General features: G+C 64.0%; 51 protein-coding genes (1 of these 51 cut by a window edge). 22 read left to right on the top strand and 29 right to left on the bottom strand.

Features of this window, described 5'->3' with window-relative positions:
• Together LB525_RS22795 and LB525_RS22790 are read left to right on the top strand one after the other, a co-directional pair.
• Positions 1–706: hypothetical protein (locus tag LB525_RS22795; RefSeq protein ID WP_224547437.1), on the top strand; the 706-nt coding region annotated here is incomplete at its 5' end.
• Positions 707–975: 269 nt separating this feature from the next.
• Entirely contained in the window at positions 976–1,170 is a 195-nt protein-coding gene (locus tag LB525_RS22790) for a hypothetical protein (RefSeq protein WP_224547435.1), read from the top strand.
• A gap of 72 nt (positions 1,171–1,242) precedes the next feature.
• On the opposite strand, the gene LB525_RS22785 is transcribed toward LB525_RS22790, so the two are convergent.
• A complete protein-coding gene (locus tag LB525_RS22785) occupies positions 1,243–2,451 on the bottom strand; it encodes a tyrosine-type recombinase/integrase (RefSeq protein ID WP_224547434.1) in 1,209 nt (402 codons plus the stop codon).
• Between the two features lie 252 nt (positions 2,452–2,703).
• A complete protein-coding gene (locus tag LB525_RS22780) occupies positions 2,704–3,840 on the bottom strand; it encodes a hypothetical protein (RefSeq protein WP_224547433.1) in 1,137 nt (378 codons plus the stop codon).
• Positions 3,841–3,927: 87 nt separating this feature from the next.
• Between LB525_RS22780 and LB525_RS22775 the strand changes: the two genes are divergently transcribed.
• Positions 3,928–4,911: a DUF1186 domain-containing protein gene (locus LB525_RS22775; protein ID WP_224547432.1), complete on the top strand. Its 984-nt coding sequence runs from the start codon at positions 3,928–3,930 to the stop codon at positions 4,909–4,911.
• 216 nt (positions 4,912–5,127) lie between these two features.
• Here LB525_RS22775 and LB525_RS22770 read toward each other — a convergent pair whose 3' ends face one another.
• Entirely contained in the window at positions 5,128–5,883 is a 756-nt protein-coding gene (locus tag LB525_RS22770) for an MBL fold metallo-hydrolase (protein ID WP_224547429.1), read from the bottom strand.
• 144 nt (positions 5,884–6,027) lie between these two features.
• On the opposite strand from LB525_RS22770, the gene LB525_RS22765 reads away from it, so the two are divergent.
• Positions 6,028–6,600, top strand: a complete 573-nt coding sequence (locus tag LB525_RS22765; RefSeq protein ID WP_224547427.1) for a TetR/AcrR family transcriptional regulator — start codon at positions 6,028–6,030, stop codon at positions 6,598–6,600.
• A 41-nt stretch (positions 6,601–6,641) separates the two neighbouring features.
• Here LB525_RS22765 and recQ read toward each other — a convergent pair whose 3' ends face one another.
• The gene (gene recQ, locus LB525_RS22760; protein WP_224547425.1) at positions 6,642–8,477 is read right to left on the bottom strand and encodes a DNA helicase RecQ; all 1,836 of its coding nucleotides are present in this window, start codon (positions 8,475–8,477) and stop codon (positions 6,642–6,644) included.
• Positions 8,477–10,123, bottom strand: coding sequence for a sulfotransferase (locus tag LB525_RS22755; RefSeq protein WP_224547415.1), 1,647 nt, complete (start codon positions 10,121–10,123; stop codon positions 8,477–8,479). Before LB525_RS22755 ends, recQ begins: the two co-directional genes overlap by 1 nt.
• A gap of 451 nt (positions 10,124–10,574) precedes the next feature.
• Between LB525_RS22755 and LB525_RS22750 the strand changes: the two genes are divergently transcribed.
• Both LB525_RS22750 and LB525_RS22745 read left to right on the top strand, forming a co-directional pair.
• Complete coding sequence (locus LB525_RS22750; protein ID WP_095769717.1) at positions 10,575–11,201, top strand: LysE family translocator; 627 nt, start codon at positions 10,575–10,577, stop codon at positions 11,199–11,201.
• 219 nt (positions 11,202–11,420) lie between these two features.
• Positions 11,421–12,482: a glycosyltransferase family 9 protein gene (locus LB525_RS22745; RefSeq protein WP_224547413.1), complete on the top strand. Its 1,062-nt coding sequence runs from the start codon at positions 11,421–11,423 to the stop codon at positions 12,480–12,482.
• Between the two features lie 15 nt (positions 12,483–12,497).
• On the opposite strand, the gene LB525_RS22740 is transcribed toward LB525_RS22745, so the two are convergent.
• From LB525_RS22740 to uxaC, 8 genes are all read right to left on the bottom strand, one after another.
• Positions 12,498–12,830 (bottom strand): cupin domain-containing protein, encoded by a 333-nt coding sequence (locus LB525_RS22740; RefSeq protein WP_140697907.1) that lies wholly within the window; start codon positions 12,828–12,830, stop codon positions 12,498–12,500.
• A 70-nt stretch (positions 12,831–12,900) separates the two neighbouring features.
• The gene (gene kduD / locus LB525_RS22735; RefSeq protein WP_224547411.1) at positions 12,901–13,668 is read right to left on the bottom strand and encodes a 2-dehydro-3-deoxy-D-gluconate 5-dehydrogenase KduD; all 768 of its coding nucleotides are present in this window, start codon (positions 13,666–13,668) and stop codon (positions 12,901–12,903) included.
• Positions 13,665–14,510, bottom strand: a complete 846-nt coding sequence (kduI, locus tag LB525_RS22730) for a 5-dehydro-4-deoxy-D-glucuronate isomerase (RefSeq protein WP_224547409.1) — start codon at positions 14,508–14,510, stop codon at positions 13,665–13,667. The genes kduD and kduI overlap by 4 nt, the downstream gene beginning before the upstream one ends.
• Positions 14,511–14,529: 19 nt before the next feature.
• Positions 14,530–15,303 carry a FadR/GntR family transcriptional regulator gene (locus LB525_RS22725; RefSeq protein ID WP_224547407.1) on the bottom strand — a complete coding sequence of 258 codons (774 nt, stop codon included), beginning with the start codon at positions 15,301–15,303 and terminating at the stop codon, positions 14,530–14,532.
• Positions 15,304–15,314: 11 nt separating this feature from the next.
• A complete protein-coding gene (locus tag LB525_RS22720) occupies positions 15,315–16,595 on the bottom strand; it encodes a TRAP transporter large permease (RefSeq protein WP_224547404.1) in 1,281 nt (426 codons plus the stop codon).
• 3 nt (positions 16,596–16,598) lie between these two features.
• Positions 16,599–17,189, bottom strand: a complete 591-nt coding sequence (locus tag LB525_RS22715) for a TRAP transporter small permease (protein WP_224547402.1) — start codon at positions 17,187–17,189, stop codon at positions 16,599–16,601.
• Positions 17,186–18,163: a TRAP transporter substrate-binding protein gene (locus LB525_RS22710; RefSeq protein ID WP_224547400.1), complete on the bottom strand. Its 978-nt coding sequence runs from the start codon at positions 18,161–18,163 to the stop codon at positions 17,186–17,188. Before LB525_RS22710 ends, LB525_RS22715 begins: the two co-directional genes overlap by 4 nt.
• Before the next feature lie 36 nt (positions 18,164–18,199).
• Positions 18,200–19,603, bottom strand: coding sequence for a glucuronate isomerase (uxaC, locus tag LB525_RS22705; protein WP_224547388.1), 1,404 nt, complete (start codon positions 19,601–19,603; stop codon positions 18,200–18,202).
• A 164-nt stretch (positions 19,604–19,767) separates the two neighbouring features.
• Here uxaC and LB525_RS22700 point away from each other — a divergent pair, with 164 nt between their 5' ends.
• Positions 19,768–21,279, top strand: a complete 1,512-nt coding sequence (locus LB525_RS22700) for a mannitol dehydrogenase family protein (protein ID WP_224547378.1) — start codon at positions 19,768–19,770, stop codon at positions 21,277–21,279.
• Positions 21,280–21,471: 192 nt separating this feature from the next.
• Here LB525_RS22700 and LB525_RS22695 read toward each other — a convergent pair whose 3' ends face one another.
• The 7 genes from LB525_RS22695 to LB525_RS22665 form a co-directional block, all read right to left on the bottom strand.
• Positions 21,472–21,879, bottom strand: coding sequence for a F0F1 ATP synthase subunit epsilon (locus LB525_RS22695; protein WP_095769727.1), 408 nt, complete (start codon positions 21,877–21,879; stop codon positions 21,472–21,474).
• 100 nt (positions 21,880–21,979) lie between these two features.
• Complete coding sequence (gene atpD, locus LB525_RS22690; RefSeq protein WP_095769728.1) at positions 21,980–23,557, bottom strand: F0F1 ATP synthase subunit beta; 1,578 nt, start codon at positions 23,555–23,557, stop codon at positions 21,980–21,982.
• A 65-nt stretch (positions 23,558–23,622) separates the two neighbouring features.
• A complete protein-coding gene (locus LB525_RS22685; protein WP_224547376.1) occupies positions 23,623–24,507 on the bottom strand; it encodes a F0F1 ATP synthase subunit gamma in 885 nt (294 codons plus the stop codon).
• 29 nt (positions 24,508–24,536) lie between these two features.
• Positions 24,537–26,066: a F0F1 ATP synthase subunit alpha gene (gene atpA / locus LB525_RS22680; RefSeq protein WP_140546138.1), complete on the bottom strand. Its 1,530-nt coding sequence runs from the start codon at positions 26,064–26,066 to the stop codon at positions 24,537–24,539.
• Positions 26,066–26,626 carry a F0F1 ATP synthase subunit delta gene (locus LB525_RS22675; protein ID WP_224547373.1) on the bottom strand — a complete coding sequence of 187 codons (561 nt, stop codon included), beginning with the start codon at positions 26,624–26,626 and terminating at the stop codon, positions 26,066–26,068. Before LB525_RS22675 ends, atpA begins: the two co-directional genes overlap by 1 nt.
• 235 nt (positions 26,627–26,861) lie before the next feature.
• The gene (locus LB525_RS22670; RefSeq protein WP_224547371.1) at positions 26,862–27,257 is read right to left on the bottom strand and encodes a DUF4345 family protein; all 396 of its coding nucleotides are present in this window, start codon (positions 27,255–27,257) and stop codon (positions 26,862–26,864) included.
• 95 nt (positions 27,258–27,352) lie between these two features.
• On the bottom strand, positions 27,353–28,048 hold the full coding sequence (locus LB525_RS22665) for an aspartate/glutamate racemase family protein (protein WP_224547370.1): 696 nt from the start codon (positions 28,046–28,048) through the stop codon (positions 27,353–27,355).
• Between the two features lie 66 nt (positions 28,049–28,114).
• On the opposite strand from LB525_RS22665, the gene LB525_RS22660 reads away from it, so the two are divergent.
• Both LB525_RS22660 and LB525_RS22655 read left to right on the top strand, forming a co-directional pair.
• Positions 28,115–28,360 (top strand): type II toxin-antitoxin system Phd/YefM family antitoxin, encoded by a 246-nt coding sequence (locus tag LB525_RS22660; protein WP_224547359.1) that lies wholly within the window; start codon positions 28,115–28,117, stop codon positions 28,358–28,360.
• Positions 28,357–28,803 carry a type II toxin-antitoxin system VapC family toxin gene (locus LB525_RS22655; RefSeq protein ID WP_224547357.1) on the top strand — a complete coding sequence of 149 codons (447 nt, stop codon included), beginning with the start codon at positions 28,357–28,359 and terminating at the stop codon, positions 28,801–28,803. Before LB525_RS22660 ends, LB525_RS22655 begins: the two co-directional genes overlap by 4 nt.
• Positions 28,804–28,813: 10 nt before the next feature.
• Here the strand turns inward: LB525_RS22655 and LB525_RS22650 are convergent, their stop codons facing one another.
• Positions 28,814–30,997: a primosomal protein N' gene (locus tag LB525_RS22650; protein WP_224547355.1), complete on the bottom strand. Its 2,184-nt coding sequence runs from the start codon at positions 30,995–30,997 to the stop codon at positions 28,814–28,816.
• A 90-nt stretch (positions 30,998–31,087) separates the two neighbouring features.
• Between LB525_RS22650 and fsa the strand changes: the two genes are divergently transcribed.
• On the top strand, positions 31,088–31,744 hold the full coding sequence (gene fsa / locus LB525_RS22645) for a fructose-6-phosphate aldolase (RefSeq protein WP_095769735.1): 657 nt from the start codon (positions 31,088–31,090) through the stop codon (positions 31,742–31,744).
• Positions 31,745–32,129: 385 nt separating this feature from the next.
• On the opposite strand, the gene lptE is transcribed toward fsa, so the two are convergent.
• Together lptE and leuS are read right to left on the bottom strand one after the other, a co-directional pair.
• The gene (gene lptE / locus LB525_RS22640; RefSeq protein WP_224547353.1) at positions 32,130–32,708 is read right to left on the bottom strand and encodes an LPS assembly lipoprotein LptE; all 579 of its coding nucleotides are present in this window, start codon (positions 32,706–32,708) and stop codon (positions 32,130–32,132) included.
• Positions 32,695–35,322 (bottom strand): leucine--tRNA ligase, encoded by a 2,628-nt coding sequence (leuS, locus tag LB525_RS22635; RefSeq protein ID WP_224547351.1) that lies wholly within the window; start codon positions 35,320–35,322, stop codon positions 32,695–32,697. Before leuS ends, lptE begins: the two co-directional genes overlap by 14 nt.
• A 288-nt stretch (positions 35,323–35,610) precedes the next feature.
• Here leuS and LB525_RS22630 point away from each other — a divergent pair, with 288 nt between their 5' ends.
• The 4 genes from LB525_RS22630 to LB525_RS22615 all read left to right on the top strand — a co-directional run bounded on the left by LB525_RS22630 (position 35,611) and on the right by LB525_RS22615 (position 38,193).
• Positions 35,611–36,273, top strand: a complete 663-nt coding sequence (locus LB525_RS22630) for a YggS family pyridoxal phosphate-dependent enzyme (RefSeq protein ID WP_224547349.1) — start codon at positions 35,611–35,613, stop codon at positions 36,271–36,273.
• Between the two features lie 86 nt (positions 36,274–36,359).
• Complete coding sequence (locus tag LB525_RS22625) at positions 36,360–36,614, top strand: type II toxin-antitoxin system Phd/YefM family antitoxin (protein WP_095769739.1); 255 nt, start codon at positions 36,360–36,362, stop codon at positions 36,612–36,614.
• On the top strand, positions 36,614–37,015 hold the full coding sequence (locus tag LB525_RS22620; RefSeq protein WP_224547338.1) for a type II toxin-antitoxin system VapC family toxin: 402 nt from the start codon (positions 36,614–36,616) through the stop codon (positions 37,013–37,015). The genes LB525_RS22625 and LB525_RS22620 overlap by 1 nt, the downstream gene beginning before the upstream one ends.
• A 128-nt stretch (positions 37,016–37,143) precedes the next feature.
• Positions 37,144–38,193: an aldo/keto reductase gene (locus LB525_RS22615; RefSeq protein ID WP_224547336.1), complete on the top strand. Its 1,050-nt coding sequence runs from the start codon at positions 37,144–37,146 to the stop codon at positions 38,191–38,193.
• A 58-nt stretch (positions 38,194–38,251) separates the two neighbouring features.
• On the opposite strand, the gene LB525_RS22610 is transcribed toward LB525_RS22615, so the two are convergent.
• Complete coding sequence (locus LB525_RS22610) at positions 38,252–39,157, bottom strand: LysR family transcriptional regulator (RefSeq protein ID WP_224547334.1); 906 nt, start codon at positions 39,155–39,157, stop codon at positions 38,252–38,254.
• A 122-nt stretch (positions 39,158–39,279) separates the two neighbouring features.
• Here LB525_RS22610 and LB525_RS22605 point away from each other — a divergent pair, with 122 nt between their 5' ends.
• Both LB525_RS22605 and LB525_RS22600 read left to right on the top strand, forming a co-directional pair.
• Positions 39,280–40,467: an MFS transporter gene (locus tag LB525_RS22605; RefSeq protein WP_224547332.1), complete on the top strand. Its 1,188-nt coding sequence runs from the start codon at positions 39,280–39,282 to the stop codon at positions 40,465–40,467.
• Between the two features lie 36 nt (positions 40,468–40,503).
• A complete protein-coding gene (locus LB525_RS22600) occupies positions 40,504–41,538 on the top strand; it encodes an aldo/keto reductase (RefSeq protein WP_224547331.1) in 1,035 nt (344 codons plus the stop codon).
• 58 nt (positions 41,539–41,596) lie between these two features.
• On the opposite strand, the gene LB525_RS22595 is transcribed toward LB525_RS22600, so the two are convergent.
• On the bottom strand, positions 41,597–41,869 hold the full coding sequence (locus tag LB525_RS22595) for an usg protein (protein WP_095769745.1): 273 nt from the start codon (positions 41,867–41,869) through the stop codon (positions 41,597–41,599).
• 302 nt (positions 41,870–42,171) lie between these two features.
• Between LB525_RS22595 and acs the strand changes: the two genes are divergently transcribed.
• Both acs and LB525_RS22585 read left to right on the top strand, forming a co-directional pair.
• Positions 42,172–44,127 carry an acetate--CoA ligase gene (gene acs / locus LB525_RS22590; protein ID WP_224547329.1) on the top strand — a complete coding sequence of 652 codons (1,956 nt, stop codon included), beginning with the start codon at positions 42,172–42,174 and terminating at the stop codon, positions 44,125–44,127.
• Positions 44,127–44,894 (top strand): MOSC domain-containing protein, encoded by a 768-nt coding sequence (locus LB525_RS22585; protein WP_224547327.1) that lies wholly within the window; start codon positions 44,127–44,129, stop codon positions 44,892–44,894. Before acs ends, LB525_RS22585 begins: the two co-directional genes overlap by 1 nt.
• 12 nt (positions 44,895–44,906) lie before the next feature.
• Here LB525_RS22585 and LB525_RS22580 read toward each other — a convergent pair whose 3' ends face one another.
• The 3 genes from LB525_RS22580 to LB525_RS22570 form a co-directional block, all read right to left on the bottom strand.
• Entirely contained in the window at positions 44,907–46,175 is a 1,269-nt protein-coding gene (locus LB525_RS22580; RefSeq protein ID WP_224547325.1) for an SAM-dependent methyltransferase, read from the bottom strand.
• A 418-nt stretch (positions 46,176–46,593) separates the two neighbouring features.
• Positions 46,594–47,955 (bottom strand): pilus assembly protein, encoded by a 1,362-nt coding sequence (locus LB525_RS22575; protein WP_224547323.1) that lies wholly within the window; start codon positions 47,953–47,955, stop codon positions 46,594–46,596.
• A gap of 421 nt (positions 47,956–48,376) precedes the next feature.
• On the bottom strand, positions 48,377–49,246 hold the full coding sequence (locus LB525_RS22570) for a transglutaminase-like domain-containing protein (RefSeq protein ID WP_224547321.1): 870 nt from the start codon (positions 49,244–49,246) through the stop codon (positions 48,377–48,379).
• 171 nt (positions 49,247–49,417) lie between these two features.
• Between LB525_RS22570 and LB525_RS22565 the strand changes: the two genes are divergently transcribed.
• Entirely contained in the window at positions 49,418–50,083 is a 666-nt protein-coding gene (locus tag LB525_RS22565; RefSeq protein ID WP_224547319.1) for an HAD-IA family hydrolase, read from the top strand.
• Here the strand turns inward: LB525_RS22565 and LB525_RS22560 are convergent.
• The gene (locus LB525_RS22560; RefSeq protein ID WP_140841867.1) at positions 50,080–50,301 is read right to left on the bottom strand and encodes a DUF1674 domain-containing protein; all 222 of its coding nucleotides are present in this window, start codon (positions 50,299–50,301) and stop codon (positions 50,080–50,082) included. The genes LB525_RS22565 and LB525_RS22560 overlap by 4 nt on opposite strands.
• 116 nt (positions 50,302–50,417) lie before the next feature.
• On the opposite strand from LB525_RS22560, the gene htpX reads away from it, so the two are divergent.
• From htpX to LB525_RS22545, 3 genes are all read left to right on the top strand, one after another.
• Complete coding sequence (htpX, locus tag LB525_RS22555) at positions 50,418–51,455, top strand: zinc metalloprotease HtpX (RefSeq protein ID WP_224547317.1); 1,038 nt, start codon at positions 50,418–50,420, stop codon at positions 51,453–51,455.
• The gene (locus tag LB525_RS22550) at positions 51,452–52,828 is read left to right on the top strand and encodes an RsmB/NOP family class I SAM-dependent RNA methyltransferase (RefSeq protein ID WP_411967528.1); all 1,377 of its coding nucleotides are present in this window, start codon (positions 51,452–51,454) and stop codon (positions 52,826–52,828) included. Before htpX ends, LB525_RS22550 begins: the two co-directional genes overlap by 4 nt.
• Positions 52,829–52,954: 126 nt before the next feature.
• On the top strand, positions 52,955–53,630 hold the 5' portion of the coding sequence (locus LB525_RS22545; RefSeq protein ID WP_411971041.1) for a heparinase II/III family protein. Its footprint extends 1,070 nt past the window's final position; only the first 676 of its 1,746 coding nucleotides appear in the window; it begins with the start codon at positions 52,955–52,957; the stop codon falls past the right edge of the window.

The raw sequence follows: 53,630 nt of genomic DNA, 5'->3' as shown, positions 1-53,630 counted from the left end.
CACCCCCACGATACCCATCATCCTAGGCAGCGATGTTCGCGCCGAGGAGCGATGCATGAGTGTTCCTATTATCCCGTCGAGCGACCGACCCCCCAGACGAGAAATCCGCGATAGTCTTGATCGCGCATGGGCTCACTATGAGCAAAGCTGGGTGAAGACTGTCATCGACGATCAAATACTGCTGACACTGAACTGGCTGCGTTCGAGAGAAGGTTCGTACGACCATATGGGCGGCTTGCATGAGAACGTACCCTGGTGGCCTGCAGTTTCCTTCACCGAGGACCCAATCATTTTGGTCACTCGACTGACTGCCTTGCCTTCAAGCGCCTTTGAACACGGGCTTTTGCATTTTATGAAGGGGCTGGAGCGGCGGAAGGCTTTGCTGTTTCCGTTGGGGAGAACACACATCGCGGAGCTCGTGCGCCCTGCATTACCCTCTCTCATCCGGGAAGCGGTGGTCTGGCACCACGGAATCAAGCCGAGCACATGCGTGAGCCTGAAGAAGCTCGCCGAGCTTCTGAACTTCAGCCCCAACACCAAGATCACGAAAGCGCGACCTCGGCTGGACCGCCTCTGCGATCTCGGCCTGCTCAACGGCCGTCACCGCGGTGAATACTCGGTTTCTCTAGGACCAGTCGGAGACGCCTTCTACACGAAAGTGTTTGTCCCGATCGTCTCTGAGGTCAACGTCAACCCGCTAAACTGAAGGAAAGAACCATGGCCTATCCACGTATTGTGTTCGCCATAATTGCTATGTCCTTGATGGTCGTCGCGATCCCGCCAAATGCCGCTGCGGGTACCGGGCAGGGAACAGTTGTTAGAATGTCTGAATGAACCGCCCCCTCGGAATCGGGCATACTATGGTGCCCGTATCTCCGTTTGAAATCCGACGATCTGGCGAAAGGGCGCCTCGGCGCGTTTGCTCCCCCAGGCCGAACCACCTATATGCTTAGCGGGATAGCATTGGAGGAAAGAATGCCTGCCTTCTCGATATCGTGGCTAACCCCCAGCGGGTCGGCATCTGCCAGCGCGGACAACCCGGAAGACGCTCTTCAAATCCTACGGGACCTCGGCCACGAAGCGATAAAGCCAATCATCAAAGATGACCGTGGGCAACGGCTGAAAATCGATGATTTGATCATGCTTAAGGCGATAGCGGACGCCAAATAAGTGTCCGCTTCAGAGCTGGTTCCAAAGTGGGCCAACTTGAAGCCAAGGCGAAGATTGCACTGCCGCTCAGTTCTACCGGCCTGTTCCAAGTTTCTCCAATCTTATAATATTTCCAGTCCTTGCCCCGCGCAGATAGTCCGACCAAGCTTGCATTAGCTTGCGCCGCTTCTCGATGGCATCCGCTCGGCGATAAGCCCGCTCCACCGCGTTACCAATTTCATGTGCCAGAGCGGCCTCCGCCAGGTCCCGGGGAAACGTCGTTTTGTCTCCCGCCCAGTCTCTGAAAGACGATCGGAAGCCATGGACCGTCACATCAACCTCCAGGCGACGCAGCAGCATTTCCATCGCCGACGTCGATAGGGAGTGATCTTTTTTCTGCCCAGGAAAGACGAAATCAGACACCCTCGAATCATAAAGGCTTTTGACAAGGCTTAGGGCACGATCGGACAACGGCACCCGGTGTTCCTTGGCCGCCTTCATCCGCTCGGCGGGGATCGTCCAAAGACCGGCGACTAGGTCAATCTCGGCCCATTTCGCACCATAAACCTCCCCCGACCGCGCAGCTGTTAGGATAAGGAACTCCAAGGCTCGTGCTGCCATCGCTTCTGCGGACCGAAGCCGCACGACGAATGCCGGAACCTGATGAAAGGCCATCGCGGCATGATGACCACGCGTCAGCTTCCTTCTTGCCGGCAGCACATTCTTTAGATGACCGCGCCACAGGGCGGGATTTTCCCCTTCCCTCCAACCCTTGGTCTTTGCGAAATCCAAGACACGCTCGATCCGCCCTCGCAGCCGAGAAGCTGTCTCCGGCTTAGTCGTCCAGATCGGTTTCAGCACCTGCAAGACCTCCTCGGTGCCGATCATCGAGACCCGCTTCGTGCGGATCGACTTGCAATACTCTTCAAGCGTCATCTTCCATTGCGCGCGGTGCTTCTCATTCCGCCAAGAGCCCTCCATTGACGTCAGGAATTTATCGGCGCACTCCCCGAAGGTAGGTTCGGCTTCCTTTGCTCGTTCGGCAATTGGGTCTCGCCCCTCCGCGACTGCCGCGCGGTACTCGGTGGCTTTCGCTCTCGCTTTCGCCAGTGACACCGCTGGGTAGGCGCCCAGGCCCATTTCCCGCCGCTTGCTGCCGGCTGGTGTCCACATGAAGAGCCACGACTTAGTGCCGACGGCAGACACGTTGAGATACAGGCCGCCCCCGTCGCTATGACGGCCAGGGTTCCACTTATCTGACTTGACTTTCACGTCCGTCAGTTTTTGAAGCGAACGGGCCATCGTCCCCACTTTCTTCCCCACTTCATTTCGCGGACAATAGGGAACATTGGCGAACGATGGAAGACACATGCCACCAAAAGCCCTTTTGAATCTCGGGCTTCTAAGAACGACGGGGAACAGCGGAGAACGCTAGTATGGCGGACTCCCTCTCCGCCATCCTGCATTGCGCCGCGCGCTTCGCAGGACCAGCGCTAGTGACTTGCGCAGATGCCCTGCGAGGCCTCGGCTAAGGAAGGCAAGCGTGGGGAAAAACTATCCCAGCGCCACCAGGCGTTCGAGGAAGCGCCCCTTCCCTGCGTGGCGCTCCCGGAGCGACTGAAGCCGGAGACGGAAATCCTCGGTGCTGCCCTGTTTTTCGGCAAGCGCCAATAGATCGGAAAGGAGCGCCGCTGCTTTATCGTAGCCGGCGGGGTTGCGCCGCCCGATCTCGACCTCGACCTCTTCCCAGACATTTTCACCCCGCTGGCGAAGGACCTCGACCCGGATATCGCGGGCCTTCTCAGCCGCTTCCGCTTGCAGTCGCCGCTGCGCTTCCGCCAGCGCCGCCTCGGCGCGCTTGCGGGAAAGGCGGATTTCTTCGGCCCGCGCCTGCAGATCCGCTGCTGTGCGCAAAGGGCCAGGCGAGATTGTCGTTTCGGGTTCCAGACGTGCCCGAATCATGGCCCGCAACTCGGCGGACATATTCGGCTCGCCATTGAAAACCCGCATGAGCAGACTGGTTTTCTCGACGTCGCTCATCGCCGCGACCACCCGCCGGGCGATATCCGGTGCCGCGCCATCGGGACCCGTTGTCGCGCTTCGCTCAGCCGCCGCCCGGACGAGATCGCGATCGATGCCGAAGAACTCGGCGAACGCTTCGAGCGCCTCGGTCAGCGGTCCGATTCCCGGCATCGGCTCCGGCTCATCGGGTTCAATCGCGTCCGCTTCGACAGCCATCAACCAAAGCAGATAGAAAAGCCGAAGATCGCCGGCGAGCAAGTCGGCCCGCAACGGCGCCAAGGCCGAGAGCCAACCTGAGTCGTCGTCGTCCAGGTACTCGAACTCCAACTCGTCGCGCGCGATGCTTATAATGATATTCTCACCAGCGACCCTGAGCATGACGTCGTCGGTCGCTCCAAGGAAGGCGCCCACGCGATCCCGATCAACCAGCCGAGCCGGCAGCTTGATCATCAGGCGGCGGGAACCCCAATTGGCCCAATAAAGATGAAGATCGAACCAGCGCTCCATGAGCTCGTCCGGATCGCCCTTGAAATCCCCCCACTCGTAGAAATTGGTGAAGCTTGTGGCGGTGATCCGCGCCCGCGATGACAAATCGCGAAGCACGTGGCGATCCGCGTTGCCAAGGGGACGGTCGACCGCCTGGAATTCATAATATTGGTATTCGCTCATCCTCGCTCTCAGGATTGACACAAGTGTGTGGCTGGGGGATCGGTAGCATACCGCCGGGCCGGGGCTCCATCGACGCGACTGGACGCGATGAAAAAAGAAGATCTGGAAAAGCTGCTTTCCGACGACAGCAGCGACTTCAAACTGTTTCCGATAGACCGCTATCTCCATGCCGTGGCGACTGAACGGCAGGTGCCGGATCTCGCACTCGCGGTCTGCACGATCAGGATAGAAGAATCAGCGCCTGCGCTGCGCATGGTCCTTGAACGCGCCGCCAACGGACAGCCTTTGTCGGACGATGAAGAGATGCTGCTCTTCAGGGGCGTGTATATCCTCGGCGGCGCCCGCGACACCCAGGCATGCCAAGCTTTGCTGCGTCTGCTGCGCCGCCCTGGGAAGGAAGCCGACCGGCTGCTTGGCGACGCCATAACCGAAACCTTGTCGCGCATCATCGTAGGCGTATTCGACGGCGACGCCGGCGCGCTGTTCGACATCATTGCCGAACGCTCCGGCGACGAATTCATCCGCGATGCGGCGTTTGGCGCGGTGACCTTTTTGACCTGGGAAGGTCGCATCGAGCGCGACCGGACAAGGGATTTCGTGGAACGGTTCTACAGGGAGAGGCTGGCCGACGACTGGGATTACGTGTGGGTCGGCTGGCTGCAAGCCATCGCGATGCTTGCCTTGCGAGACCTCGTTCCGCTTGCCTACAGCGCTTGGGATGAGGGCCTGATCCCGGAAGATGCGCTTGAACGCAGTGATTTCGAAAGCGACCTGCGGGAAGCCGAGCAGCAACCGGGCGACATCGGCCGGTTCGATCGCGCCAGTCTGAGTTACATCGAGGATGTCCTTGTGGCGCTGGATTGGACCCGCGGCCTTGACGATGACGACGACTTCGAGTTCGGCGACGACGAATTCGATCTTGACGAGGACGAGGATGGGCAAGCCTCACGGCTGGACCTGGCCTTCACCAGCGTCACACCGGCCACCAACCCCTGGCGCGACGTCGGGCGCAACGATCCGTGCCCTTGTGGAAGCGGCAAGAAATTCAAGAAATGTTGCCTTGCCAGCTGATTGGCGATCCTTCGCGAAGATGGCCTCCGAAGCCTTGGCGAAGGAGGCCGCTCATTCATTTCAGGTTACGCATTCGCGCGGCGCCCTTCGCAGGACTGACATCCTGAGCCCGAAGCAGGATGCGGCATAGGAAGCCGGCGTTCGGGCAGGTGCGCCCCTGACGGCCGCAAACGCCGGTGATCCGGCAGTCCGTCTTTGTGCCCTCTACGGGCGCGCTCATGCTGCCAGCCTCTGCATGGCTTCGGCCATCTGAGCCGAGACACGGCGGTCGTAGTCCTCGGCAAGCGCCCGCAGGGCCGCAGCCCCGTCGCCGGAAAACGACGGGCCATGCATGAGCGCCAGAGTGCGTGGCGCGAGCTTGGCAAGCTCGCGGATGGTCGTGCCCATGCCGGGATTGAGTGCCGAATATTTGAACAGATCCTCGGCGGCGATCGCCGGGCCGACAACATCGCCGTCGGTCAGCGCGCGGTCGTTGCCGAGTTGGGTGAACAGATCGCCGCAGAGCAGGGTGCCGGTCGATTCCTCGTACATGACGCCGGCGTCCCAACCATGCGGCGTGTGCGGTGTATCGATGAAGCGCACGCGCTTGCCGCCGCCGATGTCGATCACCTCGCCATCCTTCAGCACCCGCGGCGCACGATCCGCGAAATCGTTGAGCGACACGTGGACGCCTGTCTGTCCGTGCGCGGCCGTTGCTTGCGGCGCAACGGTGAGCCATTCGTTCATGGCGCCGCATTCGTCGGATTCGAAATGGCCAAATCCAATCCAGCGAAGACGCTCCGGCGGGATGATGCGGGCAAGCGCGTCGCGGTTGAGCGCGAACATCTTCCGCAGACCGGTGTGGAACATGAGCGGCTCATCGCCCATGACCAGGAACTGGTTGAAGGTGAAGCCGACGGGCGGAGCAATATCCGGTACATAGGTCGATAGGCGGTAGATGCCCTCGGCGATTTCGTCGATTTTCGTTTCCATGGAATTTCCTCCAAAACAATGGTTGCGTTCCCTCTCCCGGTTGATCCCGGGCTGGACTTCGAATCAAAATCGAAGTACATATGTGTGTAGCGAAATATTAGAGCCCTGTCAATAATGGGTGCACATGCGTGTGCATTTAAATAGATGACCCGCAAATACACCCTTAAACGCCGTGCCGAGCAGCAGGCGGAAACCCGGCGGCGCATCGTCGAAGCTGCGATCGACCTGCACGGTAGCGTTGGTCCCGCAGCAACGACCTTCAGCTTGGTCGCCGAGCGTGCCGGCGTTCAGCGACACACGCTCTACGCCCACTTCCCCAATGAGCGCAGCCTGCTGCAGGCCTGCTCGAGCACGCACATCGAGACGCATCCGCTGCCGAGCCCTGAGCCGTGGCGAGTTGTGGCCGACCCAGGCGAACGGATGCGGATTGCGCTGTTGGCGATCTATGAATGGTACGGGCGCAATGAAAGCGTGGTGGCCAGCGTGTTGCGCGACGCCGAACATCACCCGCCAACCCGGGAGGCTGTCGAGACGAGCATCGGCCGGTATTTCGCGACCTGCCAGGGAGTGCTCGGCGAAGGCCTTGGCGGCAGCCAGCGAGCGTTGCTACGGGTGGCGCTGAGCTTCTTCACCTGGCGCACGCTGGTGCGCGAAGCTGGCCTGCAGCCCGTTGAAGCCGTAAACGCCATGGTTCAGGCCGTCCAAGGCGTGGGTTAAGCGGCAGACTCCGGCGGCAGTAGGCTGAGATGTGCGTGTTGTCAGCTTTCTGACGGGTGCGCCGCGATCGCACTCAAAAACGCCTCCCCGAACTCCTTGAGCTTCGCTGCACCCACGCCGTTCACCTCGGCGAAGTCGTCGAGGTCGCGCGGACGGCGCTCGGCCATGTCGATCAGCGTGCGGTCGGAGAACACCACATAGGCAGGCACCTGGCGTTCCTTGGCAAGCCGCAGCCGCAGCGTCTTGAGCGCGGCCAGCAAGGAAGTGTCCACGCCCTCGCCCGTGGCAGAGCCTTGCGCGGCACGCTTCCTGCCGCGCGCCAGACGGTCCCGGCCTTCGACACGATACTCGAACGCAACCTCGCCGCGGCCGAGCGCGCGGCCGCTTTCCGAGATGGCGAGGCCGCCATGGCCGTCGGGATCCGGCACCAGGAAGCCGCCGGCGACAAGTTGCCGGATGAGCGACAGCCAGACCGGCTTCCGGTGCATGATGCCGGTCCTGAAGCTGGCGAGCTGCTGATGGCCTCTGGCCAGCACCTTTTCGGTCTCGTGGCCGAGCAGGATGTCGATGACATGGGCGGCGCCGAAGCGCTCGCCGCTCTGCACGACGGCCGCGAGGATGATCCGCGCCTCCGCCCCGCCATCGGCGCGCGGCGCCTGGTCGAGGCAGTTGTCGCAATTGCCGCAGGCTTGCGCCTCCTCGCCGAAATAGCCGAGCAGCACCTGGCGCCGGCACTGCGCCGTCTCGCAATAGCCGATCAGCGTGTCTAGCCGGCGATGCGCCCTTCTTTTGTGCTCGGGCGAGGTATCCTCGTCGTCGATGAACATCCGGCGCGTGCGGATGTCGCCGGCGCCGTAGAGCATATGCGCTTCCGCCGCCCGGCCGTCGCGGCCGGCGCGGCCGATCTCCTGGTAATAGGCCTCTAGGCTGCCGGGCAGATCGGTGTGGAAGACATAGGCGACGTCGGGCTTGTCGATGCCCATGCCGAAGGCGATGGTCGCCACCATGACGACGCCCGACAGGCTCATGAAGGTGTTTTGGTTCGCCTCCCGCGCCTCCTTGCTCATGCCGGCGTGGTAGGCGAGCGCGCGCACGCCGTTCTTCTCCAGGAAAGCCGCCATTTCTTCCGTCTTGCGGCGCGACAGGCAATAGATGATGCCGCTCTTGCCCTGGTGACGCTCGATGAAGCGCAACAGCTGGCGCTTGCTGTCCTGCTTGGGCTCTATCGCCAGCTTGATATTAGGCCGGTCGAAGCCCAGCACCAGGGTTTCGGCGCGCCCGGCAAACAGCCGCGCTTCGATGTCGGCGCGCGTGGCCTCGTCCGCCGTCGCCGTCAGCGCGATGATGGGCACCTGCGGAAACACGCCGCGCAACTGCGACAGGTCTTCATATTCGCGCCGGAAGGCCGGTCCCCATTGCGAGATGCAATGCGCCTCGTCGATGGCGATCAGGCCGACATCGAGCCGGGACAGGGCTTCGAGCATCCGCTCCGTCATCAGCCGCTCCGGCGCCATATAGAGCAGCCGCGTCTGCCCGGACGCCACGCGGCGCCAGGCAGCGACATTGGCGTCGCGGTCGAGCGAGGAATTGATGGTGTCGGCGGCCACGCCGGCAAGGCGCAAGGCGGCGACCTGGTCCTGCATCAGCGCCACCAGCGGCGACACCACGATGGTAAGCCCGCCTTTGACCAGCGCCGGAACCTGATAGCAGAGCGATTTGCCGGCGCCTGTCGGCATCACCGCCAGCACATGCCGCCCGGACAGCAACGCCTCGATCACGGTCGCTTGCCCGGGGCGAAAATCGTCGAAGCCGAACACATCCTTCAGGACGCGCCGCTTGTGATCCTCGGCCCGGATGCTCACTGCCTGCGCCGGCATCACCGCGCCGTTCCCGCGTTCAAGGTGTAGGCCGGCATTTCGTAGCCGAATTCGTGGCAGAAGCTCTCCACGCGGGCGAGGAACGCCGCTGGCAGGCCATGCAGGTAGGTCTGGAATTCTTCATTGCGCTCCCATTTTCTCAGCGACGTCGGCCGTATCGGATTGTCCGCATCGCGGCTATAAAGCGTGACCGGTGAAAGACCGAACGACCGGGCGATCCTGCCCTGGACGATATCGGGTTCGGCGATCAATTCCTCATAGCGCAGATAGAAAACGGCTCTTTCGGGTTGAGCCTTTCTAAGGCGCATCAGCCCGTCATACTCCGCCTCCCAGCGCTCGGTCGTTACGTGAAAACGCCGTTCGTTCACCGTCTCTGGATGGGAGCTTGTGAGCACGTCGAAAGGATGCCGCACGCAATAGATCAATCCGACCGAGCCAGGCAGATGCTCGATGTCCTTATGGCTCTCATAGGTGCGTTTGACGACCAGATTGACTTCGGGGCGATCCAGTTCGAGCAGCGCCTGATACGGCGCTTCGTCCCTATGAACATAGATATCGTCGAAACACGCCATCAAACGACGGCTTAGCGTGGTTCCGCTGCGAGCACAGCCGGCAATGAAGATTCTTTTGCGAAACGTCATTGCCGAGGGCAGCCGGGGCGCAGCCTTGCGCAAGCGCCAGAACAGTCGTCTTGCGCCACGGCGTAGAGTGGTCGCCGGCATCCGGGCTGCTTTGCCAGGAACGTCCCTCGACGTGATCTCGGCCAAGGCGATGCCGCTCTCTCCGGCAACGGCGTAGAGCAGCCAGGTGCGGCCTCTCTCCTCGAAAATCGCAGGATCGCGCAACGCGTTCTCCGCGCCTTCGGCCGGTCCGTCCCGGCTGGGGCAAACCGGCAGGCCCGCGCCTTCGAAGTCCGTCTGCGGTCGCAGCAGTTCGGTCTCGCCTTTGACCGTCCAGCCTCTCCAGTCCTCGGCGAGATCGATCGTGCCGTGAAGTATCCGTTCCGGCGCGTCGCCCCTGCGCGTGTAAAAGACCCGCAGCCAGCGACCGGATTTCTGCAGTGCAAGATGCCTCGGGGTGGGAAGATGCTTCATGCCGGACAGAACGACCGCACCCCGTTCGAAATCGGAGATGCCGGTCCTGGAGCGGAAGACGGTGATGGCTCCTGTCCCGAGAAGACCGTACCACCACTGATCGTGGCGGAAGAACCGGGCATAGGAAGGCCCGAGCGGCTCGGAAAGCGGATTGAAATGAAGGCCGTCAGTGGATGTCGCGGCAAAGGTCGTCTGGCCTTCTCCGCCTTTTGCCGGTCCGTGAAAATACATAACGAAGCGGCGATTCTGCTGATCGACATGAACGTCGGGAGACGCGATGTGGCCTTTGATGAACGGACATTGAGCGAGGGACAGTACCCCGCCGGGATGGATGCGCCACGGGCCTTCGATCGAATCGGCGTAGGCGAGGCGAATATAGGAACCCCCGTGATCGGCGAAATAGAGATAGTAGGCGCCCTGCCGCCCCGGCGCCCAGTCCGGCATGCCGATAAGCGACGGCCCGTTGATGTTGATCCCATCGCCGCCGGGCAACATGTCCGGCGTCACAATAAGCCCAAGCCGGCTCGCGATGAGAATGGGTGGCGCGATCATGCGGCAGGCTGCTTCCGGTCGCCGATTCCATCCTGGCGACAAGCGCGCCTGTCGTGGAGCCTGCACGTTTCAGCCCGGCATCGCCGGGTCTCACATGTCGCTTGCTCTTCCAAGCCAGCCCCCTTGATCTTGCCGGCGCCTGGGGCAGGCGCCTTGGCTCGATTGCCGATCCGGCATCGTTCGGCCTTGTCGTCTCGATACAACGACGTGCATTGAAACGGAAGGTCAAAGCAATGCCGCTGTCCATTCGCGGCGGCTTCGAACGACAGGGCTGTGGGATAGGGTGCGCTTGCGACGAAATCACCGAAGCCTGGAGGGCCGTCACGGCATTCCGCTCGAATCGCTGCGATCGCCGACTTCGCCGCCCGAGAGTTCCCCCGGCCCGTTCTGCGGTGCTATAACGCCGAGCCGCTCCGATGAAGGGCGGCGGCGAGGCAAAAGGAGCCTTGGCATGATCGATCCCGCGACGCTCGTCACCTACATCGCGGTCGTGTTCGGCTTCGTCTTCATCCCGGGGCCGGCGACGCTGCTCACGGTCGCGCGGGCGACGAGCTCGGGCACGAAGGTCGGCATCGCCACCGGCGCCGGTGTCGCGGCTGGCGACGTGATCCACACCGTCATGGCCATCGTCGGCATCTCGGCCGTCATCGCCGCTTCGGCGATGCTGTTCAGCATCGTCAAATATATCGGCGCGGCCTATCTCGTTTATCTCGGCATCCGCGCCATTTTCGAAAAGGCGCCGGCAGACCTGGCGGCCACGACGCTCCCCATTTCCGCGGGCCGGGCCTTCCGGCAGGCGATCCTGACCGAAGTGCTCAATCCGAAGACCGCGCTGTTCTTCCTGGCCTTCCTGCCGCAATTCGTGCACCCGCAAGGTGGTTTCGTGGTGCTGCAGCTGATGCAGCTTGGCATCATCTTTGTTCTGCTCGGGCTCTTCAGCACGGCCGTCTTCGCCGTCAGCGCGGGCGGCCTGGGTTCCTTCCTGCGCCGCAATCCGGCGGTGCTGAAATGGCAGGGCAAGGTGGTCGGCGGCATCTATTGCGCGCTCGGCATACGCCTTGCGCTGCAGCAGCGCTGAAACGCTTCACCCGGCGGCGCCGGTCCCAGGCAGGCATGTCATAGCTGAATTCGCGACAGAAGGCCCGCATGGCCGGCGTCGGCGGGGTGACGAGATCGCGCTTTCTTTATAAAAGAAACCAAGCATATTCTTGCAGAACTCAGCCGGAGGCTTGCTGATATTATTCTTCCGCAGTCGTCCTGCTTCTCCGACACCCCAGCAATGGAACCCGTCTCCGCCATGGATTCATCCGCGCCCGCGCTGATATTCTATGCCCGCAACGACGCGCTTGGCGACGGCTTGCTGCGGATTCCGGCCCTGCGGGCGGCGAGGACGGCCTTTCCGCAAAGCCGTGTCGTCTACGGCGCCATGCGCGGCTCATCGCTCTCGCATGCGTTGCACAAGCATGTCGCGCATCTCGTCGACGATTTCAGGACGAAGACGCCGCTTTCAGCCATCCTCGCCGAATTCGCGCCGCGCGGCCGCAAAGCCATCGTCGTCGATCTGCGCACCGGCGTGCCGGGCCTCATCCTCACGGCTCTTCGACTTGCAGGCCGGGGCATCCGCTACGAAGCGAACTTTGCCGGCCATCTTCTGTCGCTGCGCTGGGGCACGCGGTTGACGCTGCGGCCGGAACACAATGCCTGGCGCTACCACCGGCTGGTCGAGCGTCTGGCGGGGCGGCATCTGCCTTTCGATCACAGGCTCGATGTGCCGGACGCTACGCGGGCTCTGGCGCGCCAGTTGCGCGGCGGTTGCGGCCGTCCGCTTGTCCTGCTTGGCGGCAATGCCCATGGCAGGAAGTGCATGAGCGAAGATCAGGTGGTGACCGTTGCCGGCAATCTCATCGATGCCGGCTACCGAGTGCTGTATCTGGCGACCCCCGGCAGCGGACCGGCGCCACCGGCGCTCCTCGCAAGGGAAGGCCGCCTCCAGGTGGCCGGTCCAGAACTGGCGCCGGACATTGCAAGCTTCGACGATCTCCTGCTTGCGCTGGGCGAGACGGCGGTCGCCTATATCGGCATGGAGGGCGGACTGGCGCATCTGATGGCCGCCGTCATGACGCCGGCGGTGATCGTCAACAACGGCGCCAATATGGAGCGCTGGCGCCCCCTTTCAAACGCGGTCGAAGTCGTCACGGCGCCAAGGCGAGGTCGTTCGGCCTATGTCGCCGACGCGCCGGTCGAGGCCATACTCGAAGCCGCGCATCGCCTGCTCGCGGCAGGCCGCCGCGATCACATGGCGGTCGCAGCGGTTCCGGAAAGGTGTGAAACCGCTCCGGTGCAGTTCGGCGCTCGGTAGAACCGCCGACCTGTCCTAGCCGAGGAAATCGGCCCGGCAAGGCGCAAAGCTGTCGACCAGCCGCCCGGCCTCCAGCGCCTTGACGCCATGCACGAGATTGGACGGCACGATGAAGCTGCTGCCTGTTTCGAGGATCTCCGATCGGCCGTCGACAGTGACCTCGAAGCGACCCTCGGCGACATAGCTTGCCTGGACGTGGGGATGCGAATGCAGCGCGCCGACGCCACCCTTGTCGAAGGCGAACTCGACCATCATCAATTCATCGGTATGCACCAGCACGCGCCGCCTGTTGCCGTCCGGCGTCGGCTCCCAGGCTTTTTCGCCCGCATGCGAAAAGATATCGGTCATCGCTCAGCTTCCGTTCGGCTTGTAAAGCAAATCCAGGCAAGGTCCGGCGCGGTTTTCCGGCGGGAGACGGTCACCGCGCCAACCAGCCGCCATCGACCGGCACCACCGCGCCATGCATATAGTCCGACGCCCGCGCCAGCAGGAACACGGCTGCGTCGCCTATATCGTCGAGCCGGCCCCAGCGCGCCGCGGGGATGCGCCCGAGGATGGCCGCGCTGCGGTCCGGGTCGGCGCGCAGCGCCTCGGTGTTGTTGGTCTCGATATAGCCCGGCGCGATGCCGTTGACGTTGATGCCTTTCGCCGCCCATTCGCAGGCGAGCAGCCTTGTGAGGCCGAGCACGCCGTGCTTCGAGGCCGTATAGGAAGCGACGCGAATGCCGCCCTGGAAACTCAGCACCGAGGCGATATTGACGATCTTGCCGCGCCGTCCGGGCTCCGCCAGCACGCGCCTGGCAAAGCTCTGGCAGAGCCGGAAAACCGTCTTCAAATTGATGTCCATCACCTCGTCCCAATCGGCTTCGCTCAGCTCGACCGCATCGGCGCGCCGGATGATGCCGGCATTGTTGACGAGGCCGTCGAGCCGGCCGCTCTCGCTCCAGACCCGGTCGAGCATGGCGGCCGCCTCGGTCGGATCTCCAAGATCGGTCCTCACCGCTTCGAAGCTGCCGCCCGCGGCCGCGACTTTCGCGGCGGTGTCATCCATCGCCGAACGGCCGACGCCGACCACCAGGCCGCCGGCGCGCGCGATCGACACGGCGATGCCTTGCCCGATGCCGGTGTTGGCGCCGGTGACCAGGATGCGCTTGCCGGTAAGGCTGAAGGCGGAAAGATCGCTCACCGCAATTGATCCATCGCCACCTGATCGACGTCGGTATAGTCGACATTGTCTCCGGCCATCGCCCAGATGAAGGCGTAGTTGGATGTGCCGGCGCCCGAATGGATCGACCAGCCCGGCGACAGCACCGCCTCCTCGCTGCGCATGACGATGTGGCGCGTCTCGTCCGGTTCGCCCATGAAGTGGAAGACGCGCTGCCCTTCCGGCAGATCGAAGTAGAGATACGCTTCCATGCGCCGGTCATGCACATGGCAAGGCATGGTGTTCCACACCGAGCCTGGCGCGAGCTGCGTGATGCCGACGACGAGCTGGCAGGTCTTGACGCCGTCGGCGTGGATGAACTGGAAGATCGAGCGTTCGTTGCTGGTCGCCTGGCTGCCGAGGTCGAGCCGTCTGGCGTCGCCGATGCGGATCAACTGGCTGGGATAGGGCCGATGCGCCGGTGCGCTAAGCAGGTAGAATTTTGCCGGCTTGTCGGGCTCCGCCGAGCCGAACGACACCTGCTCAGCGCCCATGCCGAGATAGACCATGTCGCGCGCCGCCAATTCGTAAGCCACGCCGTCGGCGGTGACGGTGCCGGCGCCGCCTATGTTGACGGCGATCAGTTCGCGGCGGTCGAGGAAAGCCTTGGTTCCGGTCGGCTTGATCGCCTCGAGCGGCAGGATCTTGTCGATAGGCATGGCGCCGCCGACGATCATGCGGTCGTAATGCGTGTAGGTCAGGCTGACGAGGCCCGGCTGGAAAAGCCCCTCGACGTGGAAATGGTGGCGCAGCTCGTCTGTTCCCATGGCCGCGGCGGTGATGGGATCGATGGCGAAGCGCGAGGAAAATTGTGTCTGGTCCATTTCTAGGCCTTGTCTGAGGTCACTCGGTCGATGCGGCTTTCAGCGAATTGGCATAATAGGCCTGCCTGGCCTGCAGCCGCTCGCGGTAGCGCTGCTGGCTGCGGGTCAGATGCGTGCGCATCGCCTCGCGCGCGGCCTCGGCATCGCCCGCCGAGATCGCATTGAGGATGACGAGATGCTCGCGCTGCAGGCCGCGCTGGTAGTCGTCCGACTGGACGAGCTCTGTCGACCAGGGCGACGTCACGTCGCAAGGAATGGCGCGGCGTCCCAGCACATCGAGCATCTCGACATAGAACGGGTTATTAGTGGCGCTGGCGATCGCGCGGTGGAAGGCGAGGTCGGCCGGGCCGGTCGGCTGGCTGGCGAGCAGCAGCCGCTCGAACTCGAAGAAGGCCTCCTGGATCGCGGCCTCCTGGGCGGCGTTGCGGCGGATGGCGGCCAGGCCCGCCGATTCGATCTCGATCGCGAGGCGGACCTCGAGCACGTTGAGCGCGACCGAATCCTTGGCTCCCATGTCGGCGGCCAAAACGCCGAAGCTCGTCGAGATGTGCTCGCTGACGAAGACGCCGGCGCCTTGCCGAGCTTCGACCAGGCCGTCGGCGGCAAGCTTGGCCAGCGCCTCGCGGATGACCGTGCGGCTGACGCCGAAAGTCTCCGTCAGCTGGCCTTCGGTTGGCAGCTTCTGTCCGGGCGGAATCTCGCCTGCCAAGAGCTGCTTGCGGATCGCCGCGACCACGGTCTCCGACAGTTTCGGTTTGCGTTCGACCCTGAGGTCGGCAACTGTTTGGGACACGTGGTGCCCTCCTAGTGAAACAGGCTCGGCAGCCACAATGAGATTTCCGGTATGTAGGTGACAAGCATCAGCACCACGAACGCCGCTCCATAGAACGGCCAGATCGAGCGCATTGCCGTCCAGATGGGAATGCGGCCGATCGCGCAACTGACGAACAGCACCGCGCCCACCGGCGGCGTGCAGAGGCCGATGCCGAGATTGAGGATCAGGATGACGCCGAAATGCACGGGATCGACGCCATAGGCCATGACCACCGGCAGGAAGATCGGCGTGGTGATGATGATGAGCGGCGACATATCCATGAATGTGCCGAGGATGAGCAGGACGACATTGATCAGGAGCAGTATGACCAGCTTGTTGTCGGACACGGACTGCAAAAACGCGACAAGCGCTGCCGGAACCCGGAGATAGGCCAGCAGCCAGCCGAAGGCCGCGGCGCAGCCGATGATCATCAGCACCATCGCTGTCGTGCGCACCGCCGCTGTCGTCGCGGTGACGAAATCGTTCCAGCTCATCGACCGGTAGATGATCAACGTCACCAGGAAAGCATAGACGATGGCAATGCAGGAGCTTTCGGTGGCAGTGAAGATGCCCGAGCGGACGCCGCCAAAGATGATGCCGATCAGGATCAGCCCGGGAATGGCAGCGACAAGCAGCTGCAAGGCCCGGCCGAAACCGGCAAAAGGTTCCGTCGGATAGCCGCGCCGGCTTGCCACCAGATAGGCGGTGACCATCAGCGACAGGGCCAGCAGCAGCCCCGGCAGAACGCCGGCGGTGAACAGATCCGCGATCGAGATGCGGCCGCCGGCCGAGATCGAATAGATGATCATGTTGTGCGACGGCGGGATCAGCAGCGCGATGATGGCGCCGACGGAGGTGATGTTGACGGCATAGTCGATGCCGTAGCCGCGCGCCTTCATCTGCGGGATCATCAGCCCGCCGGCCGCTGAGGCATCGGCTACCGCCGAACCGGAAATTCCGCCGAACATGGTCGACGCGGCAATGTTCACTTGACCCAGGCCGCCGCGCAGATGGCCGACCAGGGACCCGGCCAATGCCACCAGGCGGGCGGCGATGCCGCCGCGAACCATAAGGTCGCCGGCGAAGATGAAGAACGGGATGGCCATCAGCGAAAAGACGCTGACGCCGGAATTGAGCCGCTGGAACACCACGACCGGTGGCAGGCCGATCGTGAGGATCGTCGCGAAGCTGGCGATGCCGAGGCAGAACGCGATCGGCGTGCCGATAACCAGCAGGAAGACGAAAGTGCCGAAAAGCACGATCAGCGCCATGGTTCAGAGCTCCTCGCCGGTCGCGTAGATGTCGGCATCGACCGGCAGCCCGGCAAAGCGTCCCGCTAGCCGCTCGAGTGAAAACAGGCAGACCAGCGCCCCTCCCAGGATGACCGGCAGGAAGCTGACGCCGCCGGGCAAGGCGAGCGACGGCATCACCGTGTTCCAGGTCAACCTGGCGAGCTGCACGCCATAGACGATCATGCCGGCGCCGAAGGCCAGCACGACGAGATCGGAAATGCTGCGCAGCACCGCCTTGGCCGAGGCAGGCAAGACATAGAGCAGGACGTCGAAGCCGAGATGCGTGCGCTCGCGCACGCCGACGGCGGCGCCGAGAAAGATGAACCAGCCCATCAGCAGCACGGATGAGGACTCGGTCCAGCTCGGCGAACGGTTCAGCATGTAGCGCGAGAAGACCTGCCAGAAGATGATGACGGTCATCAGCGTCAACCCGGTGCCGCTGACCCATAAGGCCAACCGCGCAAGCCCGGAAAGGGCGCGTTCCACCCGCAGCCAGAACCCTTTCGGACCCGACCGGCTGGGTGGCAGCACGGAGGCCTCCGTGCCACCGGGCCTGTTGCCGATCCCGGTCATTTCGTCGCCTGGATCCGGGCGGCGAGCTCCTTGAGCTCGGGCGTCGACAGATATTTGTCGTAGACCGGCTTCATGGCGTCGATCAGCGGCTGCTTGTCGATCTCGCTGATCTTGACGCCGGCTTTCTCGACGATGTCGCGCGACTTCTTCTCCTGCGCGTCCCACAGCTCGCGCATCTTGACGACGCTGTCCTTGGCCGCCTGGCGCACGATCGCCTGGTCTTCCGGCGCCAGCTTGTCCCAGCTTGCCTTCGACATCACCAGCACCTCCGGCACGATCTGGTGTTGATCCAGCGTGTAGTGCTTGGCGACCTCGTAATGCTTGGCGGATTCGAAGCTCGGCCAGTTGTTCTCGGCGCCGTCGATGACGCCGGTCTGCAGCGCCGAATAGACCTCGCCATAGGCCATCGGCGTGGCGTTGGCGCCGAGCGCATTGACCATGTCGACAAAGACGTCCGACTGGATGACGCGGAACTTCATGCCCTTCATGTCTGCCATCGAGGCGATGTCCTTCTTGGTGTTGTAGAAGGAGCGCGCGCCGGAATCGTAGAAGGCGAGTCCGACAAGGTCATGCGCCTCGAACGCCTTCAGGATCTGGTCGCCGATCGGTCCGTCCATGACATGGCGCATATGCTCGACCGAGCGGAAGATGTAGGGCAACGACGGCACGGCGGTTTCCGGCACGATGCCGTTGAATGGCCCCATGGAGACGCGATCGAGGTCGATGACGCCGGCCTGGGTCTGCTCGATCGTATCCTTTTCCTCGCCGAGCTGCGCCGAATGATAGACCTCGATCGAATAGCGCCCGTTGGTGCGCTGCTTGATCAGCTCGCCCATGTATTTGACCGCCTCGACTGTCGGATAGCCGTCCGGATGGGTGTCCGAAGAGCGCAGGACGGTTTCGGCCTGCGCGGCTCCGATCATCAAGGACCCGATGGCGAATGTCGCCGCCAGCAATCTCGAAATACGCAACATCTCTTTCCTCCCTTCAAAAATCACGAATACCTTAGCTCAGAGTCGGTACGCCTTCTTGGCAAGCGAGTAGGCAAGCTCCCGCGCCAGCTCATGCGCCTCCTCCTCCCGGAGGCGATGCTCGGCGACCAGCCGCGCCAGAAAGGCGCAGTCGACACGCCGCGCGACGTCGTGGCGCGCCGGGATCGACGGGAAGGCGCGCGTGTCGTCATTGAAGCCGACGGTGTTGTAGAAGCCCGCCGTCTCGGTGGTCATCTCGCGGAAGCGGCGCATGCCTTCCGGGCTGTCGTGGAACCACCAGGCCGGCCCGAGCTTGAGCGCCGGATAGACGCCGGCGAGCGGCGCCAGCTCGCGCGCATAGCTCGTCTCGTCGAGCGTGAACAGGATGATCGTGAGGTCGCGCTCCAGCCCGACGCAGTCGAGCAGCGGCTTCAGCGCCGACACATAATCGGTCCGCGTCGGGATATCGAAGCCCTTGTCGCGGCCGAATTTCCGGAAAACGGAAGGCGAATGATTGCGCCATGATCCAGGATGGATCTGCATCGCCAGGCCGTCGTCGCGGCTCATCTTGGCCATCTCGGTCAGCATCTGGGCTCGGAACAGTTTTCGCTCGCGCTCATCCTCGGAGCCGCGCCGGATGCGGTTGAACAGCTCCTGCGCCGCCGCGTCGGAGAGATTGGCGGTCTCGGCCGTCGGATGGCCGTGATCGGATGAGGTCGCGCCGAACTCCTTGAAAAAGGCGCGGCGCTTTCGATGCGCCTCGAGATAGTCGGACCAGCTGCCGGTGTCGCATCCGGTGATCTCGCCGAGCCTATCCAGATTGGCCGGGAACCCCTCGAAATCGGGATCGACCACGGCGTCCGGCCGATACGCGGTGACGACGCGGCCCTTCCAGCCGCTGTCGCGGATCGTCCGGTGCCATTTGAGATCGTCGAGCGCGCCTTCGGTCGTCGCGATCACCTCGATGTTGAAGTGTTCGAACAGCGCGCGCGGCCGATAGTCGTCGCGTTGCAGCAGCGTGGCGATCGTATCGTAGATGCGGTCGGCGCTGGCTGCGGTGAGCGGCTCCCCGATGCCGAACAGATGCTCGAACACGTGGTCGAGCCAGAGCCGCGTGGGCGTGCCGCGGAAGAGATAATAATGCTCGGCGAAGCGCCGCCAGATCGCCCGGCCGTCGGTTTCGACGGGTGCGCCGTCGAGCGTCGGGACGCCGAGTTCCTCCAGCCGCACGCCCTGGCTGAACAGCATGCGGAAAATGTAATGGTCCGGCACGATCAAGAGCTGCGCGGGGTCGGAAAACGGTTCGTTGAGCGCGTACCAGCGCGGGTCGGTGTGGCCATGCGGACTGACGATCGGCAGGTCCTTCACACCCGCGTAAAGGGCGCGCGCCAACGATCGCGTTTCTGGCGAAAAAAGCAGGTCCGGATCGGTCAATACGGCCACGCGGCTCCTCCCAGGCTTCGCCATTGGTAGATCGGTCAGAGATAATGTCAACATACAAATATTATGCAGTTGTATGATGACTTTCGAAAGGAACCCGGCCATTGTGCACGGCGACAGCGGGTGTTAGGTCGCTGCCGTCGTTTTCCGATCGGAGACCAGCTTCCATGAAAGGCCGTCTGTCCAACGCCACCCTTGCGGAGCTGCCGGCCGAAGTTCTGGTGCCTCGCTATGACCGCAAGTCCGTCGCGCTCGGCATCGTCCATCTTGGCGTCGGCGCCTTTCACCGCGCCCATCAGGCCGCCTATGTCGATGCCTGTCTGGCGGATGGCGAGAGCGATTGGGGCATCATCGGCGTCTCGCTGCGCAGCTTCGACACGCGCGATGCGCTGGCGCCGCAGGACGGGCTCTACACGCTGGCAATAAGGGACAGCGCCGGCGAACAGCTGCAGGTCATCGGCTCGATCCAGTCCTTGCTCGTCGCCCCGGAGGACCCGGGCGCGGTGCTCACCGCGCTCACCGATCCGCGCATCCGCATCGTCACGCTCACCATCACCGAAAAGGCCTATCTGAGAGCAGCCGACGGCACGCTCGACAGCGCGCACCCCGAAATTGTCCACGACCTCGCCAACCCGGTATCGCCGAAGACGGCGCATGGATTTCTCGCCGAGTCGCTCGCGCGCCGCCGCGCCGCCGGCACGCCGCCCTTCACGGTGCTCTGCTGCGACAACCTGCCGGCCAACGGCGCGACGCTGCATCGGTTGTTGGTCGAGTTCGCGAAATTGCGCGACGCCCAGACAGGCTCCGGCGACCGGCCGTTGGCAGGCCATATCGCCGATGAAGTGGCCTTCCCGTCCTCAATGGTCGATCGCATCGTGCCGGCGACCACGGACGCCGATCGCGCCCGCATCGCTGGCGAGCTCAGCATCGATGATGCGTGGCCGGTGATGACCGAGCCGTTCCGGCAATGGGTGATCGAGGACCGCTTTCCCGCCGGGCGGCCTGCCTGGGAGAAATTCGGCGTCACCATGGTCGAGGATGTCGGCCCCTTCGAGGACATGAAGCTGAGGCTGCTCAACGGCGCGCATTCCGGCATTGCCTATCTTGGCCTGCTCAGCGGCCACGCCACCGTCGACCGCGCCTTTGCCGATCCGTCGATCCGGCAGTTCGTCGATTGGCTCTGGGCCGAGGCCATTCCAACCCTGCCGCAGGAGGCCGGGCTCGACACAAGCGCCTATACGGCCGAGCTCGCCGAGCGCTTTTCCAACACCGCGCTCGCCCACCGCACTGCGCAGATCGCCAATGACGGCAGCCAGAAGCTGCCGCAACGCATCGTCGCATCCGCCCTCGCCCGGCTAGAGGCCGGCTTGCTGCCGGAACATCTGTCGCTGGTTGTCGCCGCTTGGATCGCCGCCTGCGCCGCGCGCGGTAGCAGCTTGCCTGAGGGCCATTTCACCGACCCGCTCGATGCTGCCCTTAACGAGCTGTTCGGCCGCAATCTGCCGACGGCAGAAATGACGGCGGCGGTGTTCGATCTCGCAGGATTTGCCAAGGGTCACCCGGAACGGCGGAAATTGATCGAATTTGTCGCTACACATCTCGTCCATTTCAAGCAGGGCGGTTCGCAGCTGGCTCTCGCCGCGCTCGGCATCGGCAACAAGAGTGGAACGGTTGGATAGCGTTTGTGCCCGGCATGGCTCGACGGTGCGCCGGGACGGATTCACTGTTTGCCGACCGACCCGTTCACTACCTGCAGCGCGGGCATGATCGACCCCACTCGCATTCGGGACTGTTTCGCAAACGGAAAGCACCAACAAAAAAGGCGGGGCAAGCAAGCCCCACCTTTCTCAATCGCTTATCGGCAGCCGAAATTACGCCGGCAGCAGCGCGCCTTCCAGCGTGGTGAGCTGGCTGAGGAACTGCTCAGCCTTGCTGCGGCTCTCGTCGTCCTTGGCGTCGGCCGCGTCTTCCTTGGCCTCCTGGATGCGACGAGCAAGATCGGCGCGATCGATGTCGTTCACATGCGTCGCCGATTCGGCAAGGAGCGTGCAGCCGGAAGGCAGGATGTCGGCGAAACCGCCGAACACGACGAAGCGCTCTTCCTTGCCGCCCGCGGTCTTTATCGTGACGACGCCGGGCTTGATCGTGGTCATGACCGGCGCGTGCTGCGCCATCACCGTCATCTCGCCTTCGGCGCCCGGGATGACGACCGACTCGACCTGCTCGGAAACGAGCAGCCGCTCCGGCGAGACCAGTTCGAACTTGAAAGCTTCAGCCATGTTCAATTTAGCGAGTAGGGAATAGCGAGTAGCGAGTAGTGAAGAAACTCGCCAAACCCGTTGCTCCCTATTCGCTACTCCCTATTCGCTATTCGCTTTCTTATGCCGCTTCAGCCGCCAGGCGCTGTGCCTTCTCGACCGCCTCGTCGATGCCGCCGACCATGTAGAAGGCGGCTTCCGGCAGGTGGTCGTAGTCGCCGGCGCAAAGGCCCTTGAAGCCCTTGATGGTGTCGGCGAGGTCGACCAGCTTGCCCGGCGATCCGGTGAACACTTCGGCGACGAAGAACGGCTGCGACAGAAAGCGCTCGATCTTGCGGGCGCGGGCAACCGTCTGCTTGTCCTCTTCCGAAAGCTCGTCCATGCCAAGGATGGCGATGATGTCCTGCAGCGACTTGTAGCGCTGAAGGATCGACTGCACCTGGCGGGCGACCTGATAGTGCTCCTCGCCGACGACCATCGGGTCGAGCATGCGCGAGGTGGAATCCAGCGGATCGACGGCCGGATAGATGCCCTTTTCCGAGATCGCGCGGTTGAGCACGGTCGTGGCGTCGAGGTGGGCGAAGGAGGTCGCCGGCGCCGGGTCGGTCAAGTCGTCGGCCGGCACGTAAATCGCCTGCACCGAGGTGATCGAGCCCTTGGTCGTGGTCGTGATGCGCTCCTGCAGCGCGCCCATGTCGGTGGCGAGAGTCGGCTGGTAGCCCACGGCGGAAGGAATGCGGCCGAGCAGCGCCGACACTTCCGAGCCCGCCTGCGTGAAGCGGAAGATGTTGTCGACGAAGAACAGCACGTCCTGGCCCTGGTCGCGGAAATATTCGGCGACGGTGAGGCCGGTCAGACCGACGCGGGCGCGCGCGCCCGGCGGTTCGTTCATCTGGCCGTAGACGAGCGCGGCCTTGGAGCCGGCACCGCCGCCCTTCTTGTTGACGCCCGATTCGATGAATTCGTGATAGAGATCGTTGCCTTCGCGGGTGCGCTCGCCGACGCCGGCGAACACCGAGAAACCGCCATGCGCCTTGGCGACGTTGTTGATTAGTTCCTGGATCAGCACGGTCTTGCCGACGCCGGCGCCGCCGAACAGGCCGATCTTGCCGCCGCGGGCATAAGGCGCCAGGAGGTCGAGAACCTTGATGCCGGTGACCAGGATCTGCGCTTCCGTCGACTGATCGACATAGGCCGGAGCCGGCTGGTGGATGGCGCGCATTTCGACGCCGTCGACCGGGCCTTCCTCGTCGACCGGCTCGCCGATGACGTTGATGATGCGGCCGAGCATGCCAGGACCGACCGGAACCGAGATCGGCGCGCCGGTGTCATAGACCTCCTGGCCGCGAACCAGACCTTCGGTCGAGTCCATGGCGATGCAGCGCACGGTGTTCTCGCCGAGATGCTGGGCCACCTCGAGCACCAGGCGGTTGCCGACATTGTCGGTTTCCAGCGCGTTCAGAATGGCCGGCAGGTGATCCTCGAACTGCACGTCGACGACGGCGCCGATGACCTGGCGGACCTTGCCGGCGGCGCCGACGCGCTTGGCCGCGACGCTGGCTGCGGAAGCCGCGGCCTTGGCCGGAGCGGCCGCCTTCTTCGCCGGAGCGGCGGCCTTCTCGGCGGCTGCCGGGGCCTTCGCCGCCTTGGGGGCCGGTGCCGCCTTGGCGGCGGTCTTCGGGGTAGCTGCTTTCGCCATCGTCTTTGCCCTTTTCGTCTATCCGTTGTTCACGCCGCTGGCCGGGTGTCCCGGGCGGGGCGTGATTAGAGCGCCTCGGCGCCCGAAATGATCTCGATCAGTTCCTTGGTGATCTGCGCCTGCCGCTGGCGGTTGTAGGTGATCGACAGCTTGTTGATCATGTCGCCGGCGTTGCGCGTCGCATTGTCCATCGCGCTCATCTTGGCGCCCATCTCGCCGGCCGCGTTTTCCAGCAGCGCGCGGAAGATCTGCACGGCGATGTTGCGCGGAATGAGGTCGGAGAGGATCTCGCCCGGCTCCGGCTCGTATTCGTAGACGGCATTGCCGCCATTGGTAGCCTCGGGAGCGGTCGACCCTGCGGCCGCCGGAATGATCTGCTGCGCCGTCGGGATCTGGCTGATCACCGACTTGAACTGCGAATAGAACAGCGTGCAGATGTCGAAGCCGCCATCGTTGAAGAGATGGATGACCTTGCGCGCGATCGCATCGGCGTTGGCGAAGCCGAGCGTCTTCACCTCGCGCAGGTCGACACGCTCCAGGATCATCGAAGCGTAGTCGCGGCGCAGAATGTCATAGCCCTTCTTGCCGACGCAGATGATCTTCACCTGCTTGCCGTCGGCCAGCAGCCTGCGGATGTGGTCGCGGGCGAGGCGCGCGATCTGCGAGTTGAAGCCGCCGCACAGGCCGCGCTCGGCCGTGCAGACGATGAGCAGATGCACGTCGTCCCGGCCGGTGCCCGTCATCAGCGCCGGGGCATCGCCGCCGCCGCCGATCGCCTGGGTGATGTTGGCCAGGACCGCGCCCATGCGCTCGGAATAGGGTCTGGCTGCTTCCGCCGCTTCCTGCGCGCGACGCAGCTTCGCCGCGGCGACCATCTGCATCGCCTTGGTGATCTTCTGCGTCGCCTTGACCGAGGCGATACGGTTACGAAGGTCTTTTAACGAAGCCATGCTTCAAACCTGATCCCGTCCAGCTTCGTTCAAGCGAAGGTCTTGGCGAAGGCGTCGATCTCGGCCTTGAGCTTGGCGCGCAAATCGTCCGACAGCGCCTTCTCCTTGCGGATGCCGTCGAGCACGTCCTTGCCGGCCGAGCGCATATGGCTGAGCAGCCCATGCTCGAACTTGCCGACCTGGTTCAGCGGCAGCTTGTCGAGATAGCCGTTGACGCCGGCGAAGATCACCGCGACCTGCTCCTCGACCTTGAGCGGCGAGAATTGCGGCTGCTTGAGCAGCTCGGTCAGGCGCGAACCGCGATTGAGCAGACGCTGCGTTGCCGCGTCGAGGTCGGAGCCGAACTGCGCGAAGGCAGCCATTTCGCGATATTGCGCGAGCTCGCCCTTGATGGAGCCGGCGACCTGCTTCATCGCCTTGATCTGCGCCGAGGAGCCGACGCGCGACACCGACAGGCCGACGTTCACTGCAGGGCGGATGCCCTGGAAGAACAGGTTGGTCTCGAGGAAGATCTGGCCGTCGGTGATCGAGATCACGTTGGTCGGGATGTAGGCCGACACGTCATTGGCCTGCGTCTCGATGATCGGCAGCGCGGTCAGCGACCCGTTGCCGTTGTCATCATTGAGCTTGGCGGCACGCTCGAGCAGGCGCGAGTGCAGGTAGAAGACGTCGCCGGGATAGGCTTCGCGGCCCGGCGGGCGGCGCAGCAAGAGCGACATCTGGCGGTAGGCGACGGCCTGCTTCGACAGATCGTCATAGCTGATCAGCGCATGCATGCCGTTGTCGCGGAAATATTCGCCCATGGTGCAGGCGGTGAACGGCGCCAGGAACTGCATCGGCGCCGGATCGGACGCGGTGGCGGCGACGATGATGGAATATTCGAGCGCGCCGCGCTCTTCCAGCACCTTGACGAATTGCGCGACGGTCGAGCGCTTCTGGCCGACGGCGACGTAGACGCAGTACAGCTTTTCCTTCTCGGGGCCGTTGTCGTGCACCGACTTCTGGTTCAGCATCGTGTCGAGGATGATGGCGGTCTTGCCGGTCTGGCGGTCGCCGATGACCAGCTCGCGCTGGCCGCGTCCGACCGGGATCAGCGCGTCGATGGCCTTGAGGCCGGTCGACATCGGCTCATGCACCGACTTGCGCGGGATGATGCCGGGCGCCTTGACGTCGACACGCTTGCGTTCGGTCGCCTTGATCGGGCCCTTGCCGTCGATCGGATTGCCCAGCGCGTCGACGACGCGGCCGAGCAGGCCCATGCCGACAGGCGCGTCAACGATGGCGCCGGTGCGCTTGACGGTGTCGCCTTCCTTGATGTCGCGGTCGGCACCGAAGATGACGACGCCAACATTGTCGGCTTCGAGGTTCAGCGCCATGCCGCGGATGCCGCCGGGGAATTCGACCATCTCGCCGGCCTGGACGTTGTCGAGGCCGTAGACTCGGGCGATGCCGTCACCGACGGACAGAACCTGGCCGACTTCGGAGACCTCGGCCTCCCTGCCGAAATTCTTGATCTGGTCTTTCAGAATTGCGGAAATTTCCGCGGCGCGGATGTCCATCAGCCGACCTCTTTCAGTGCAAGCTTGAGCGAATTGAGTTTGGTTTTGAGCGACGTGTCGATCTGGCGCGAGCCCATCTTGACGATCAGGCCGCCGAGCAGTGACGGATCGACGGTCATGGCAATGGCCACGTCCTTGCCGGCGATGCCCTTCAGCGTCGCCTGGAGCTCGGTCTGCTGCGCGGCAGTCAGCGCATGCGCCGAGGTGACCTCGGCCGATGCCTCGCCGCGATGGTCGGCGGCGATCTGGCGGAATGCCTTGATCATGCCGGGCACCGCGAACAGGCGGCGGTTCTTGGCGACGACGCGCAGGAAATTGCCCACCAGGCCGGTGATCTGGGCCTTGTCGGCGATGGCGGCGATGGCCCTTGCCTGGTCCTCGCCGGAAAACACCGGGCTGTCGATCAGCCGCGCGAGATCGTCGCTGCTGTTGAGCATTGCCTCGAAGCTGGCGAGGTCGGCCTCGACCTTGGCGACTGAATTGTCCTGCAGCGCAAGCTCGAATAGCGAGCCTGCATAGCGTTCGGCGACAGCTGAGATTGGCGATGACGATTGGGCCACGGACCGTCTTTTCTCTTGTCTGACAGGCCGCAGATTGTTGGCGCGAGCGAAAACTCTGGCTAAATCTTTGACCTTACTGCATTTTTCCAAGCACGGAGGCGCGGCTTCCGCTATCCCCGGTCGAAAGTCGATTGCCGTCTAGCACAGGCTTTTTAAGACCGCAATGCATCGTCCGGCATGGTTTTCAGGCACTTTTGTCGCATCAGGCGGCGAAGGCCAACCCCAAGCGCCGAATTCACGGTACAAAGCCGAAGGCAAAGGCCAGCGGCAGCGCCGCCAGCGCCAATTCAACCACGATCGACACCCAGTTGAAAGGGGTGTTGGCGCCGTCCGACATCATCGACAGAAGCCGGCCGAAGGCGGTGAACAGCCAGGAGAAGCCCAGCGCCATGTAAAGCAGCGGCTGCGCCAGAAGAATGCAGCACAGGCTGACGCCGAGATAAAAGCCCGACATGCGGCCGCGTCCCTCGGCGATCGCCGCCGCTTTCTCGGGCCTTGGCTGCAGGCGCAGCACACGAAACGCAAGCGCCGGCGCCAGGAACAGGAACAGGCCGAGCGCCAAGGTCACGACGGCGCTCGACCAGGCCAGCCACTCACCCTGGCTGGCGGGCCACGGAAACGCGAAGTCCATAAAATCCCCCTCTTATTTCTTGTTCTGAAACGGCGGCATTCTAGCCAGGGAATGAAGGCGCGCCAGAGGACGGCGGGCACATTAGGTGCCGCGCATCAGGCGAGCGCGAAATCGACCGCGGCCGCGGCATGGATGCGCGTCGTGTCGAAGACCGGAATGTCGAAATCGCCCTGGCCGATCAACATGGTGATCTCGGTGCATCCCATGATGACGCCGTCCACCCGGTCAATGCGCAGCATCCGGCCGATCTCGTCGAGATAGGCGGATTTCGATTCGGGCCTGACGATGCCCTGGCAGAGCTCGTCATAGATCACCCGATGCACCATGTCGCGGCCGCCCTGGTCGGGCACGATCGGCTGCAGCCCGTATTTCTCCGCAAGCTGTCCCTTGTAGAAATCCTGCTCCATGGTGAAGCGCGTTGCCAGCAGCGCCGGCCGCTTCACTCCGGCATCGAGGACAGCCTGCGCCGTGGCGTCGGCGATATGGATGAGCGGGATCGATATGGCCGCCTGCACCGTGTCGGCGAGCTTGTGCATGGTGTTGGTACAGATCACCAGGCCCTCGGCGCCGCCCGCCTCCAGCTTGCGCGCGGCTTCCACCAGAAGAGTGCCGGCGCTTTCCCAGTCGCCGGCATGCTGGCGTTCAGCAATCTCGGCGAAATCGAACGACCACAACAGCAGCTTAGCCGAATGCAGCCCGCCCAGCCGCTCGCGCAGGATCTCGTTGAGCAGGCGGTAATAGATCGCCGTCGATTCCCAACTCATGCCGCCGAGAAGGCCAAGGGTTTTCATCTGGACTTGCTCCCTTCCTATATAATCTCTATATTGTGACTACACGAGACTACAAGAGAGGCAACCTTGAAAACCGTCCAGCTTCGGGAGGCTAAGGCAGGGCTGTCGGCGCTCGTCGAAGCCGCGGGAAACGGTGAGCCTACGACCATCACCAGGCATGGCAAAGCGATTGCCATGGTTGTTCCGATTGATGAGGGGCGAAAGCTTTATCCGCAGGGCAGCCAAAAAGCCTTTATCGACTTCCTGCTTCAGTACCCTGGCGGTATCGAATTTGAGCGAAACGAATCGCCGTCGCGGGACGTCGACCTTTGAGCGGTTACTTACTGGATACGTCGTTCTTATCGGCCTTTGCGCCTGACCGTCCTCCGCTTCCGCCACACGTACTGACCTGGGTCGACGAACAGCGGGAGCGCAGCTCCTGGCACATGTCGTCCATTGTCGTTTTAGAGTTGGAAAAAGGTATCGCGAAACTGAAACGATCGGGTGCAGCTTCGAAGGCGGCGCGTATCGGCGACTGGTTCGAACGATTGCTGACGGAATTCGACCAGCGCATTCTGCCAGTAGATGTCGCAATCGCCCGAGACGCTGGGAAACTGGAAGATGCCGCAATCGCCAAAGGCTTCAGTCCTGGCTTGGCGGACATAATGATCGCATCGACTGCCCGTTTGAACGGCATGTCCGTCTTAACGGCCAATGTCCGGCATTTCGCGATTCTCGATGTACCTCACCTGAACCCCTTCACCGAGAGCGAGTAATTCCGCAAACTCACAAAAAGCTCTGCGGGTCGATGTCGACCTGCACCCTGACCGAGCCGCGCAGCTTCGGTCCATTCGCCAACATGGCCCGAATAAAGCCTTGCATGTCCGCGCGCCGTTCGCCTTGCACCAACAGCCGGAATCGGTGACGGCCGCCGATCAGCGACAACGGCGCCTCGGCCGGGCCGAGCACGAAGAGGTCGGTAGCCTGCGGCGCCGCGCGCCTTAGCCCCCGTGCATGGCTTTCCGCCTCGCCGCGTGTCGCGGCACTGACGATGATGCCGGCCAATCGGCCAAATGGCGGCAGCGCCGCCCGTTCGCGCTCGGCGATCTCGCGCTCGTAGAAAGCTTCCGAATCGCCCGAGACGATCGCCCGCATCACCGGATGATCCGGCTGGTATGTCTGCAGGAGGCCGAGGCTCTTCTTGCCGGTGCGGCCGGCACGCCCCGTCACCTGGCTGAGCAGCTGGAAGGTGCGCTCGGCGGCGCGCGGATCGCCATTGGCCAGTCCCAAATCCGCATCGACCACGCCGACCAGCGTCATGCCGGGAAAATTATGACCCTTGGCGACTAGCTGCGTGCCGATGACGATATCGGCCTCGCCATTGGCGACCGCCTCGAGCTCGAGCCTGAGCCGGCGTACGCCGCCCAGAAGATCGGACGACAGCACGATGGTGCGGGCATCGGGGAAATGCCCGACCACTTCCTCGGCGATGCGCTCGACGCCTGGGCCGCATGCCACCAGATGGTCGAGCGTGCCGCATTCCGGACAGGCTTCCGGCCGCCGCTCGTTATGGCCGCAATGATGGCAGACGAGCTGGCCGCGAAACCGATGCTCGACCAGCCAGGCCGAGCAGACCGGGCAGCCGAAGCGATGGCCGCAGACGCGGCAGAGCGTCAGCGGCGCATAGCCGCGCCGGTTGAGGAAAAGCAGCGACTGCTCCTTCCTCTCCAGCGTGCGCTGCATCTGCTCCAGCAAGACCGGCGACAGGAAGCCGCCTCGCGCCGGCGGCGAGCGCCGCATGTCGATCGACTTGAGGTCGGGAAGCGCTGCCTCGGCGAAACGCGACGACAGCACGGCCCGATCGTAGCGGCCCTGGCTGGCATTGACCCGGCTTTCCACCGAGGGCGTCGCCGAGGCGAGCACGATCGGGAAGCCGCCGATATGGCCGCGCACCACGGCCATGTCGCGCGCATTGTAGAAGACGCGGTCTTCCTGCTTGTAGGCGGGATCGTGCTCCTCGTCGACGACGATCAGGCCGAGTTCCTTGAACGGCAGGAACAGCGCCGAACGCGCGCCGGCGACGACGCGCACGCCGCCTTCCGCAATCTGGCGCCAGACGCGTTCGCGCATCCGCGGCGGCAGGTCGGAATGCCACTCCGCCGGCTTGGCGCCGAACCGGTCCTGGAAACGTTCCAGGAAGGCATGCGTCAGCGCGATTTCCGGCAACAGGATCAGCACCTGTCTGCCCTTGTCGAGCGCAGCTGCCACCGCTTCGAAATAGACTTCCGTCTTGCCGGAGCCGGTGACGCCGTCGAGCAGCGTGACGTTGAAAGCGTCGGCGGCGACCGCGGCGCGCAGCTTGTCCGCCGCCGCTTTCTGGTCAGGCATCAATTCCGGCATGGCATGGCCGGGATCGGGCGCCGCCACCACCGGACGCGGCGGGATCATCACCGTCTCGAATACGCCCTGTGCCCGCAACCCGTCGATGACCGTCGAGGACACGCCCGCGGCATGCGCCAGCCCAGAGCGCGTCCAGGCAAGGCCGCCTTCGGCCGCCTCCAACACGCGCCGCCGCGCGTCGGTCAACCGGTCCGGTTCGGCCAGCGTGCGCTGCAGCCCTTCGATCCACGGCTCCGGGTCGAAAGCCTCGGGAGCTCTGAGCAGCATGCGCGCCACCATGCCGGGGGCAGAGAGCGTGTATTGCGCGATCCAGTCGACGAAGCGGCGCATCGCCCTGTCGATCGGCGGGCAGTCGAACACCTCCTCGATCGGCCGCAATTTCTTCGTATCGACGGTTTCGACGGCGCCGTCCCAGACGATGCCCGCGACCTGGCGCGGCCCGAGCGGCACGCGCACGATCGAGCCCGGCACCACGCGCATGCCGGGCGGCACGGCATAGGTATAGGGCCGTTCGGCGGGCATTGGCACCAGCACGGGCGCGGCTGCGACAAAGGGCGAATCTTCGATCATCGGGCGTGACCTTGCCCCGACTTTGCTCTAGATCAAAGGGGACCCTCGCATGTGCCTGGCGGGCGCCAGGCGATCCCCAAGGAGACAGCCATGAAGTTTTTTGTCGACACCGCTGACATCAAGGAAATTAAGGAGCTGCACGATCTGGGGCTGCTGGACGGCGTCACCACCAACCCGTCGCTGATTTTGAAATCGGGCGGCAAGATTTCCGAAGTCACCAAGCAGATCTGCGACATCGTCGAAGGGCCGGTCTCGGCCGAGGTGGTGGCCACCGAATACAAGGACATGATGGCCGAGGCCGAGGTGTTGGCCAAGATCGCGCCGAACGTGGCCATCAAGGTGCCGCTGACGCTGGACGGCCTGAAGGCCTGCAAGACCATCCGCACCGAGATGAACCGCATGGTCAACGTGACGCTCTGCTTCTCGGCCAACCAGGCGTTGCTGGCCGCCAAGGCCGGCGCCTCCTTCATCTCGCCCTTCGTCGGCCGCATCGACGATACCGGCTCGGACGGCATGGAGCTGATCTCGGAAATCCGCACCATCTACGACAATTACGATTTCAAGACCGAGATCCTGACTGCTTCGGTGCGCACGGTGAACCACGTCAAGCAGGCCGCGCTCATCGGCGCCGATATCGTCACCGCGCCGCCGGCGACGCTGAAGGCGCTGGTCAATCATCCGCTGACCGATAAGGGCCTCGCCGCCTTCCTCGCCGACTGGGCGAAGACCGGCCAGAAGATCGGCTGAGGCCGGAGCAATTCCAGGAAAAGTGTAACAATTTTCCGTCCGGGAATTGCGCAAGGCAAAAAGCAATTGAGTAGGAAAGAAGGCCGGGCACCGGCCTTTTTTCGTGGCAAAGTGCCTATGCCTTGCCAGGTCACCTGCCTTGGCGATTGGCCGGAACGCCCATCGCGATCGTCATCCAGGGCGGAGCAAGGAGCGAAGCGACGCGCGCAGACCCGAGGATCCACTCCGTGACGTACGAGCGTCGCAACGGTGCAGAATTCTGCTCCGCCGCACCTTCAGGCCGAGGTAACGGAATGGATCCTAGGGTCTACGCGACGCCGCTTCGCGGCTGCTCCGCCCTGGGATGACGAAGTTCGGAAGGCTTCAGCCAATCTCCGGCGAGGAACTAGGCCTTTTTGCCGTGCCTGGCCAAATCCTGGGCGATGGAAAGCCGCAGCAGGTCGGCCAACTCACGCGCAGCGCGGTTCTCCGCATCGATCTGCGCACGATAGGCCGCGAATTCCTGGCGCGGCCGGTCGAAGGACGAGGGGATCGAGCGCTTGCCGACGGCAATCACCGTGTTGGTCGCGGTGTCCCTGAGCACGTAGTTGGCGGTCAGCGTGACCGTGCCGGCCGTCGGCTCGTCTTCCTGGGTCTGCACCTGCACGATGGCCGCCGATTCGACGAGCTCGGTGACGCCGAGATCGAGCGTGTAGGCCGGCGAGGCCGGCTCGCCCGAGCCCTGCCCGAAAGCGAAGATCAGATTGTTGCGTACCTGCTGCGCGTAGCGGGTGTTGACCGGCTTGATCGAGATCGAGCCGAGCTCGGCGGAGGCGCTGAGCGATCCGGGCGACAGCGGCTGGCTGGAATAGAGCGGCCGCACGGTGCAGGCCGAGACCAGCGCCAGCGCGGCGGCCATGCCGCAGAGCGCCAGGCGTCCGCGCAGGCGGACCGGTTGTGACTTCACCGGATCAGGCAACGACATTGACGATCCTCTGCGGGACGATGATCACCTTGCGCGGAGCCTTACCTTCCAGTGCTTTTTGCACGAAGTCGAGAGCCAGCACCGCTTTTTCGACGGCACCTTGATCCGCGTCGCGGGCAATTGTCAAATCCCCGCGCTTCTTGCCGTTGACCTGCACCGGCAGCACGATCTCGTTGTCGACGACAAGGGCCGGGTCGTAGACCGGCCAGGGCCGCTCGGCGACCATTTCGGCGCCGCCCAGCTCCTGCCAGCATTCCTCCGCCAGATGCGGCATGACCGGCGCGATGATGTGCACCAGGATTTCCACCGCCTCGCGGCAGGCGCCCTTCAGCGCGTCGTCGGCCTTGCCTTCGGCAACGTCGGCCAGCGGCGCGGCCAGCACATTGGCGAGCTCATAGATGCGGGCGATCGCACGGTTGAAGCCGAGCTTCTCTATGTCCTCGCCGACCGCCTTCAGGATCTTGTGGGCGGCCTTGGAAACGGCGCCTGCATCGCCATCCTTCGCCGCCGTCGGCTTCACGCCGGGCAGCTGCTCGGCCGCGATCTGCACCAGGCGCCAGATGCGCTGCACGAAGCGGTGCGCGCCGGCCGCGCCCTCGTCGGTCCATTCGACGTCGCGCTCCGGCGGCGAGTCCGACAGCATGAACCAGCGTGCCGTGTCGGCGCCGTAGCCGTCGGTGATCTCTTCCGGGCTCACCGTGTTCTTCTTCGACTTCGACATTTTCTCCAGCGCGCCGACCGTCGCCTCCTCCCCGGTGGCGATCTCGATGGCGCGGCGCTTGCCGTCGACGTCCTCGAGCCTGACCTCGCTGGGCGACAGCCAGCGCCCATTGTTGGACGGGCCGCCGACGCGGTAGGTCTCGTGCACCACCATGCCCTGCGTGAACAGCCCCTTGAACGGCTCGGCCAGATTGAGATGACCGGTCTCGCGCATGGCGCGGGTGAAGAAGCGCGAATAGAGCAGGTGCAGGATCGCGTGCTCGATACCGCCGATATACTGGTCGACCGCCAGCCATTCGTCGGCCGCTTTCGGCTCGGTCGGCTCGTTTGCCCACGGCGCGGTGAAGCGCGCGAAATACCAGGACGAATCGACGAAGGTGTCCATCGTGTCGGTCTCGCGCCGCGCATCGCGGCCGCATTGCGGGCATTTCACATGCCGCCATGTCGGATGACGGTCGAGCGGGTTGCCCGGGCGGTCGAACTCGATGTCGTCGGGCAGCTTGACCGGCAGGTCGGCCTTCGGCACCGGCACGACGCCGCAGGCCTCGCAATGGATCATCGGGATCGGGCAGCCCCAATAGCGCTGGCGCGAAATGCCCCAGTCGCGCAGGCGGAAATTCACCTTGCGCTCCGCCATCGGCCGGCCGCCGATGCTTTTCTGCTCCAGGAGCTTCGCCACTTCATCGAAAGCCCTCTCGGGCTTCATGCCGTCTAAGAAGCGCGAATTGATCATCACGCCGTCGCCGTCATAGGCCTCCTCGATGATCTGGAAGCTCCCTTGGGTTTCGCCTTCCGGCATCACCACCGGAATCACGGGCAGGCCGTATTTGTTGGCGAAGTCGAGGTCGCGCTGGTCGCCCGACGGGCAGCCGAAAATGGCGCCGGTGCCGTATTCCATCAGCACGAAATTGGCGACATAGACCGGCAGCGTCCAATTCTCGTCGAACGGGTGGACGACGCGGATGCCGGTGTCGAAGCCCTTCTTTTCGGCCGTCTCGAGCGCCGCCACCGAGGTGCCCATGTGGCGGACCTCGTCGATGAACTTCGCCAGCTCGACATTGCTCTCGGCGGCTTTTCTCGCCAGCGGATGGTCGGCGGCGACCGCCATGAAGGAGGCGCCGAAGATGGTGTCCGGCCTTGTCGTGTAGACTTCCAGCTCATGCATATCGCCGACGGGCTTTGCCAGCGGCCAGCGGATCAGCAGCCCTTCCGAGCGGCCGATCCAGTTGTGCTGCATCAGCTTGACCTTTTCCGGCCACTCTTCGAGTCCGTTGAGCGAGTCCAGCAGGTCCTGCGCGAAGTCGGTGATCTTGAAGAACCACTGCGTCAGCTCGCGCTGCTCGACCAGCGCGCCCGAGCGCCAGCCGCGGCCGTCGATGACCTGCTCGTTGGCGAGCACCGTCATGTCCTCCGGGTCCCAGTTGACCTTGGAGGATTTGCGCGTCACCAAGCCCTTCTCGACGAAGTCGAGGAACAGCATCTGCTGGCGGTGGTAATAGTCGACGTCGCAGGTCGCGAACTCGCGCGCCCAGTCGAGCGACAGGCCCATCATCTTGAGCTGCTCACGCATGACCGCGATGTTTTCGTAGGTCCAGTCCTTGGGATGGACCTTGTTTTGCATGGCGGCGTTTTCGGCCGGCATGCCGAACGCGTCCCAGCCCATCGGATGCAGCACGTTGAAACCCTTGGCGCGTTTGTAGCGCGCCACCACGTCGCCCATCGTGTAGTTGCGGGTGTGGCCGATATGGATCTTGCCCGACGGATAGGGGAACATCTCGAGCACGTAGTATTTCGGCTTCGGGTCGTCGTTGCGGGCCTCGAACAGCTTCTTTTCGGCCCAGGCCTTCTGCCATTTGGGCTCTGACGTGCGCGGATTGTATCGTTCGGTTGCCATCGGATGTTTTTCACTTAAAAGCAGGTGCGCGGTGCTGGATTAAGGCGTGTCGATATTCAGGTCAGGCCGAGCCGAAAATGGCGGGTTCCGAGAACCGGAGCGAAGCGTACTTAAGTACGTGAGCACCGGAAGCGCAGGAAACCGGCATTTGCAGGCCGGCATCACCTGAATATCGACACGCCTGGGCCGGCAGCCGAGACAATGTCGTCGCGGTGTTCACCATGGATTGCCGGACCCGTCAACTGCGGCGAGCCGGCCGACCATGAAAACTATAGGCAGGATAGTGGCATGACGAACGCCGTAGAGCAGCTTCACGCGGTCAGGGCGAAGATCGCGAACGCCGAGCGCGAGGCGAAGCGCGCGCCAGGCGCCGTCACGCTTGTGGCGGTGTCGAAGACCTTCGCGTCCGAGGACATCCGCCCCGTCATCGAGGCAGGCCAGCGCGTGTTCGGCGAGAACCGCGTGCAGGAAGCGCAAGGCAAATGGCCGGCGCTGAAGGCGGCATTCGCTGATATCGAGCTGCACCTGATTGGCCCGCTGCAATCCAACAAGGCCAAGGAAGCGGTGGCGCTTTTCGATATCATCGAGACGGTCGACCGTGAGAAGATCGCCGCCGAGCTTTCAAAAGAAATGGCGCGGCAGGGCCGGGCGCCGAAACTCTATGTCCAGGTCAACACCGGCTCCGAGCCGCAAAAGGCCGGCATCGAGCCGCGCGAGGCGGTCGCTTTCGTCAAACGCTGCCGCGACATGCACGGTCTCGCCATCGAAGGCCTGATGTGCATCCCGCCGGCCGATGAAAACCCCGGCCCGCATTTCGCGCTGCTGGAAAAGCTCGCCCGCGAGGCCGGTGTCGCGAAGCTCTCGATGGGCATGTCCGGCGATTACGAGACCGCCATCGCCTTCGGCGCGACCAGCGTCAGGGTCGGGTCGGCAATCTTCGGCAACCGGTGACGCCGTCACCCGCTATCTTTCCGTGGGGTTGATTGATGATCCGCTGCCGCCACGCTATATCTAGCCAAGCTAGCTAGGAGCTGCGGATGAACTGGCATCTTCAGGACGCGAAGAACAATTTTTCAAAAGTGGTCCAGCGCGCGCGAACCGAGGGGCCGCAGACAGTGACGCTTCGCGGCGAACGGGCTGCGGTCGTGCTGTCCGCCGAGGACTACGACCGGTTGGCCGGGAAGAAGAAATCGCTCGCCGAATATCTTCTGACCGGCCCCGGCTGGGACGATGAGTTTCATAAGGAAATCACCCGCCGCTCGGATACGATGATCCGGGACGTCGACCTCTGATGTATCTGCTCGATACGAACGTTGTTTCAGACGTGCAAAGGCGGCTGCCGAAACCAACCGCCTGGCTGGCTTCGGTTGATCCGACCTCGATCAGTCTCAGTGTGATCACCATTGGTGAGATCGAACGTGGGATCGTCAAGCAGCGCAAGACCGACCCCGACAGGGCAGCGCGGCTTGACGTCTGGCTGCGGGAACTGCGCCGAGACAATGCGGACCGCATCCTGGCGATCACGGAAGAGGTCGCCCTCGCGTGGGGCCGCATCACGGCCGGACGTACGCGAGGGAACGCCGACACCCTCATTGCGGCAACCGCCCTCGTGCACGACCTGATCCTGGTCACTCGAAACGTGGCCGACTTCGAAGGCATGGGCGTGACGGTCGTCAATCCCTGGGAAGTCTGACGTTTCAAGATCCGCTGATTGGCAACTTCACATCAAGTTGACCACCGCGCTTGCGCCAGAACTTGAAACGAAACGGACCGTTCCTATTTTGCTTGGTGCACATTCACTCCTTCTCGGGGAATCTCACCATGCGTTATAATCAGCTCGGCAACACCGGCCTATTCGTTTCCGAACTCTGCCTCGGCACCATGACATTCGGCGCCGCCGGCGAGAATGCCCAATGGGGCCTGATCGCCAGTCTCGACCAGAAGGGCGTCAACGAGATCGTCGGCCGCTCGATCGCCGCCGGCGTCAATTTCTTCGACACGGCGGATGTCTATTCCTTCGGCCAGTCCGAGCAGTTGCTGGGACAGTCGCTCAAGGACCTCGGCGTGAAACGTTCGGACGTTATCATCGCCACCAAGGTGCATGGCGCCATGGGCAACGGGCCGAACGAGCGCGGCTCCTCGCGCGGCCACATCATGGATTCGGTCGACGGCAGCCTTAAGCGGCTGCAGCTCGACCATATCGATCTATACCAGCTGCACGGCACCGACACGGTCACGCCGATCGACGAGACGTTGCGCGCGCTCGACGACCTCGTCGCCAGCGGCAAGGTCCGTTACGTCGGCGTCTCCAACTGGCAGGCCTGGCGTATCGCCAAGGCGCTGGGCATCGCGGAGCGCAAAGGTTATGCCCGCTTCGAGACTATCCAATCCTACTACTCGATCGCCGGCCGCGATCTCGAGCGCGAGATCGTGCCGCTGATCAACGAGGAAAAGCTTGGCCTGATGGTCTGGTCGCCGATGGCCGGCGGGCTGCTTTCCGGCAAATACGGCCCCGGCGCGCCCGGCAATGGCGAGGGCCGGCGCGCTTCCTTCAATTTCCCGCCGGTCAATGAGGACCGCGCCTGGGCGGCGGTTGCGGTCATGCGCGAGGTCGCCAGAAAGCACGATGTCAGCGTCGCCACGGTGGCGTTGGGCTATGTGCTGGCCAAGCCTTTTGTGATGAGCGTCCTCATCGGCGCCAGTCGCATGGACCAGCTCGAGCAGAACCTCGCCGCGACCGGCTTGAAGCTCGACGCCGACGACCTCGCCAGGCTCGACGAGGTGAGCGCGTTGCCTGCCGAGTATCCCGGCTGGATGCTGGAGCGGCAAGGCGCCGGCCGGCGTCCCGCGCCGTTCGTGCCGAAGGCGTAATTCCGCTCGGGCAGACAGGTCGGAGCCGCGTGCCATTGGCGCGCGGCTCTTTCCTCATTCAGAGACGAACGCTTTCCGCGAGAAAATCGAGGAACGCTCGGACGCGGGCCGGCAGATGCTTGCCCTGGCCGACATAGACGGCATGCGTCGGCTCCTCGTCGCCTGGATTGAACTCCTCAAGCAACGGCACGAGCAGCCCGGCGGCGATGTCGGGTTCGACATGCCAGCGCGCCAGCCGCGCTATGCCGGCTCCTGCCAGCGTCGTTCGCCGCATCGCTTCGCCGTCGGTCAGCGACATGTTTCCGACAATCGGCATGATGATCGATTTGCCTGTCGCATCGACAAACGGCCAGCCCTCTATGTGCCTGGCGAAGCCGAAGGCCAGCATGTTGTGGCGAGCGAGGTCGGACAATGCGCGTGGCCTGCCGCGCGCTGCAAGATACGCAGGCGACGCGACCAGGACCATCCGGCTCTGGCCGAGCTTGCGCGCAACCAGGCGTGACTCGCGCAGCGGCCCGGCGCGGATAGCGACATCGGCGCGCTCTTCCAGAAGGTCGATGACACTGTCGGTCAGCACGGCTTCGACGAAAATCTCGGGATAGCGCTCCAGGAAACGCGGCAGCAATTCCATCAAGCGGTGCTGGCCGAACGGCACATAGGAATTGACCCTGAGCCTGCCGCGCGGCGCCGCGCCCGCCGCGGCTTCCCGTTCGGCGGCATCGAGATCGGCGAGGATGCGCAGGCCGCTGTCATGGAAGGCAGCCCCTTCCGGCGTCAACTGCAGCTTGCGCGTCGAACGGCTGATGAGGCGCGCGCCAAGCCGCGCCTCCAGCCGCGCGATCAGCTTGCTCACCGCCGACGGTGTCATGCGCAGCGCCCGCGCCGCGGCCGAGAAGCTGCCGGCCTCGACGACGCGGACGAACACCTCGACCTCGCCGGAGCGGTTGATGTCGGGTCTCGCCATTCGTGAATCTATTTCACAGAAAATATGCCCGATGCAAGGCTGGTTCACAGTTTGGCGGATCACGATCTTGCGTGTCGGGGCGCGGGACTGAGCGTCCTTCAGCACCAAATGGACCATCGCCAATGCCTCTTGCTCTTTATGCCCTCACCGCCGGCGCCTTCGGCATCGGCGTCACCGAATTCGTCATCATGGGCCTGCTGCTCGATGTCAGCGCCGATCTCGGCGTCTCGATCTCGGCCGCGGGCCTGCTCATCTCCGGCTATGCGCTGGGCGTCGTCGTCGGCGCGCCGCTGCTTGGCGCCTTGGCCGGACGCCTGCCGCGCAAGACCCTGCTGCTTGCCCTGATGGTGGTCTTCACCGTCGGCAACCTCGCTTGCGCGCTGGCGCCCGACTACTGGACGCTGATGGCGGCCCGTGTGCTCACCGCCTTCGCCCATGCCTCCTTCTTCGGTGTCGGCTCCGTCGTGGCCACCAGCCTTGTCGCGCCCAACCGGAAGGCCTCGGCCATCGCGCTGATGTTCACCGGTCTCACCGTCGCCAACATCCTCGGCGTGCCCTTCGGCACCTGGCTCGGCCAGGCCTATGGCTGGCGTTCGAGCTTTCTGGCGGTCACGCTGGTCGGCGTCATCGCCTTTGCCGTGATCGCGCTGCTGGTGCCGCGCGGCGAGCCCGCCGCCACGGAGGAAGAGGAGACCTCGGAAGGCACGCTCGCCGTGCTCGGCCGCCGCCCGGTGCTGCTCGGCTTGTTGACCACGGTGCTGAGTTGGGTCGGCGTCTTTGCGGCCTTCACCTATCTGGCGCCCATCCTCACCCGCGTCACCGGCTTTTCCGAGGCAGCCGTGTCGCCGATCCTGCTGGTTTTCGGCGGTGGCCTGGTGGCGGGCAATCTGCTTGGCGGGCGCCTTGCCGACCGCCATCTGGTGCCGACGGTCGTCGGCACGCTGGTCGCACTTTCGGCGATGCTGTTCGTCATGGCCGCGGCGATCCACCAGCCGGTGGCAGCGATTGTCGCCGTCGGTCTGCTCGGTGCCGCCGCCTTCGCCACCGTCGCGCCGCTGCAGATGTGGGTGCTGGAGAAGGCCGAGGGCGCCGGCCAGGGCCTGGCCTCCTCCTTCAACATCGCCGCCTTCAATCTCGGCAACGCCATCGGCGCCTGGCTTGGCGGCTTCGTCATCGACCACGGCCCCGGCCTCGGCGCCGTCCCCCTTGTCGCCGGCCTGGTGCCGCTCGCCGCGCTCGGCGTCGTGTTCACGGCGCTGCGTCTCGAACGCGGCCGGGCGATCGGCAAGCCGGTCACCGCGCAGTGCTGAGCGCTGATCCTTCGACATCCAATCAGGAGAAAAAACATGGATTATCGACCTCTCGGCGCCTCCGGCCTGAAAGTGCCCGCCCTTTCCTTCGGCGCCGGAACTTTTGGTGGCTCCGGCCCGCTGTTCGGCCATTGGGGCAACAGCGACGCGAAGGAAGCGCGCCGCCTGGTCGACATCTGCCTGGAGGCGGGCGTCAACCTCTTCGACACGGCTGATGTCTATTCGAACGGCGCTTCGGAGGAGGTGCTGGGCGAGGCCATCAAGGGCCGCCGCGACGCGGTGCTGATCTCGACCAAGACGTCCCTGCCGATGGGCGATGGCCCGGCCAACTGGGGCTCGTCCCGCTCGCGCCTGATTCGCTCCGTCGACGCGGCGCTGAAGCGCCTCGGCACCGATTATATCGACTTGCTTCAGCTCCACGCCTTCGACGCCTCGACGCCGATCGAGGAGGTGCTGTCGACGCTGGATCACCTCGTGCGCTCCGGCAAGCTGCGCTATGTCGGCGTCTCCAATTTCTCCGGCTGGCAGGTGATGAAATCGCTCGGCCTGGCGGAAAAGCACGGCTATCCGCGCTATGTCGCGCATCAGGTTTACTATTCGCTGGTCGGGCGCGACTATGAATGGGAGCTGATGCCGCTCGGCCTCGACCAGGGCGTCGGCGCCTTGGTATGGAGCCCGCTCGGTTGGGGCCGGCTCACCGGCAAGATCCGCCGCGGAAAACCCTTGCCGGAGAAGAGCCGGCTGCACGGCACCGCCGATTTCGGCCCGCCGGTCGAGGACGAGCAGCTTTTCAAGGTGATCGATGCGTTGGAGGCGGTCGCCGCCGAGGCCGGCAAGACTGTGCCGCAAATTGCCATCAACTGGCTCCTGCAGCGGCCGACCGTAGCATCGGTGATCATCGGCGCGCGCAACGAGGAGCAGCTGCGCCAGAATCTCGGCGCCGTCGGCTGGGCGTTGACGGCGGAGCAGATCGCGGCGCTCGATGAAGCAAGCGCGGTGACGGCGCCTTACCCGTACTTCCCCTATCGCCGCCAGGAAGGCTTCGCCCGGTTGAACCCGCCGGCGGTGTGAAGCCAGCGCTGAAACTGCCAATCTCCCCCTTGCGGGGGAGATCAGCTGTACCGCCGCCTCAGTGCACCCGAAACTCCCCATCCACCTTCCGCCACTCGTTCGGCGCGATCAGCTTCTGATGCGTGTAGGTGACCGAATGCAGCGGGCCGTCGAGCTTGGTCTTCCAGAACTCGATGAAGCGGATCAGCACCGGGAATTCCGGAGCTAGGTCATAGTCCTGCCAGACATAGCTTTGCAGCAGGTGCGGGTGATCGGGGTAATGATAAAGGATCTTAGCCGTAGTCAGCCCGTATCCCCTGAGCATCAGATCCATTTCGGAATTGTCGCGCATTGCGTTTCCTTGGTTGATTCTCCTTCCTCCCAACGCTGAATTGTGCCCACGGTTGCTTAACTGTCTATGGATTTCTTCGAGACTCTGCAAAATTTTTGTCGTTAAAACAGGCGGTTAGCAGCCGCGAAGCGAGAGTGCTAATGGCTGGTCCAATTGCCCCTGCGTCATCCCGCCACGCGAATCCAACGTCTAATGTTGCCGTCACCGCGGAACTGTTAATAATGCCCGCGAATTCGCGGCCGCTTCGCCGCGATGGCGCCGGCGGCGCAAGCCGGTGGATGGTTTGGGAGGAAAGCAAAGAAATGTCCGATGTGCATGTCCACCGCGTCCAGCCGGCGTGGAAGAAGAACGCGTTGATCGACAACGACACCTATCTCAAATGGTATGCCGACAGCGTGAAAAATCCGGATAAGTTCTGGGGCAAGCACGGCAAGCGCATCGATTGGTTCAAGCCTTTCACCAAGGTCAAGAACACCTCCTTCGACGGCAAGGTCTCGATCAAGTGGTTCGAGGACGGCCAGACCAACGTTTCCTACAATTGCATCGACCGGCATTTGAAGAAGCGCGGCGACCAGACCGCCATCATCTGGGAAGGCGACAACCCCTATGACGACCGCAAGGTCACCTATAATGAGCTCTACGCGCATGTCTGCCGCTTCGCCAACGTGCTGAAGAAGCATGGCGTCAAGAAGGGCGACCGCGTCACCATCTACATGCCGATGATTCCGGAAGCGGCCTATGCCATGCTCGCCTGCACGCGTGTCGGCGCGATCCATTCGGTCGTGTTCGGCGGCTTCTCGCCCGATGCGCTGGCCGGCCGTATCGACGACTGTAAATCGACCATCGTGATCACCGCTGACGAGGGCCTGCGCGGCGGCAAGCCGATCCCGCTCAAGGACAACACCGACAAGGCGATCGACATCGCCGCCAAGGCCGGCACCAAGGTCGAAAAGGTCGTGGTGGTGCGCCGCACCGGCGGCAAGACCGGCTGGGTGCCGGGACGCGACGTCTGGTACCATGAAGAGGCGCAGACCGTTAAGGCCGACTGCAAGCCGGAAAAGATGAAGGCGGAAGACCCGCTTTTCATCCTCTACACCTCCGGCTCGACCGGCAAGCCGAAGGGCGTGCTGCACACCACCGCCGGCTATCTCGTCTATGTCTCGATGACGCACCAATATGTCTTCGATTACCATGATGGCGACATCTACTGGTGCACGGCCGATGTCGGCTGGGTCACCGGCCACAGCTACATCGTCTACGGGCCTTTGGCCAATGGCGCCACGACGCTGATGTTCGAGGGCGTGCCGAACTATCCCTCGCAGTCGCGCTTTTGGGAGGTGATCGACAAGCACCAGGTCAACATCTTTTACACCGCGCCGACGGCGCTGCGTGCGCTGATGGGCGCCGGCGACAGCCATGTGAAGAAGACCTCGCGCAAGTCGCTGCGCGTGCTGGGTTCGGTCGGCGAACCGATCAATCCGGAAGCCTGGGAGTGGTATTACAACGTCGTCGGCAACGCCAAGGTGCCGATCGTTGACACCTGGTGGCAGACCGAGACCGGCGGCATCATGATCACGCCGCTGCCCGGCGCCACCGACCTCAAGGCGGGTTCCGCCACGCGGCCCTTCTTCGGCGTCCAGCCGCAGCTGGTCGACGGCGAAGGCAAGGTGCTGGACGGCGCCACCGACGGCAATCTCTGCATCGCCGATTCCTGGCCGGGCCAGATGCGCACCGTCTATGGCGACCACGACCGCTTCGTGCAGACCTATTTCTCGACCTACAAGGGCAAATATTTCACCGGCGACGGCTGCCGGCGCGACGCCGACGGCTATTACTGGATCACCGGCCGGGTCGACGACGTCATCAACGTTTCCGGCCACCGCATGGGCACGGCCGAGGTGGAATCGGCGCTGGTCAGCCATGACAAGGTGTCGGAAGCCGCCGTCGTCGGCTACCCGCACGACATCAAGGGCCAGGGCATCTACTGCTATGTCACGCTGATGGCCGGCACCCAATCGAGCGAGGAATTGCGCAAGGAGCTGGTCGCGCATGTCCGCAAGGAGATCGGCGCCATCGCCACGCCCGACAAGATCCAGTTCGCGCCTGGCCTGCCGAAAACCCGTTCGGGCAAGATCATGCGGCGCATCCTGCGCAAGATCGCCGAGGACGATTTCGGCGCGCTCGGCGACACCTCGACGCTCGCCGATCCGGCCGTGGTCGACGATCTCGTCGCCAACCGGCAGAACAAGAAGGGCTGATGACCGGCGAGGCAATCCTCGGCACCGTCAGCCAGCTCTGGCGCTATCCGGCGAGTTCGCTCGCCGGCGAGCGGCGCGATGCCATCTCCGTCGGGCTGAGGACCGTCGACGGCGACCGGCTGTTCGGACTGGTCGACGCTTCCGACGGCGAGATCGCCAGGCCCGACCGCGAGGCCAAGTGGCACAAGGTGCCGCTGATCCGCACCCGGTTGAGCGAGGTCCCGGTGAACAAGGAATGGCGGCTCGAAGTGGCGGTGCCCGGCGGCGAATGGCTGCCGGCGCCGGATCCTGAAAGCGACCGCACGGTATCGGCCTTTCTCGGCTTCGAGGCCTCGATCCGGCCGTTCGGCGCGGAGAACGCGGCGCCCGGCTACACCGGCCCGTTGACCGAGGCCCGCTATGCCAAGGCGCCGATCCATCTGCTCACCACCGCCTCGCTGGCCAGACTGAAGGCGCTGCATCCCGAAGGCGTGCCCGATCCGCGCCGCTTCCGGCCCAACATCGTCGTCGAGATGGACCCGGTCGAAGGCGCCTTTCCGGAGACGCAATGGATCGGCAGGAAGCTCGCGGTCGGCGATCTGCTGCTCACCGTCTCCGAACCGTGCCGCCGCTGCGGCTTCACCATCATCGCCCAGGACGGTTTCGACACCGATCCCGGCATCCTGCGCAATTTGGTGCGCCACAACGCCCATAATCTCGGCGTCTACTGCACGGTCGACCGGCCGGCACGGATCGAGCTCGGCGCGCCGATGCGCTTGATGGACTGAAGCGGGTCGGGTCTACCGGTACAAATCCGCCCGTGTCGGCGGCAGGCCGCTCGGGCCGCGGGCGCGCCTGGTGGCGACGGTCTGGAAAATCTGCGCCGAGGCGCGCTCGAAGGTGATCGAGCAACCCGTCAGATAGAGCAGCCACAGCCGCGCCTTGGGCTCGCCGACCTCGGCGACCGCCTCGTCGAAGCGTGCACTGAGGCGCTCCGCCCACAGGCGGCAGGTTTGCGCATAATGCTCGCGCAGGTTTTCCACGTCATAGACCAGGAAGCCGTGCGCCTCGAGATTGCCGAGCGTCATGCCGATCGTGTCGAGCTCGCCGCCGGGAAAGATGTATTTGATCAGGGCCTTGTATTCCGGCCCCTTGCGCAGGGTCTTCTTCAGGTCGCCCTTGCTGCGCCGGGTGATGGCATGATGCAGATAGATGCCGCCGGGTTTCAGCAGGCGGTGGACAGTCGAGAAATAGGCAGCGTGGTTGGCGATCCCCAAATGCTCAAACATACCGATCGACGAGATCTTGTCGAAGCTGCCGGAGAGCTCGGCATAGGACTTTATCTCGATGGTGATGCGATCCTGCAGCCCCTCGGCGCGAATGCGCTCGCGGGCAAGCTCGGTCTGGGCTTGCGACAGCGAGACGCCGTGACCGACGACGCCGTAATGCTTCGCCGCATGGATCAGCATCGCGCCCCAGCCGCAGCCGATGTCGAGCAACGTTTCGCCCGGCTTGAGCCTGAGCTTGCGGCAGATATGGTCGAGCTTGTCGATCTGCGCCTGATCGATGCCGTTGGCGAAATCCCTGAAATAACCGCAGCTGTAGACCATGCGCTCGTCGAGGAAGAGCCGATAGAAGGCGTTCGAAATGTCGTAATGGTGCTGGATCGCCTCCTTGTTCGACCCGCTGACATAAGGGTTGCGGCCGGAAAGATCGCTGCGCGCCGTCATTTGTTTGCGCGAGAAAAGCACCGCCGGCAGGTCGCGCAAAATCGCCAGCTTCGGCAGCGATCTGAGCTTCGTCTTGAGCTTGCCTTGCGAAGGCAGCGCGTAGAAATCGAACAGCGTGCCGTCTTCGATGTCGATGGTCTTGGAAATCCACATCTCGACCAGCGTCGAGAAGCGCGGCCGGCGAAGCAATTGCCAGACGATATCCTGGTCGTTGATGGTGAGCACCGGACCGCCGGCGGGACCGATGCGCTCGCCGGTCCAGAGCTTGACCGCGAAACCTGGTTTCAGCGTCTCGACGACCGTTCGTGCGATCCGCGCGGCTTTGTCGGCGGCGTCCATTCTCACCTCCCGATGCGTCGAATGCGGGCCCTCCCGGGAGCCACTGTCATCCAACTGGCCTGCCCAGCGCAATCCCGATCTGTTGCCCAAAAACACCGCGGGCAGGGATTTCCCACCTGCCATTCCGTTGCGGCACCTTGCCATTTGCCGCGACGCACCCCATCATCTGTGTGTGTTCAACGAACTGAAAGGAGGTGATCCGATGTCGAGTGATTTCGTTTTCCATAACGTGAGCTCAGCGGATTGCACTTTCGGGAAGCAGTCTTCCCGTTAAGGCGCGAGACGCGCGGCAGGTAGCCCGATGGGGTTGCCGCCGGAAGCCGCGTCATGGACGGAAACACGGAAGGCCGCCGGCTTCGTCAAGAAGCGGCGGCCTTTTCCGTTTGAACGCCATCGTTGTGCGATTTTCTCGCGGCCGCTATCTGGTTACCGTCAGCTTGTCGATGTTGCGCACGATGTCCTGAAACGCCTGATCGAGCTCGGCGCCGTTGGCCGCCTGATAGAAATGTTTGGTGTTTCCGGTATCCGGGCTGGCGCAGGCCTGCAGCGTCGACTTGGCGTTTTTCTCGGTGAGCGCAAAGCCGATGGTGAATATCTCGATGCCCTGGTCTTGCATCGCCGCGCACAGTGTCGTCGCGGCGGTGCGTGTCTGTACCTTGCCGGCATCGTTGTAGACCTGATCCGGGTCGTTGGCGTCGAAATAGGACAGGTTAAATTCGCCATCCGTCATCAGGATCGCGTATTTCGCCACCTTCTTCGGATCCATCTTCGCCGGCCGCTCCGAGGCCTTCATCACCCCGCCCCAGTTTTCCGACAGCATGTACCAGGCCCACTGCACGCCGATATGGCCCGCCGTGCCGCCGGAGGCATCGAGGTCTTTGATCACGTTGTTCAGAGCCGAGGCATCCGTGGTCAGCGGCTGAATTGTCGCGAGGGGACAGGCCCGAGTGCGGCTCTGCCTGGCGAAGTCGGACAAAAAGAGATCGCGGTTGACCATGCTGACCTCGGGGCCAGCATCCGAATATTGATAGGCGCCTTTGCGCTCGGTCGCGCAATTGTCCGGCCGCGTCGATGCCGAAACATACTGCGGATCGTCATTGCCCGGCGCCTGCTTGCGCTCGCTGGCCTTGGTCTCGACGAAGACCGAACCTGCGGCAAGCGATCCGGCATTGACGGAATTCGCATAAGGCACAATCGCCACCCGCACCCGAGGATTGGCGGCGTTCTGGCCGGTAAGGAAGGAATTGACCGCGTTGCTCGCCGCCGTCCTCAGGTCCTTGATCTTCTGGCCCGCCATGGAACCGGTGACGTCGAGCATCATCGCCACCTCAACGGTCTTGTCGGAATAGAGCGCCGAGGTCGAGGCAGTCACGCGGCGCATGGTGCTGGTGCTGAACAGCGGAAAATAGAGGCCGACATCGACATGCGCATCCGCCTGTACGGTGTTGGCCGTCCTGTTGACCGTGAGCCTGTCGAGCACGATCTGGTTGGCCTGCAGGATGCCGGCCGTGCTGTTGGCGTCGAGAAACGCCTGCACCGTTTTGTTGGCATCGGTTTCCGTGATGACGCCGAGGGTGAGATCGCGGGCCGTCGAGGTCACGGCGGCGTCGACGACGCCCTGCAGGCTCGATCTCGCATTGTAGAGTTGCGAGATGTTGACCGCGAATCCCACCCCCAGCGCGAGGACCGATGCGGCAGCTCCGAACAGTACCGCGAAATTGCCTTCGCGGTTGCGGGCAAAGCCGTCCACCCCACGAACGACACCTCTGAACTGCCGCATCCCTTCCGCCTCCACTGTCCGCGGCACCGTGCCGCTCGGCAGAGGCGTTGCAGGATTTCGGCCAGAAGCCGCCGTAACGCGATTAACAAGAGGTTAATCCGTTGTTTTTGCTGACTTTCGGCAAATCTGAAGGTGAACCGGCGGTAAACGAAAATGCCTTGGAAACGCGACCTTCATGAAGCGCTTACCATAGTCTTGAAGACTGTCGCGGTCGTTCTCTCTTCGGCACAATCGAACTGTGCCGAAGCGGGTCAGCGGCTCCGGTGAAACATGGCGCAGCGCAGGGTCTGTTGAGATTCGGGTCAGGCCGAGTCGAGAAGGACGGCTTCCGAGAACCGGAGCGGAGCGTACTTGTACGTGAGCACCGGAAACGCAGGAGGCCGTCCTTCGCAGGCCGGCCTCACCTGAATATCGACAGAACCTACCCCAGCATCTGCGCGCTGGCCGTCCGATCGACGCCATGATGCGGGGGATTGAAGCGGTTGCTTTCCTGCTCGTAGGTCCAGACCTTGAACAGGGTGAGCCGGTGCGGGCCGAAACTGTGCAGCAGCGGCACGTCGGTGGCGTCGCGCCCGCGCGCGATGACGACGCGGCCGATGCGGGGCCGGTTGTGGCGCGGATCGAACGTGTACCATTTGCCGTCGAGGTAGACTTCCATCCAGGCCGAGAAATCCATCGGCGCCGGGTCGGCCGGCACGCCGATATCGCCGAGATAGCCGTTCACATAGCGCGCCGGAATGTTCATGCATCGGCAAAGCGCGATCGCCAGATGCGCGAAATCGCGGCACACCCCGACACGCTCCTCATGCGCCTGGGCCGCCGTGCGCGTGGCGCGCGCATAGCCGTAGCCGAAGGAAAGCCGGCTGTTGACGTAATCGACGATCGCCTGGACGCGTGCCCAGCCGGGCGGCAGCTGGCCGAAAAGCTGCCAGGCGGTGTCGCTGAGGTGATCGGTCTCGCAATAGCGGCTGCCGAGCAGATAGACCAGCACATCGTCCGGCAGTTCCGCGACCGGCGTTTCGTGCGCCAGCGTGTTCACCTCGTCGGTCTCGCCGCTGTCCTCGACCGCTGCGTCATAGAGGATGCGGAAGTTGCCTGCCGGCGCCGTGAAACGACGGCAGATATTGCCGTGGCGGTCGCAATAGGTTCGGGTCGGCACCGACGGCGAGGTCAGAAGCCGTGTCTGCCGCTTGATGTCGGCATGGCGGTCCGGATGGATGTCGAGAAGCGAGATGATCGGCGTCACGGCCGCGCATTCGATGGCGATTTCATAGCCGAGCCGGATCAGCATCGCATGCCCCCTTGATGATCTTGGAAAGACTGCCCGTTCAACGCCGCGAGCCGAAGCTTGTTCCCGTGCCGGGATGAAATGGCGGGCCTTTCGCCTTCTCAGGCGGTGCCGGCCGGTCTAAACTGGGCTTTGCGTTTCGCCCCTCCCGAAAACGATTCTCCAGGACATTCGATGTTTGCAGGCTCAAAATTCGCTGCCTTCCTGTTCGACATGGACGGCACGGTGCTCAACTCGATCGCCGCGGCAGAACGGGTGTGGGCAAAATGGGCGGAGCGTCACGGCCTCGACGTGACGAGCTTCCTGCCCACGATCCATGGCAAGCGCGCGATCGAGACGATCGCGGGACTGAAGCTGCCGGGCGTCGACGCCGTCGCCGAAGCCGATGCCCTGCTCAAGGCCGAGGCGGAGGACCTCGAAGGCATCGTCCCGATTCCTGGCGCCATCGCGTTTCTGCAATCGCTGCCGCCGGAGCGCTGGGCGATCGTCACTTCGGCGCCGCGCGAGCTGGCGCTGCTGCGCATCGAGGCGGCCGGTATTCCGGTTCCCGCCATGATGGTCACGGCGGAAGATGTCACTCATGGCAAGCCGGCGCCGGACTGCTTCCTGCTGGCGGCAAGCCGTCTCGGCGTCGAGGCGCGCGACTGCCTGGTCTTCGAGGATGCGCCAGCGGGCATCGCGGCAGGCGAGGCCTCCGGCGCGTCGGTGGTGGTGATCAGCGCCACGCATGTCCACCCGCTGGTCACGCCGCACCCGACAATCCGTTCCTATGACGAAATCGGCATCGCTACGGACGTCAGTGGCTGGATCGCGCTCGCGCCCGAGCGTGCGGTTGCTTAGAAGTCGGTGGCGAGCCCCTTCACCTCCCAGTCGCCGTAGCGGCCGGGCTCCTTGCCGCCGCGACCGCCGATTTCCTTCGGCAATTGCGCTTCGGCCGCTCGGTAGTTCCGGCGACGCGCTTCGGCTTCGGTCAACGCGCGCTGCGCCGCTGGGGTGAGCGTTTTTTGCGGCTCTTTGGTCGTTGCAACTGCTTCGGTTTTGCTGGGTTCTTCAGTCATGCGATACTCCCGCCGATTGAAACGAAGACCGGCGCCTCCCATCATATAGCCATGACGACAGAAGGATCGACCCCTATTCGCCACCCCCTCCGCCATCAGACCAGACGGATGGAACGATGAACACGCTTCGCACCGCCATGCTTCTTGCCGCGATGACGGCGCTGTTCATGGGCGTCGGTTATCTGATCGGCGGCTCGGGCGGCATGGTCATCGCGCTTCTGATCGCCGCCGGCACCAATTTGTTCAGCTATTGGAACGCCGACAAGATGGTGCTGTCGATGAACCGCGCCGTCGAGGTCGACGCGAAGAACGCGCCCGAATATTACGCGATCGTGCAGGCGCTGGCCAAGCAGGCCGGCCTGCCGATGCCGAAGACATATCTGATCGACAACCCGCAGCCCAACGCCTTCGCCACCGGCCGCAATCCGGAAAATGCTGCCGTTGCGGCGTCCACCGGCCTGCTCGAGCGGCTCTCCCATGAAGAGGTCGCGGCGGTGATGGCGCATGAGCTTGCCCATGTGCAGCATCGCGATACGCTGACCATGACGATCGTGGCGACGCTCGCCGGCGCCATCTCGATGCTCGGCAATTTCGCCTTCTTCTTCGGCGGCAGCCGCGAGAACAACAATCCGTTCGGCTTTGTCGGCGTGCTTGTAGCGATGATCGTTGCGCCACTCGCCGCGATGATCGTGCAGATGGCGGTGAGCCGCACCCGCGAATACGAAGCCGACCGGCGCGGCGCCGAGATCTGCGGCAACCCGTTGTGGCTGGCTTCGGCGCTCAACAAGATCGCTCGCGGCGCCGAACGGATCCCCAATGAGGATGCCGAGCGCAATCCGGCGATGGCGCATCTTTTCATCATCAATCCTCTGCATGGCGAGCGCATGGACAATCTGTTCTCGACCCACCCGAGCACCGAGAACCGCATAGCCGCGCTGCAGGAGATGGCGCGCGCGATGGGTGGCGCATCGCCGGCCGCCCGGCGCCGGGCTTCTCCGCCACCCATTCAGCCCGAGGAGCCGTCGGCGGGGCCATGGGGCAAGCCGGCGGACCCGCCGCCAGCGGAGGCTGAGCCGGCGCCGCCAAAGCCCAATCCCTGGGGCCGCAACCCGACCGGACCGCGCAATGTCCGGTCGAAGGGTCCCTGGTCGTGACGCCGCCGAGGCGCGGACAGTCAGGCAATCCGCAACACAGGGCTGGTGACGAGAACGTCGCCGGCCTTGCCGCACGCAAGGCGGCGGCGCGGCTGCTTGCCGCCGTCATCGATGCCGGCTCGCCGCTCGATGGGTTGACCGACAACGAGCATGGCCATCCGCAATACAAGGCGCTGGACGGCCGCGACCGGGCGCTGGTGCGCGCCATCCTGGTCACGGCGCTGCGCCACCGCATGACCATTGCCGGGCTGCTGTCCAAGCGCCTGGAAAAGCCGCTGCCGGCCAATGCCACGGCGCTCTCGCATATCCTCAATGTCGCCGCCGCGCAGATCCTGTTTCTGGATGTTCCCGACAGCGCCGCCGTCGACCTTGCCGTCACCCATGCCAAATCCGATCCGCGAACGCTGCGTTTCTCCGGGCTCGTCAACGGCGTGCTGCGTTCGCTGGCGCGCGCCAAGGAGGCTGAGCTTGGCCCGGCGCTTGCCGCCACCAGCGAGGCGCCGCAATGGTTCTCCGAGCGGCTGACCGCCGCTTACGGAGCCGACAAGGCGCGCGCCATCCTTGCCGCCCATCGCCACGAGGCGCCCGTAGACTTCACCGTCAAGGCCGATCCGGCGCTCTGGGCCGAGCGTTTGGGCGGCATCGTGCTGCCGACCGGAACCGTACGCGTCGAGAAGCTCGCCGCCAATGTCATCGACCTCCCCGGTTTCGCCGACGGCGCCTGGTGGGTGCAGGATGCGGCCGCAAGCCTGCCGGCACGCCTGTTCGGCGACATCAGAGGCCAGCGCGTCGCCGACCTGTGCGCCGCGCCCGGCGGCAAGACGGCGCAGCTTATCCTGGCCGGCGCAGAGGTGACCGCGATCGACACCTCGAAGAACCGGCTGGCGCGGCTCAGTCAGAATCTCGAGCGCCTTGGCCTGACCGCCGAGCTCGTCCAGACCGACCTCCTGGATTACCGGCCGGCACAATTGTTCGACGCCGTGCTGCTCGATGCGCCCTGCTCCTCGACCGGCACGGTGCGCCGCCACCCCGACGTGCCATGGACGAAGACCATGGCCGACGTCGAAAAGCTCGCCGACCTCCAGCGTCGGCTGCTTGCCCATGCCGTTACCCTCGTCAGGCCCGGCGGACGGATCGTGTTCTCCAACTGCTCGCTCGACCCGATCGAAGGCGAGGAGCTTTATCGCGATTTCCTCGCCGGGAGCCCCGGCGTCGTCGCCGATCCGATCCGGCCTGGCGAATTTGCCGGCGTCGATCCGTTTCTGACCCCGGAGGGTATGTTGCGCACCACGCCGGCCGACCTCGCGCTGGAAACGCCCGGGATTTCAGGCCTGGACGGCTTCTTTGCCGCGCGGATGAGACGGGCCGATTGAGACGTTATCTCATAAAATTTGCTGACTTTTTTAGCGACGGCACGGGCAAGGCGGCGTGAAGCGGTTCACTTCGGCGAAATCCGCCTTCGCATAAGTTCTTGAATCGCATAAGCTTGTGCTTGGGTTATGGGGACATCAGGAGGGCTATTGGCACTTGTTGCCGGCAGCACGACGCGTCTTTGGACGCTTGTCGCGAGGGAGTTCTGGCGCAAAACGCGCCGGCGCCTCCGCGCCGGGCCGGTCTATCGCTGGCGCTATTCCGGCCGCACGCCCGAGCGCGTCCTGATCGCGCCGCCGGATCTGCGGCTTGCCGATCCGCAGATCGCGCTGGAGATCTATTACGGCCGCTATCCTCTGTCGGGCCACTTGGTCGAGACCGGCGGCAAGTCGCCTTTTCAGCTCGACGTGCCCAATCGCGGCTGGCAGAAATCGTTGCATGGCTTCCGCTGGCTGCGCCACATGCGCGCCACCGGCACCGAGCTCGCCGCCGCCAACGCGAGAGCCCTGGTGACCGACTGGATCGCCATGCATGGCAACCAGATCTCCGGCATCGCCTGGGAGCCGGGAACGACGGCCAAGCGGGTGATCGCCTGGCTGCAGCACTCCTCGGTGGTGCTGCAGGGCGCCGAATTCCCTTTCTATCGCGCCTTCCTGAAATCGCTCGCCGTGCAGATCCGCTATCTCCGCTCGATGGTGCGCGAGATGCCCGATGGCGAGGCCAGGTTGCGCGCCCGCATCGCGCTCGCCTTCGCCGCGCTGTCCCTGCCGGCGCCGGCCTCGGCGCTGCGTGCCGCGACACGCA

The sequence above is a fragment of the Mesorhizobium sp. CA16 genome (genome assembly GCF_020165175.1).
Taxonomy (GTDB): domain Bacteria; phylum Pseudomonadota; class Alphaproteobacteria; order Rhizobiales; family Rhizobiaceae; genus Mesorhizobium.
The sequence above is the reverse complement of the archived record's forward strand: the minus strand, read 5'-3'. Positions and strand labels throughout refer to the sequence as shown.

What these genes read in the sequence shown, in the direction of transcription:
- LB525_RS22770 (WP_224547429.1), bottom strand. Translation starts at nt 5,883, where the DNA reads ATGGAAACGAAAATCGACGAAATCGCCGAGGGCATCTACCGCCTATCG.
- LB525_RS22610 (WP_224547334.1), bottom strand. Translation starts at nt 39,157, where the DNA reads ATGGCGAGACCCGACATCAACCGCTCCGGCGAGGTCGAGGTGTTCGTC.
- LB525_RS22765 (WP_224547427.1), top strand. Translation starts at nt 6,028, where the DNA reads ATGACCCGCAAATACACCCTTAAACGCCGTGCCGAGCAGCAGGCGGAA.
- LB525_RS22625 (WP_095769739.1), top strand. Translation starts at nt 36,360, where the DNA reads ATGAACTGGCATCTTCAGGACGCGAAGAACAATTTTTCAAAAGTGGTC.
- fsa (WP_095769735.1), top strand. Translation starts at nt 31,088, where the DNA reads ATGAAGTTTTTTGTCGACACCGCTGACATCAAGGAAATTAAGGAGCTG.
- LB525_RS22710 (WP_224547400.1), bottom strand. Translation starts at nt 18,163, where the DNA reads ATGTTGCGTATTTCGAGATTGCTGGCGGCGACATTCGCCATCGGGTCC.
- LB525_RS22750 (WP_095769717.1), top strand. Translation starts at nt 10,575, where the DNA reads ATGATCGATCCCGCGACGCTCGTCACCTACATCGCGGTCGTGTTCGGC.
- LB525_RS22720 (WP_224547404.1), bottom strand. Translation starts at nt 16,595, where the DNA reads ATGGCGCTGATCGTGCTTTTCGGCACTTTCGTCTTCCTGCTGGTTATC.
- LB525_RS22755 (WP_224547415.1), bottom strand. Translation starts at nt 10,123, where the DNA reads ATGATCGCGCCACCCATTCTCATCGCGAGCCGGCTTGGGCTTATTGTG.
- LB525_RS22740 (WP_140697907.1), bottom strand. Translation starts at nt 12,830, where the DNA reads ATGACCGATATCTTTTCGCATGCGGGCGAAAAAGCCTGGGAGCCGACG.
- LB525_RS22580 (WP_224547325.1), bottom strand. Translation starts at nt 46,175, where the DNA reads ATGGACGCCGCCGACAAAGCCGCGCGGATCGCACGAACGGTCGTCGAG.
- LB525_RS22775 (WP_224547432.1), top strand. Translation starts at nt 3,928, where the DNA reads ATGAAAAAAGAAGATCTGGAAAAGCTGCTTTCCGACGACAGCAGCGAC.
- LB525_RS22595 (WP_095769745.1), bottom strand. Translation starts at nt 41,869, where the DNA reads ATGCGCGACAATTCCGAAATGGATCTGATGCTCAGGGGATACGGGCTG.
- LB525_RS22565 (WP_224547319.1), top strand. Translation starts at nt 49,418, where the DNA reads ATGTTTGCAGGCTCAAAATTCGCTGCCTTCCTGTTCGACATGGACGGC.
- LB525_RS22630 (WP_224547349.1), top strand. Translation starts at nt 35,611, where the DNA reads ATGACGAACGCCGTAGAGCAGCTTCACGCGGTCAGGGCGAAGATCGCG.
- LB525_RS22780 (WP_224547433.1), bottom strand. Translation starts at nt 3,840, where the DNA reads ATGAGCGAATACCAATATTATGAATTCCAGGCGGTCGACCGTCCCCTT.
- atpA (WP_140546138.1), bottom strand. Translation starts at nt 26,066, where the DNA reads ATGGACATCCGCGCCGCGGAAATTTCCGCAATTCTGAAAGACCAGATC.
- kduI (WP_224547409.1), bottom strand. Translation starts at nt 14,510, where the DNA reads ATGGACCAGACACAATTTTCCTCGCGCTTCGCCATCGATCCCATCACC.
- LB525_RS22585 (WP_224547327.1), top strand. Translation starts at nt 44,127, where the DNA reads ATGACCGGCGAGGCAATCCTCGGCACCGTCAGCCAGCTCTGGCGCTAT.
- atpD (WP_095769728.1), bottom strand. Translation starts at nt 23,557, where the DNA reads ATGGCGAAAGCAGCTACCCCGAAGACCGCCGCCAAGGCGGCACCGGCC.
- LB525_RS22560 (WP_140841867.1), bottom strand. Translation starts at nt 50,301, where the DNA reads ATGACTGAAGAACCCAGCAAAACCGAAGCAGTTGCAACGACCAAAGAG.
- LB525_RS22715 (WP_224547402.1), bottom strand. Translation starts at nt 17,189, where the DNA reads ATGACCGGGATCGGCAACAGGCCCGGTGGCACGGAGGCCTCCGTGCTG.
- LB525_RS22620 (WP_224547338.1), top strand. Translation starts at nt 36,614, where the DNA reads ATGTATCTGCTCGATACGAACGTTGTTTCAGACGTGCAAAGGCGGCTG.
- LB525_RS22570 (WP_224547321.1), bottom strand. Translation starts at nt 49,246, where the DNA reads ATGCTGATCCGGCTCGGCTATGAAATCGCCATCGAATGCGCGGCCGTG.
- LB525_RS22685 (WP_224547376.1), bottom strand. Translation starts at nt 24,507, where the DNA reads ATGGCTTCGTTAAAAGACCTTCGTAACCGTATCGCCTCGGTCAAGGCG.
- LB525_RS22615 (WP_224547336.1), top strand. Translation starts at nt 37,144, where the DNA reads ATGCGTTATAATCAGCTCGGCAACACCGGCCTATTCGTTTCCGAACTC.
- LB525_RS22790 (WP_224547435.1), top strand. Translation starts at nt 976, where the DNA reads ATGCCTGCCTTCTCGATATCGTGGCTAACCCCCAGCGGGTCGGCATCT.
- LB525_RS22695 (WP_095769727.1), bottom strand. Translation starts at nt 21,879, where the DNA reads ATGGCTGAAGCTTTCAAGTTCGAACTGGTCTCGCCGGAGCGGCTGCTC.
- htpX (WP_224547317.1), top strand. Translation starts at nt 50,418, where the DNA reads ATGAACACGCTTCGCACCGCCATGCTTCTTGCCGCGATGACGGCGCTG.
- LB525_RS22785 (WP_224547434.1), bottom strand. Translation starts at nt 2,451, where the DNA reads ATGGCCCGTTCGCTTCAAAAACTGACGGACGTGAAAGTCAAGTCAGAT.
- LB525_RS22670 (WP_224547371.1), bottom strand. Translation starts at nt 27,257, where the DNA reads ATGGACTTCGCGTTTCCGTGGCCCGCCAGCCAGGGTGAGTGGCTGGCC.
- LB525_RS22605 (WP_224547332.1), top strand. Translation starts at nt 39,280, where the DNA reads ATGCCTCTTGCTCTTTATGCCCTCACCGCCGGCGCCTTCGGCATCGGC.
- LB525_RS22575 (WP_224547323.1), bottom strand. Translation starts at nt 47,955, where the DNA reads ATGCGGCAGTTCAGAGGTGTCGTTCGTGGGGTGGACGGCTTTGCCCGC.
- LB525_RS22745 (WP_224547413.1), top strand. Translation starts at nt 11,421, where the DNA reads ATGGATTCATCCGCGCCCGCGCTGATATTCTATGCCCGCAACGACGCG.
- leuS (WP_224547351.1), bottom strand. Translation starts at nt 35,322, where the DNA reads ATGGCAACCGAACGATACAATCCGCGCACGTCAGAGCCCAAATGGCAG.
- recQ (WP_224547425.1), bottom strand. Translation starts at nt 8,477, where the DNA reads ATGCCGGCGCAGGCAGTGAGCATCCGGGCCGAGGATCACAAGCGGCGC.
- acs (WP_224547329.1), top strand. Translation starts at nt 42,172, where the DNA reads ATGTCCGATGTGCATGTCCACCGCGTCCAGCCGGCGTGGAAGAAGAAC.
- LB525_RS22665 (WP_224547370.1), bottom strand. Translation starts at nt 28,048, where the DNA reads ATGAAAACCCTTGGCCTTCTCGGCGGCATGAGTTGGGAATCGACGGCG.
- lptE (WP_224547353.1), bottom strand. Translation starts at nt 32,708, where the DNA reads ATGTCGTTGCCTGATCCGGTGAAGTCACAACCGGTCCGCCTGCGCGGA.
- LB525_RS22700 (WP_224547378.1), top strand. Translation starts at nt 19,768, where the DNA reads ATGAAAGGCCGTCTGTCCAACGCCACCCTTGCGGAGCTGCCGGCCGAA.
- LB525_RS22600 (WP_224547331.1), top strand. Translation starts at nt 40,504, where the DNA reads ATGGATTATCGACCTCTCGGCGCCTCCGGCCTGAAAGTGCCCGCCCTT.
- LB525_RS22650 (WP_224547355.1), bottom strand. Translation starts at nt 30,997, where the DNA reads ATGATCGAAGATTCGCCCTTTGTCGCAGCCGCGCCCGTGCTGGTGCCA.